Below are 51,838 nucleotides of genomic sequence, written 5' to 3'. Positions count from 1 at the left end.
GTCTACGTTTCGCGATCCGTGAAGGTGGCCGTACAGTAGGTGCTGGTGTTGTTGCTAAGATCTTCGACTAATTCATAACGAATTAAACGAAATCTTGCACTCTTCTTCTTTATGAAGAAAGCGCATCGAGAAAGGGAAGCTTAGGCTTCCCTTTTTTATATCTAAATTATATTTGGTTATAAGTGTTCGTAGGAAATGCGTTAATTTTTTAATTTAAAAACAGAATATTACCGGCTCTATTTTTCAACACCTTTGGTCGTAGCACCTAACTCTCTGATCTTTGACTACTGTCCCCAAATCTATATAACAAAATATTCTGAACAGGCCTATCAATGCGACTGGTAACAAGAACTATTCTTGTTTATATTGGTTGCCACAGGTTAATTTAATAGGTTTTTGATTATGTACGTTTGTCTTTGCCATGGGGTCTCCGACAAGAAAATTAGGAAGTTGGCGATAGATGAAGGCGTAACGGATATTAAAGGAATCAAAAAATGCACAGCATTGGGTAGCCAATGTGGTAAGTGCATCAGACAAGCCAAGGATATTTTAGCGGAAACCAGTTACACGGTATTCAAACAAGCTAGCTAATTACTGTGAGCATGCAGTAATTAAGTAATTATTTGCCTAGCGTTTTGACACCTTCTCATTTGCTTCTACATTTAAATGAAGCCAAAGAGGAGGTTTTTGTCATGAAAGGCGATCCAATCATCATCCAACATCTCAATAAAGTGCTCGGAAATGAGCTCATCGCTATTAATCAGTATTTTCTTCATGCTCGAATGTATAAGGACTGGGGGTTAAAGCACCTAGCAGATAAGGAATATCACGAATCTATCGATGAGATGAAACATGCCGATCATCTGATTGAGCGTATTTTGTTTCTTGAGGGCTTACCTAATCTACAAGATTTAGGCAAGTTGATGATAGGTGAAGACACTAAAGAAATGCTCGAGTGTGACTTAAAGCTTGAAATGGCCGCCATTCCAGATTTAAAAGATGCGATTGCTTATGCTGAAGACATTCGAGACTATGTGTCTCGCGATCTGTTTCAAGATATTCTTGAAGATGAAGAAGAGCATGTTGATTGGCTAGAGACGCAACTTGGCTTGATTGAAATGTCTGGCATTGAGAACTACCTCCAAGCGCAATACGTAGACGAAGAGTAATAACGTCCAGGATTTTGCGCACTTCAATTGTAAGAAGAAAAGAGCACCTGACTCGAAAATCAGGTGCTTATCCCCGCTATCTGGTCTAATCTCTTTTATTATCGGCTTTTTAAGGATATTGCTCGCAATCTTGCCTATGAAGTTTGATTTCTATCCGATAGAATTTATCCCCCCTTACCTAAAAATAAAAAAGAGAAACGTCCATGTCTGAAGACAATCGCCAAGCAGCCACTCCAGAAGAAGAACATCGCCAAAAAGCATTGGATTACCATGCTTATCCAACTCCAGGGAAGATTGCTGTCGAATTGACAAAGCCTGCGGAAACGGCGGGTGATCTTGCCCTTGCTTACAGCCCAGGTGTTGCAGAACCAGTGCGTGAAATCGCACAAAACCCTGATAACGTGTACAAGTACACAGCGAAAGGCAACATGGTTGCTGTTATTTCTAACGGTACCGCTATTTTAGGTCTAGGTAACCTAGGTCCACTTGCATCTAAGCCAGTGATGGAAGGTAAAGCGTTACTGTTTAAACGTTTTGCAGGTCTTGATTCGATTGATATTGAAGTTAAGCACCGCACGATCGATGAATTTGTTGATACTGTTGCAAGCATTGCAGACACCTTTGGTGGTATCAACCTTGAAGATATTAAAGCACCAGATTGCTTTGAGATTGAAAAGCGTCTAATTGAACGTTGTGATGTACCAGTATTCCACGATGATCAGCACGGTACTGCGATTGTAACGGCAGCAGGCATGCTGAACGCGATCGAACTTCAAGGTAAGAAGCTTGAAGACTCAACGATCGTTTGTCTTGGCGCTGGCGCTGCAGCTGTTGCGTGTATGGAGCTGCTGATTAAATGTGGTGCAATGCGCGAAAAAATTTACATGCTGGATCGTAAAGGTGTGATCCACACTCGTCGTGATGATCTTAATGAATACAAGCAGCTATTCGCAAACAACACGGACAAACGCACATTAGAAGACGTGATTGAAGGCGCGGATCTGTTCCTAGGTGTATCTGGTCCAAACCTATTGCCAGCGGAAGCGTTGAAGCTGATGGCAGATAAGCCAATCGTATTTGCATGTTCGAATCCAGATCCTGAAATTAAGCCGGAACTTGCCCACGCTGTTCGTGATGATTTGATCATGGGGACTGGCCGTAGTGATTACCCGAACCAAGTAAACAACGTATTGTGTTTCCCATTCATCTTCCGTGGTGCTCTTGATGTGCGCGCAAGTGAAATCAATGATGAAATGAAACTTGCAGCCGTTGAGGCGATTCGTGAGCTAGCAAAAGAGCCTGTACCTGAAACTGTATTGAAGGCCGCAGGCGTCGATAAGCTTGAGTTTGGTGCAGACTACATCATTCCAAAACCAATGGATTCACGTTTACTACCACGTGTTGCAAAAGCTGTGGCTCAGGCGGCAGTTGATTCAGGTGTTGCTCGTATCGAGATGCCTGAAAACTACATGGCAGAGTAATATATCTATTAGATGTGATGTACAAAAAATGGGACGCAATTGCGTCCCATTTTTTATATCATTCTTTTGGCTCGAGATAAGAATTGCTATCAGAAGCCTCCAGTCTCGCTTTTTACTCTTCGTCAAATGACTCAAATTCGATGCCCATTTCGGTCATCAGTGCTTTTACTTCTGTTGGAATATCATCTGGACGGTCTTTACGAAGGTCTTCATCTGTTGGAAGTGGCTGACCTGTATACGCGTGCAAAAATGCTTCGCATAGTAATTCACTATTGGTTGCATGGCGTAAGTTATTGATCTGACGGCGAGTACGCTCATCAGTTAGCACTTTTAAAACTTTTAGCGGGATAGAGACGGTAATTTTTTTTACTTGTTCGCTTTTTTTGCCGTGCTCTGCATATGGGCTAATGTATTCGCCATTCCAGTCAGCCATTGCACACCTTCATTTATGTAATCGGTTAAAAATAATTTAGGTGCTGATTTTAGCTGCATTTACCGCCATAAGCAAAGACATATAGACGTCTAGAAGTGTTGACGTCTCATTTTTTGACGAGTAAAGTGAACAGAACAGCAAAGGAAGCGTGTTGATCACTTTATTTTACTCATTAGATATAGCGCATTCCTATTTAGAAGTCATTACCCGTGAAAGGATACACCCATGAGCTCTCGCAAACCTGCGACCATTGCAGTACGCACTGGTATTGAATCAGACAGCCAATATCACGCTGTCGTTCCACCTATTTATCTTTCCACTAACTATGGTTTTCCTGCTTTTGGTGAAGTACCTAAGTATGATTACACGCGATCTGGAAATCCAAACCGCGGACTGTTGGAAAGTGCGTTATCTGAACTCGAGTCTGGAAAAGGAGCGGTTGTCACGAACTGCGGTACGTCGGCATTAAATTTATGGGTGTCCGCTTTTCTTGGCCCTGATGATCTCATTATTGCTCCTCACGATTGTTATGGCGGCACCTATCGTCTTTTTAATACCCGAGCCAACAAAGGCGATTTTAAGGTTCAGTTTGTCGATCAATCAGACGAGCAAGCTTTGGATGCAGCATTAGCACAAAAACCAAAACTCATTTTGCTAGAAACTCCGTCAAACCCTCTGGTTCGCGTAGTGGATATTGCAGCTACCTGTGAAAAAGCGAAACAAGTCGGCGCGTTAGTTGCGGTGGACAATACCTTTTTGACACCCGTGTACCAAAAACCTTTAGAGCTAGGTGCGGATTTTGTTATCCACTCCACAACGAAGTACATCAACGGTCATTCAGACGTGATTGGTGGCGTGATCATCACCAAAACAGAAGCGCATGCAGAAGAGCTTGCATGGTGGGGCAATTGCATTGGTGCGACTGGCACACCTTTCGATAGTTATATGACGTTGCGAGGCATTCGTACACTTGGTGCTCGCATGCGAGTGCATGAAGAGAGTTCACAGCAGGTACTGGCTTATCTCCAGAAGCAAGCGTTAGTTAAAACCATTTATCATCCAAGCCTGCCGGAGCACCCGGGTCATGACATTGCTAAAAAGCAGCAAACGGGCTTTGGCTCTATGCTGAGCTTTGAGTTTGCCGGTTCGTTTGAGCAGTTAAAAGTGTTCGTTAAAGAGCTCCAACTGTTTTCATTGGCTGAGTCATTAGGTGGAGTAGAAAGCTTGATTTGTCATCCGGCATCCATGACGCATCGCGCTATGGGAGAGGAAGCACTTGCAGATGCGGGGGTGTCGCATCAACTATTGCGTTTGTCTGTCGGCTTGGAAGATGCACAAGATCTCATCACAGATTTAGAGCAAGCATTCGCTAAAGCTGCCCAATAATAGGAGACGAGAATAATGACTGTACAACGTCAGCTGCATAAGTTTGGTGGCAGTAGCTTAGCAAACCCAGAATGCTATTTACGCGTTGTGGATATTCTTAAGGAGTATTCGACGGAAAATGATCTTGTGGTCGTTTCGGCGGCAGGAAAAACCACTAACCGCTTGATTGAGTTCCTAGAAGGGTTAGACAAAGATGGCCGAATCGCGCATGAAGCACTTCAAAGCCTAAGACAGTTCCAAACTGAGCTAATAGAAAACTTGTTGGAAAATGAAGTACAAGAAGAGCTATTAGCGTTACTGCATGATGAGTTCAGTACCTTATCTGAGCTGACAGCACCACTCACTGGCGCGCAAAAAGCCGCGGTACTAGGACACGGAGAAGTTTGGTCTGCTCGCCTATTGGCCGCGTTATTATCTCAACGTTCTATCCCCGCTGTCGCACAAGATGCACGAGCGTTTTTACGTGCGGAAGCCGGGACTCAACCTGAAGTTGATCGCGCTCGTTCATATCCTTTGATAAAAGAAGTTCTCGCGCAACACAATCATAAACGTGTGGTAATTACTGGCTTTATGGCTCAGAACGAGGCGGGCGAAACCATTTTACTTGGTCGTAATGGCTCTGACTATTCTGCAACTGTCATTGGTGCTCTGGCTGAAGTGAGCACGGTCACCATTTGGAGTGACGTTGCCGGTGTCTATAGTGCCGATCCGCGTTTGGTGGCAGACGCGTGTCTGTTACCGTTACTTCGATTGGATGAAGCCAGCGAACTCGCCCGTTTAGCCGCCCCAGTCCTACACAGTCGTACACTTCAGCCTGTGGCGCAAAGTACTATGGATCTCAACCTCAAGTGTAGCTATCTGCCGGAATCGGGCTCCACTCGTATTGAGCGTGTCTTAGCGTCTGGCCGTGGCGCTAAAATTATTACCTCGCTGGATGATGTTTTATTGGTGCAGCTGTCTTTCATGCATGGGCACGACTTCGAAAAAACACAGAATGATGTATTACAAGCGTTGCAGCGAGCGCAATTGGAGCCATTGGCATTTGAGGCACAGCCCGATCAACACACGTTGCGCTTGGCGTATACCGCAGAAATTGCCGGTGGCGCACTGAAACACTTACAAGAGCTTGCGGTTGAAGCGGAGATTAAGCTCAAAGAAGGCTACTCTCTCTTGGCGGCGGTAGGCGCTGGCGTTACGAAAAACGCCAACCATTGTTTTGGTTTTTATCAGAAGTTAAAACACTCTCCGGTTGAATTTATTTCTGAAACTGAGTCGGGGCTGAGTTTAGTCGCCGTTTTGCGTCGTACTGATACCGAAGTGTTGGTTCAAACGATTCATAGCCAGTTGTTCCAAGCACAAAAGCGCGTGGCGGTGGCTTTATGTGGCAAGGGCAACATTGGTTCTAGTTGGTTAAATTTATTTGCAACTCAAAAAGGTGAGCTCGAAAAACGTCATGGCATGAGCTTCGACCTTGTCGCAGTCGTGGATAGTCAAACCTACTGGTTCGATGAGCAAGGTATTGATGCAGCAAGTGTTGCTGAACGATTTGATGATGAAAGCCTAGCAAACGATGGGTCTTGGTTGAATCATTTAGGAGCGCTAAAAAATTACGATGAAGCCGTAGTGCTTGATGTGACAGCGAGCAAAGACTTAGCTCAGCGCTATGTAGAAATTGCGCAGCAGGGCATTCATTTGATTTCCGCTAACAAAGTGGCGGGTTCGGCTGATAGCCAGTATTACCATCAGGTTCAAGATGCATTCGCTAAAATTGGTCGTTATTGGCTGTACAATGCGACGGTTGGTGCGGGGTTACCGATAAACCATACCGTGCGAGATCTACGTGAAAGTGGTGATGAGATCGTTGCTCTATCGGGTATTTTCTCAGGGACGTTATCATGGTTATTCCAACAATTTGACGGCTCAGTACCATTTAATGATTTAGTCGACCTCGCTTGGCAGCAAGGTTTAACAGAGCCTGATCCTCGTTCTGATTTAGATGGTTCAGATGTGATGCGTAAGCTGGTTATCTTAGCTCGAGAGTCTGGTCTCGATATTGAGCCGGGCAGCGTTAAGGTTGAATCTCTGGTACCAGAAGAATTAAGAGAACTTAGCATCGATGACTTCTTCGATAACGGAGGGCTGTTGAGTGAAATACTGCAAGAGCGCCTGACAAAAGCACAGAGAAACGACCAAGTGCTTCGCTACGTTGCGCGTTTAGAAAAAAATGGTAAAGCGACGGTGGGAGTAGAAGCGTTATCTCGTGAACATGCACTCGCCAACCTACTGCCGTGCGACAACATTTTTGCCATTGAAAGTAAGTGGTACAAAGATAACCCACTCGTTATTCGAGGGCCTGGCGCAGGAAGAGAAGTGACAGCCGGCGCGATTCAATCCGACCTCAACCGATTAGCCGGTTTATTCTAAAGTTGCGAGATACCTAAAACCCTGGAACCCGACCAGGGTTTTTTATTTTTCCTTCAGTGTCATACTGAAGTATCGGCTTGTGATAAGTGGTGAAATAACGTTCAAGTAATAACTTGAACTATCCTCATTATTAACTTGAGAAAAATTCATAATTACAAGGTTGACATTAAATCGTATTCAATACATTCTGTAGACATATAGACGTCTAAACGTCGATTTAAGGAATTTGTTTTCGTGGCGGAGTGCCACAGGGAGAGTAAGATGGGATACACGCACGCAGGCCATATTGACGCCTTGAACCAGAATATTGCTGAGTTGTCAGACAACATCAATGTATCATTTGAGTTTTTTCCACCAAGCAGCGCTAAGATGGAAGAGACACTCTGGAATTCAGTGCACCGTCTTAAAACGCTCCAACCTAAATTTGTTTCTGTTACTTACGGCGCGAACTCTGGCGAGCGTGACAGAACGCACTCCATCATTAAAGAAATCAAAGCAACAACAGGATTGGTTGCCGCTCCTCACCTCACTTGTATTGATGCGACTCGCGAAGAGTTGATTAATATTGCCGATGATTACTGGAATAATGGCATTGAAAATATCGTTGCTCTGCGTGGTGATATTCCTCCTGGTGGCGGTGCGCCTGACATGTATGCCTCGGATCTGGTTGAGTTGCTGAAATCACGTCACGATTTTGATATCTCAGTTGCCGCGTTTCCTGAGGTTCACCCTGAAGCTAAAAGTGCGCAGTCTGACTTATTGAACCTAAAACGTAAGGTTGATGCTGGCGCAAACCGTGCAATTACTCAGTTCTTTTTTGATGTTGAGTCTTATCTTCGATTCCGTGACCGTTGTGTAGCGGCAGGAATTGACGTGGAAATTGTGCCAGGAATTTTGCCTGTATCGAACTTTAAGCAAGCCTCTCGCTTTGCTGCGCAGAACAATGTGAAAGTACCAGGCTGGATGAGTAAACAGTTCGAAGGCTTGGATGATGATCCGGTGACTCGTCAGCTTGTGGGAGCAAGCCAAGCTATTGATATGGTGCGCGTACTGAGTCGTGAAGGCGTTAAGGATTTCCACTTCTACACCCTAAACCGTGCAGAGATGACTTACGCTTTATGTCATACGCTAGGCGTTCGTCCTCGCGCTGTAGTAGGTGCATAAATCGGGTTTCAAAAAGACAAAAGGCTTGCCGAGTGGCAAGCCTTTTTCGTTGTATCAAAGTAAAAGGAAATTAACCAATCACTTCAAGTTCTGTTAGGACTTCTTCAGCCCACGTGATCCACGTTTCACGTAACAGTAGGTTACGACGAAGCGTTAAACGCTCTAGGCGAGCTTGTTTGTCTAAAGTTGACGGCGTTGCGTAGTAAGCCGCTTCAATTTCTTTGTAGTGAGAAACCAGTTTGCGAGACTCTTCAACCAGTTCGGCGAGTTGATCACGGAAAGGTGTTGATGGTTGAACGGCACATGCCATCAATTTCGCTGAAAATTCATCACGAACAGTCGGGTGTGCAGTTGGTTGATCAAACCATTCTCCTAAAGCGCTGCGACCAGCATCTGTGATGGAGTAAACCTTACGGTCTGGTTTGCCTTCTTGGGGTTCTAATACGCAAGTAACCAGCTCTTTCTCGGCCATTTTATTGAGTTCACGGTACACTTGTTGGTGGCTTGCTTTCCAGAAGTAACCGATGCTAGCAGAGAATTCTTTAGTGATATCGTAACCGGTTGCGTCGCGAGTGCTAAGAACAGTTAAGATTACGTGTGGTAATGACATGTCTTCAATCCAAATGGTCAATAAACTTGTAAACAAGCTACTTATACTTTCAGCTGTGCTCTTTCTGGCACTTGAGTTTTTTAATGTATAAGTAGCACCAACAATGTTGGTCCTGTCACCTTAAAGCCGTTTATCACCTAGAGAGATGGGGAGTCCCATCATGGCTGGAGCAGGTATGATTGGATTTATGAGCTCTCAGCAGGCAAGTAGTATATAAATAATAAGCATGAAGTGGAATAGTAGGACAAAATTACCCTAAAAAACTAACATAATAATCAATAGTGTTAACTTGTGGTTTTTTATTCTTTTTGTGTGGTAATTTTTGGGTTTTTTATAGTTTATTAAACTGTCTTTTGGTTGCGCAATTATCCAGCGCCAAAAAAAAGCTGAGCACTTGCTCAGCTTTTTTATTACAAATGAAGCGATTAGCCTGTGTTGCGCATGCCAGCTGCAATACCAGCAATTGTCACCATTAGTGCTTCTTCTAGGTTTGCAGATGCTTCTTCGGTTTGGCGTGTACGGTATAGCAACTCGGCTTGTAGCATGTTCAATGGCTCAACGTAGATGTTGCGCAAGCGAATTGATTCGAGTCCCCAAGGGTCATGCTGCATCAAGTTTTCGTTGTTCTCTACATTCAGTACTGCTTTGATATCTTCTTGAAGCTGAGCGCGAAGCTTTTCACCGAGTGGACGGAGTGATTCATCCACCAATCGCTCATCGTAATAGCGAGAAATATCGATATTACACTTCGAGTACACCATTTCTAACATGCCAAGGCGAGTCGAGAAGAACGGCCATTCACGACACATCTCTTCGAGCAGCGCTTGGTGACCTTTATCGATCGAGTATTGAATTGCTTCACCCGCACCTAACCATGCTGGAAGTACCAAACGATTTTGGCTCCATGAGAAGATCCACGGGATTGCACGTAAGCTTTCCACTCCGCCCTTCGGATTACGTTTTGCAGGACGAGAGCCAAGTGGCAACTTACCGAGCTCGAGCTCTGGTGTCGCTTGACGGAAGTAAGGCACAAAGTCAGGCTCGCCGCGAACTACGTTGCGATAAGACTCGCAGCTAACTTCTGATAGCACTTCCATTAAGTCGCGCCATTCTTGTTTTGGCTCTGGTGGTGGCAATAGGTTGGCTTCTAGAATCGCGCTCGCGTAAAGGTTAAAACTGTTTACAGCGACATCTGGAAGGCCCAGTTTAAAGCGGATCATCTCGCCTTGTTCTGTTACGCGCAAACCACCTTTCAAGCTTTTTGGTGGTTGAGACAGAAGTGCTGCGTGTGCTGGCGCGCCGCCGCGGCCTACTGTACCGCCACGACCGTGGAATAGAGTCAGTTCAACACCTTCTTCTTCCGCCACTTTTACTAACGACTCCATTGCATGGTACTGAGCCCAGCCTGCAGACATGACACCCGCATCTTTCGCTGAGTCAGAGTAACCAATCATGACCATTTGGTGGTTTTGGATAAAGCCACGGTATAGGTCGATACCCATCAGCTGTTTGATGACCGATTCTGCATTGTTCAAGTCGTCTAGCGTCTCGAATAATGGGCAAACATCCATACGATATGGGCAGCCTGCTTCTTGCAGAAGTAGGTGGACTGCTAACACATCCGATGCAGTGCGTGCCATAGAAATAACGTAGGCACCGAATGCTTCACGCGGTTGTGCTGCAATAATCTTACAGGTGTCCAAAACCTCTTTGACAGGTTCTGATGGTTCCCAATCACGAGGCAGAAGAGGACGCTTAGATGCGAGTTCGTTGGTTAGGAAAGCAATCTTATCTTGCTCGCTCCATTGTTCGTAATCACCAATGCCTAAGTAGCGGGTTAATTCAGACAATACGTCTGAATGACGCGTGCTCTCTTGGCGGATATCAAGGCGAACAAGATGAATACCAAATGCTTTTACGCGGCGCAATGTATCTAGTAGAGAGCCATTTGCGATCACACCCATGCCACATTCATTTAGCGACTGGTAACAGGCATACAGAGGTTCCCAAAGTTGCTCGACTTTTTGCAACGGAGCTTTAACGGCCAGTTTTTGACCATGGATCTTAGCATCGAGAATATCTTTGGTTTCGTTCAATAGTGAGCGAAGTTGTTTCAGGATTGCACGATATGGTTCGTGCTGATCTTCGCCAGCAAGTTCACGAACTTGATCGTTTGAAACCGTCATAGATAGTTCACTGATCAACTCGTTGATGTCATTGAGATAAAGATCTGCGGCTTTCCAACGAGACAGAAGCAATACTTCACGCGTCACGCTATGAGTGACGAACGGGTTACCGTCGCGGTCCCCCCCCATCCAAGAAGAGAAGTGCACTGGGCGAGCATCAATTGGTAAACCTTCACCCAAGTAAGATTTCAAGCGATCGTGCATTTCACGTAAGAAGTCTGGCACCGCTTCCCATAGTGAGTTTTCAACGACTGCAAAACCCCATTTTGCTTCATCCAGCGGAGTAGGGCGCTGTTGTCGAATTACGTCTGAATGCCAGCTTTGTGCGATCAGTTGCTCTAAACGACGCTCGGTTTTCTTGCGCTCTTTAGAAGAAAGATCACTCAGTTCCAACTTTGATAAGCACTCGTTGATCTTGACCAACTTGTTGATCATCGTGCGACGCGTGATTTCCGTTGGGTGAGCCGTCAATACCAATTCAATATTCAGATCACGAACCGCTTGCGCAGTGTCCAGTTTGCTCACATCGTTTTGTACCAGTTTAGAAAACAGCGAGTTAATCGCGTCTGGTTCACAAATGTGCTCTTCACAATGGCGTGAAATCGTGTGGTATTGCTCAGCAATATTGGTGAGATTTAGAAATTGGTTAAACGCACGGGTAACGGGCGTTAGTTGCTCATCAGGTAAATGTTTGATTTCTTCGATCAAGCTGTCCCTGTCTGCTTGATTTCCTGCTTGAGCTGATTTGGATAATTTACGAATGGTTTCCACTTTCTCGAAGATTTCTTCGCCATGGGCATCGCGAATGGTGTTACCCAATAAGTGGCCTAACATGCGCACATTACTTTTGAGTGCGGCGTATTTCTCGTTCATTGTCGTCCTGCCTCGTAAAAAAACTACATCCATTGTCCTTGTTAAGACTCCAATCTAGCGAAAAGCACCAGTTATAGTCAAATAAAGCAGACTAAGTTTGCAATTATTCCGCTGTCTCCTGATTTAGAGCAAATTTACGGCAGCTGTAGAATAAGAAGTGAAAATTAATTACAAAATAACAAGTTAAAGAAGTGTTAAGGCTAGCGCTAAATTGTGAAGATAAAAAGATGCAGCTCAATCGAGCTGCACTGACTTTTGAGTTTATTCGCGTATTAACAGCAATACTTGACCATTGCCTTTGAAAGCACATCAATTGTGGGATCGATAAAATCAAATGAGAGAAACTCATCCGGTTGGTGCGCTTGGTCAATTGAACCCGGGCCAAGAACTAAGGTTGGACAGAGCTGTTGTAAGAAGGGCGCCTCAGTACAGTAGTTCACGGTTTCTGAACTAGTTTGGCAGATCTCTTCAACACCACCGATAAATGGGTGGTCATGTTGGCATTCGTAACCCGGAATTGGTTCATGTAAGGGAATTATCTCCAAGCGTCCAGGCCACTTTGCTTCGACTTCTTTTAATGCTCCGCGCAGCATATTTTCTAGGCCATCCAGGCTGATCCCTGGTAGTGGGCGAACATCATAGTGCAGCTCACAGCAACCACAAATACGGTTAGCGCTGTCACCGCCGTGAATGTGTCCAAGGTTTAGGGTAGGGCTTGGAATGGCAAAACCCGGATGGTGGTATTCTTTCACCAATTTATCGCGCAGTTGCATCATGGCAAACATCACTTCATGCATGATCTCAATCGCGTTAACGCCTAAGGCAGGATCGGATGAATGGCCTGACTTACCCGTGACCCGAATTGCATTCGCCACATGACCTTTGTGGCCGCGAATAGGAATGAGGCTGGTGGGCTCACCAATAATGCAGTAATCCGGCTTAAAAGGAGCGTTTACGGTGAAATGTCGTGCACCCAACATGGTGGTTTCTTCGTCACAAGTGGCTAATACGTATAGCGGCTTGGTTTGCTTACTCCAGTCGACTTTTTTGACGGCTTCGTAAATAAAGGCAAAAAAGCCCTTCATGTCTGCCGTGCCTAAACCGTAAAAGCGGTTGTCTTTTTCCGTCAGTTTATGCGGCTCAAAATTCCATCGCCCTTGATCGAATGGCACGGTATCACTATGGCCAGCAAGTAAAAGGCCGCCTTCACCCTCTCCCATACGTGCGATCATATTGTGCTTGCCTGGCTCGACTTCGATCACTTCAACGCTAAAACCCAGATCTTTAAACCAAGATGCGAGTTTTTCGATGACTTTTGCATTGCCCTGATCCCAGCTCGGATCCGTGGAGCTGATAGAAGAGGTGCTGATGAGTCCTTCATAGACCTCTAGAAAAGTTGGTAATTGCATGGATTCTTCAAATCTCCTGTTGACAGACAGACCACAAAAATGTAAAACACATATTAAATCATGTTTAATGAATAAAAAATCAAAATAAAGCAAAAATTAAATATGAATAGTCATTTGAGCCTTTAAGTATATGGATGTCACACAATGCTAAAAACCACGATTATTGGAGCCAGCGGTTACACCGGCGCAGAGTTAGCGTTAATGGTTAATAAACACCCACAACTCACGCTATCAGGTTTATACGTTTCCGCCAACAGTGTTGATGCAGGAAAGAATATTGCGCAGCTGCACGGTAAGTTAGCAGGCATCATTGATATGCCGGTCTCGCCACTAACGGATCCACTGCAAATCGCTCAAGAATCGGATGTGGTGTTTTTAGCAACGGCTCATGAGGTGAGCCACGATCTAGCCCCAACTTTCTTGGAGGCAGGCTGTCAGGTATTCGATTTATCGGGGGCATTCCGCGTCCAAAGTGAAGGTTTTTACAACACCTTTTATGGCTTCGAGCATCAACATAATAACTGGCTAGATAAAGCTGCATACGGCTTAGCAGAGTGGAACCAGGAATCAATTAAAACTGCTCCCTTAGTTGCTGTAGCAGGTTGCTACCCGACTGCTTCGCAGTTAGCCATCAAACCTCTACTCGAAAATGCATTAGTGGATACCAATCAATGGCCTGTCATTAATGCGACCAGCGGTGTATCCGGAGCTGGGCGTAAAGCTTCTATGGTGAACAGTTTCTGTGAAGTGAGCTTGCAACCTTATGGTGTATTTACTCATCGTCACCAACCAGAAATTGCTCAGCACTTAGGTTGCGATGTGATTTTTACTCCTCACTTAGGCAACTTTAAACGCGGCATTCTTGCCACGATCACCATGAAGCTAGCATCAGGCGTTACAGAGCAACAAGTCGCTCAAGCATTTGAACAAGCTTATCTAGGAAAGCCTGCCGTGCGTTTAAAAGGCGATAGCATTCCACGTATTCAGGATGTCGAAAATACCCCTTTCTGCGATATCGGCTGGAAGGTACAAGGTGAACACATCATTGTGATTTCAGCCATCGACAATCTACTCAAAGGTGCATCAAGTCAAGCGATGCAATGTCTCAATATTCATTATGGTTACCCAGAACTGACAGCGTTGCTGTAGTCGTTGAAAGAGGGAAATGCGATGACGCAAACCAATCAAGCTCCTTTAGTCATTAAGCTAGGCGGTGCAGCTCTATCTTGCACTCAAACCTTAAGCCAACTTTTTGGTGCCATTGCGGCTTACCAAAAATCGGCACAGCGACAAATCGCCATCGTTCATGGCGGTGGCTACCTAGTTGATGAGTTGATGGCAAAGCTTCAGCTTGAAACCGTAAAGAAAAACGGTTTACGCGTAACGCCTTACGATCAAATTCCGGTGATTGCAGGTGCGCTTGCAGGTACCGCAAACAAGTTGCTTCAAGGTCAAGCGATTGCGGACGGTCTTAACGCTGTGGGTCTTAGCCTTGCGGATGGTGGTTTGTGTCTTGTTGAAGAACTTGACCCAGAACTCGGCGCGGTAGGTAAAGCATCACCGGGTGATTCAACGCTATTACAAGAGGTACTAAACACAGGTGCATTGCCGATCATCAGTTCAATTGGCTTAACCACAGATGGCCAGATGATGAATGTGAATGCTGACCAAGCCGCAGTCGCGGTGGCAGGTGCTCTCGATGCTGAATTAGTCCTGTTGTCAGATGTGAGTGGCGTACTCGATGGAAAAGGCCATTTGATCAAAACTCTGTCGGAACAACAAGCGAGCATGTTGATCGATGGACATGTGATCACAGACGGCATGATCGTCAAAGTTAAAGCTGCTTTGGAGGCGGCCAATGATCTTGGTCGTCCTATCGAAGTCGCGACCTGGCGTTACCCAGAAAAATTAGTACAGCTATTCGCTGGTGAAAGTATTGGAACGCAATTTTTGCCTCAATAAGCATCAGCAAAAGAATTCAATATTAGGAAGTAGTAGTTGGCACTGACCGCCGAGCGCAGCGCCAGTTAAGTTTGGAGAAGAGAGATGAGCAAAGTGAACGTAAATAAAGTGGTAGTCGCATACTCAGGCGGTCTAGATACCTCAGTAATTATCCCGTGGCTAAAAGAGAACTACGATTGTGAAGTCGTTGCTTTCGTTGCCGATGTTGGTCAAGGCGCAGAAGAGCTAGAAGGCATTGAAGCGAAAGCAAAAGCCTCTGGTGCTTCTGAGTGCTACATCGCTGACTTGAAAGAAGAAATGGTCGCAGACTACATTTACCCGACGCTAAAAACCGGCGCGTACTACGAAGGCAAGTACCTGCTGGGTACATCAATGGCGCGTCCAATTATTGCTAAAGCACAGGTTGAAGTCGCACGTAAAGTGGGCGCGGACGCATTGTGTCACGGCTGTACAGGTAAAGGTAATGACCAAGTTCGTTTCGAAGGCGCATTCGCAGCACTAGCACCAGATCTACAAGTGATTGCCCCTTGGCGTGAATGGGACCTAGTGAGCCGTGAAGAATGTTTGGATTACCTAGCTGAGCGTAACATTCCTTGTTCAGCGTCTCTTACTAAGATCTACTCACGTGATGCAAATGCATGGCACATTTCCACTGAAGGTGGCGTCCTAGAAGATACGTGGAACGCACCAAACGAAGATTGCTGGGTATGGACTGTAGACCCAGAGCAAGCACCAAACGAAGCGGAATACGTCACGCTGAAAGTAGAAAAAGGTGAGGTGGTCGAAGTTGATGGCGAAGCGATGACACCATACAACGCGTTGGTGTATCTAAACGAAAAAGGTGCGAAGCACGGTGTTGGTCGTATCGATATCGTGGAAAACCGTCTAGTAGGAATGAAATCTCGTGGCTGCTACGAAACACCGGGAGGCACCATCATGATGGAAGCGCTGCGTGCTGTAGAGCAGCTTGTGCTAGACAAGTCATCATTCGAATTCCGTGAGGAGCTAGGTCTAAAAGCGTCTCACCTTGTGTACGATGGCCGTTGGTTTACGCCACTATGTAAGTCGATCCTTGCCGCTTCAGAAGAGCTAGCGCAAGACGTGAATGGCGAAGTGGTTGTTAAGCTCTACAAAGGCCAAGCCACGGTAACGCAAAAACGTTCTGACAACAGCTTGTACTCAGAAGAGTTCGCTACGTTTGGTGAAGATGAGGTTTACGACCAAAGCCATGCGGGTGGTTTCATCCGTCTTTACTCGCTATCAAGCCGTATCCGTGCGTTGAACAGCCAGAAAAAATAATCTCTCCACATCTCGGATTGAGTAAAGACCTGCTATTGGATAGCAGGTCTTTTTTGTTGGCTTACGTCTATGAGTACAAAGATGCAAATGCATCCTGTTTGAATATATATGTAAAAATATTGAATTTATACTTTATTTTTTGTCGAAATTGCCGTAACGTTGACCCATAAGAAAAAGTGAGCAAATGACCATCAAATTGGTTACTACTCATTCGAGAACGTTAGAGTAAGCAATAGTCATCAGGAGAAACGCAATGGCATTATGGGGCGGAAGATTTACCCAAGCGGCAGACACTAGATTTAAAGAGTTTAACGATTCGTTGCGTTTTGACTACCGATTGGCTGAGCAAGACATCGTAGGTTCAATCGCATGGTCTAAAGCTCTGCTTTCTGTAGATGTTCTATCGGCAGAAGAACAGCAAAAGCTGGAACTTGCTTTAAACGAGCTGAAGTTAGAAGTGATGGAAGATCCTCATCAAATTCTTCGCTCAGATGCAGAAGATATCCACTCGTGGGTTGAACAGCAGCTGATTAGTAAAGTGGGAGATTTAGGTAAAAAACTCCACACTGGGCGTTCTCGTAATGACCAAGTAGCGACAGACCTAAAACTTTGGTGTCGTCAGCAAGGCCAGCAACTGTTGATTGCTTTAGATCGTCTGCAATCGCAAATGGTTCATGTTGCTAAGCAGCACCAAGGCACTGTATTGCCTGGCTATACTCATCTTCAGCGCGCTCAACCTGTCACCTTTGCTCACTGGTGTTTGGCTTATGTTGAAATGTTCGAGCGTGACTACTCTCGTCTGAATGATGCCTTACAGCGTCTCGACACTTGTCCACTTGGCTCGGGGGCTTTAGCTGGCACGGCTTATCCGATTGATCGTGAACAATTAGCACATAATCTCGGTTTCCACCGCGCTACGCGTAATTCACTCGATTCGGTTTCGGATCGTGATCATGTGATGGAACTGATGTCGGTGGCCTCGATTTCTATGTTGCACCTTTCTCGTCTTGCAGAAGATATGATCTTCTACAACTCAGGGGAGTCTAACTTCATTGAGTTAGCGGATACGGTGACGTCTGGTTCGTCATTGATGCCACAGAAGAAAAATCCGGATGCACTTGAGTTGATCCGTGGTAAGACAGGGCGTGTCTATGGCGCATTATCGAGCATGATGATGACAGTGAAAGCCCTACCATTGGCGTACAACAAAGACATGCAAGAAGATAAAGAAGGGTTGTTTGATGCTTTAGACACATGGAATGATTGCATGGAAATGGCTGCGCTGTGTTTTGATGGCATTAAAGTGAATGGTGAGCGTACGCTTGAAGCTGCGAAGCAAGGGTATGCGAACGCGACGGAGTTAGCTGATTACTTAGTGGCGAAAGGCATCCCATTCCGTGAGGCGCACCATATTGTGGGCGTAGCGGTGGTAGGGGCAATTGACAAAGGCTGCGCGCTGGAAGAATTGTCTCTGCAAGAGCTAAAAGCCTTCTCTGAGGTGATTGAAGATGATGTGTATGACATTCTGACAATAGAGTCTTGTTTGGAAAAACGTTGTGCGCTGGGTGGCGTTTCGCCTCACCAAGTCGCTTATGCGGTAGAGCAAGCGGATAAACGTCTGAGCCAGCGTGACAGCTCGGCAGTGAAAGTGCGTCCTGCACGTTTGACGGACATTGAAACACTAGAGGGCATGGTGGCTTATTGGGCGAACCTCGGTGAGAATCTACCCCGCTCTCGTAATGAGCTAGTGAGAGATATTGGTTCCTTCGCGGTGGCTGAGCATCATGGTGAAGTGACAGGTTGCGCTTCTCTATATGTGTATGACTCAGGGTTGGCTGAAATACGCTCTCTTGGTATCGAAGCAGGCTGGCAAGGTCAAGGACAGGGCAGTGCAATCGTAAATCACTTGGTTGAGAAAGCACGTCAAATGGCGATAAAGAAGGTCTTTGTCCTCACTCGAACGCCAGAGTTCTTTATGAAGCAGAGCTTCTTACCAACATCGAAGTCGCTGTTGCCAGAAAAAGTCTTGAAAGATTGCGATCAGTGTCCACGTCAGCACGCGTGTGATGAAGTGGCGCTAGAGATCAATTTAATGGAGCAAGTGATCCAAAAATCGCATGTGGCATGAGCTGAAATTTCGGAGTGATTTTATTAGCATTCAATGACATAGTTATTTTCTGATTCACTTACATCAGTATTTGCTAAAAAAAACGAAAAAATTTGGAACCTTTGAGAGGAAGCTCGGTCTATTAAAGTACCACTGCTTTTTCTTAGAAGAATCTAAGAGAGCCCCAGAACTGATATTGGTTTTGGGGCTTTTTTCTATCTGCCACTTTACTCTTTTTTATCCGTCTCTTTTCGTCCTCGCCGACGTTGCCACGGCAAGATGACAAAACGCATCCATAAGTGCAAAAACAATAAAATATTGAAAGCGAAACCAGCAAAGATCAAAGCGATCGACTCGATGCTTTGTGGATCATCTTTGAACGCAAACCACCACACAATCCAGCACAGTACCGAAAGCACCGTTAACTGATCCAAGCATCGTTGGCAACGCCCAAGCTTTTTCCAAAACCAATGTTCCTCGCAACGGCGACAAGTCATAGTGTTTTCCAAGGCATCAGTGCTGCTTCAGATTATATACCTAACACAAAGAGAGAAAGCGTTTTTTGTCGCAGCTTAGAGCGCAGGAACACAACCAAAAATGGAAAGTTAGCTTTGTAGAGCTTATGTGGCACGTGATTGATGTATGGTGCGCTGTCAGTCTTTAATAGGAAAAATAATCATGTCGACAGAATTGAAATTTGCGCTGAGTATCGCTGGTGGCTTTTTTACGATCGGTGTAGTCGCGATCATCATGGTAAGTCGTTACGCAATGATGGCAGTGTAGTACTTATGTAATCGCCTCAAAGTAGTCAACAGAAAGCCCCGTTAATCACGAGGCTTTCTGTTTTTCTTGGTATGTAAAGACTGGCTCGATTGAGCATGAAATCGTTAGCAACCAGGCCCACAGTCAAGGCAATGTTTCACCATTTCTGGCCCTAAGTGTAGTTTTGCATTCAAATCACGTAGAGCGGTGCGGACACCCTCTTCGATCACTGGATGGTAGAAGGGCATATCTAGCATCTCAGAAACCGTCATTCTATTTTGGTGTGCCCAAGCCAAAAGATGCGCGAGGTGTTCTGCGTTCGGCCCCATCATCTCTGCACCTAAAAAGCGTCCAGTACCTTGCTCGCCATAGACATGTAACATCCCTTTGTTTCGTAGCATGACACGCGAACGTCCTTGATTCTCAAACGAGACTTCGCCAGTAACAAAACAACCACAGCTTCCTAAGCGAGTTTCCAGTTGTTTGAAAGTTTCACCGACCATAGCTATTTGCGGATCGGAGAATACAGCTGAAATTGGCGAACGACGCAGACCTGCACGAATATCCGGGAAGCGACCAGCATTATCACCAGCAATGCGACCTTGGTCAGCAGCCTCGTGCAGCAATGGAACTTGGTTACTTGCATCACCCGCAATAAAAATACTCTCTACGGAGGTTTGCAATGTGTAGTGATCTGCGGTTGGTACACCGCGTTCATCTAATGCCACATTGGTGTTCTCGATCGCTAGCTTATCTACGTTTGGACGTCGTCCAGTGGCTGCTAAAACGTAATCAACAATAAAGGTTTCTAATTCACCGTCGTGGTTAATGAATTTGATTTCAACTTTGTCTGCGCCTGCTGCATTCGATGATGGTATGCGCTTCATGCTTTCTACTTTTACATCGGCATCAAGATAGAACTCTTCTTTAAAAGTTTTATCTGCGTAAGCCATCACCTCTGGATCTGTCAGTGGACCAACTTGACCACCAAGACCAAAGAGCTTCACTTTCACCCCTAGGCGGTGCAATGCTTGACCGAGTTCAAGTCCGATCACTCCGGGGCCAAATACCGCAACGGACTCAGGCAAATCATCCCAATCAAAGACATCATCATTAATTACGAGACGGTCACCCAACTCATTCCAAGCTGCTGGATAAGCAGGACGAGAGCCCGTCGCGATCACAATCCGTTTTGCGGTGACTTGAGTATGGTCATCTATGATAAGTGTATGATCATCGGCAAACTTCGCGTAGCCCGATAGTTTGTCTTCAGCGGGAATATCATCGACACTTTCAAGCACAAAGCCAACAAAACGATCGCGTTCGCGCTTTACACGATCCATAACTTCTTGTCCGTTAATGCGTATTTCACCTTGCGGATGGATCCCAAATCCAGGCGCTTTTTCGATTTGGTGGACACTTTCTGCGGCCGCAATCAACAGCTTAGAGGGCATGCAACCGACGCGAGCACAGGTTGTTCCGTAAGGGCCGCCTTCAATCATTACTACGCTATTAGTATGAGCTTTTGCTGCTCGATAAGCGCCAAGACCAGCAGTACCACCACCAATAATCGCTACGTCGACATTAACTTGTTTCATCGTGAACTCTCGCTTTTTGTTTTTAAGCCAAGCTAGCTACATTGAGCTTGGAGAGTGAATTGGGTCGTTGAATCTGTATAAGGAGTCACCTTATCGGTAGACGACTACTTATCTAGACTAGTAGAAGAAGTGAGTTAGGGTTGGCCTCCGAGCCAAAGGCACCGGAGACCGAGGGTGTAGGCTATGGACAGCTTAGCCTAGATACGCTTCTAGCTCTTCGCTACCGCCGATGTGCTTGCCACCGATAAAGACTTGTGGAACAGTCGTGCGACCAGATATAGCTCGTAGACTAACTGTCGTTGCGTCTTTACCCAGAATCACTTCTTCATATTGAAGACCGTGGTCAATCAGGTTTTGTTTCGCTTTCATACAGAAAGGGCAGCCTGGTTTAGTGAACACCGTGATGGATTCTTGCGTTTTGTAGTCAGGCGCTATGTAATTCAGCATCGTATCTGCGTCTGACACCTTGAATGGGTCGCCAGGTTCGTTTGGCTCAATGAACATTTTTTCTACTACGCCATCTTTTACTAGCATGCTGTAACGCCATGAGCGTTTACCAAAGCCGATGTCGTTTTTATCCACTAACATGCCCATGCCATCGGTGAACTCACCATTACCGTCAGGAATGAAGGTGATGTTTTCTGCTTCTTGGTCTTGTTTCCATGCATTCATCACGAACGTATCATTGACTGAGACACAAATAATCTCATCCACTCCGTGCTCTTTAAATACAGGGAACAATTCGTTGTAACGAGGTAGATGGCTTGATGAACAGGTTGGAGTAAATGCACCCGGTAAGCTAAATACGATAACGGTCTTACCTTTAAATAGCTCATCAGTCGTTACATTCATCCAAGAGTCACCTTGACGAACTGGAAAAGTAACTTGAGGGACTTGTTGACCTTCTTTAGATACAAACATAATGATTTCCTTTAACTATTTTAAATTATGCGTATAGAGCTTAGCGTTTTTCTTTGCTCTGTTTCGTTCTGTTGAGCCCATTATTGTAAAAATCCTTTGATAGCTCTAATCGTTTGGTGTTATGGTTTTGATAGGTATTAGCTATTGTTAAAAGAAGCGAATTGTGAGTTATGAATATTCGAGATTTTGAGTACTTAGTTGCACTTGCGGAACATAAGCACTTTCGCAAAGCGGCAGAAGCATGTTTTGTTAGCCAACCAACATTGAGTGGACAAATTCGTAAGCTAGAGGATGAACTCGGTACCACGCTTTTAGAGCGAAGCAGCCGTCGCGTTTTGTTTACCGATTCAGGGTTGCAGTTGGTGGAGCAAGCTAAGCGTATCTTAAGTGAAGTGAAAACTTTTAAAGATATGGCGAGTGGTCAGAGCGGAGCAATGACTGGGCCTATGCATATCGGTTTCATCCCGACGGTAGGTCCGTATCTACTACCCAAAATTCTGCCGCAGATAAAAGAAGCATTTCCTGAACTGGAGCTGTTCCTGCACGAAGCTCAAACACATCAGTTGGTGCGTCAATTAGAAGAAGGTAAATTGGACAGCTTGGTCTTGGCTTCGGTTGATGAAACGGCACCTTTTAAAGAAATCGAAGTGTATAACGAGCCGTTAAGCGTTGCGGTGCCATGTGATCATGAGTGGGCCTCTCTCGACCATGTTGATATGTTGGAGTTGAATGGTAAAACCGTTTTAGCGCTAGGAGACGGTCACTGTCTTCGTGATCAAGCGTTAGGTTTCTGTTTTGCTGCCGGAGCGAAAGACGATGAACGCTTTAAGGCAACCAGTTTGGAGACACTGCGGAATATGGTCGCTGCTGGTGCTGGGATTACGTTATTGCCTCAGCTTTCTATCCCCAATGAGAAGCAAAAAGATGGCGTGTGCTATGTACCAGCCGTTAACCCTACGCCTTCGCGCAATATAGTCCTTGTATATCGCCCGGGCTCACCACTGCGTGCAAGGTTTGAAGCTTTGGCGGCGAAGATTAAAGAAGTATTGGCTTCTTACCCTTCATTGAACGCCGCGGCGTAAAAGCCGACATAAAAAAGGGAGAGCGAATGCTCTCCCTTTTGCTTTAGTGATTTAGAACAGCTCTTCTGCGCCAGAGCCGGAAGAATAAATACTGTCTTCCAAACGGTCTCCAGCGTATTCGGTAGGCTCAGTGCCTTTTTCAAAGTATTCGAACATCGATGTGCTGTCTACTTTGTGCGTTAGCATGCCAGTGTTGCGATCAATACGAACACGAATGATGTTATCTGGAATATTTTTACCTTGCTCAGGTGTTTCTTCTAGTGCAACGCGCATAAAGTCAATCCAAGCGGGTTCTGCGGTTTTCGCACCCGATTCAGCACCAGAAATTTGGCCTTTGCCTAGGTTGCTATTAACCGTTGTGCGACCAAGGGCGCGTGAGTGATCATCAAAACCAACCCAAGCAATGGCAACAACACCAGGACCATAGCCGTTGTACCAAGCATCTTTGGAGTCATTCGTTGTACCCGTTTTACCACCGATATCACGACGCCCCAGTTTTTGAGCACGCCAGCCAGTACCGTTCCACCCCGTACCTTCACGCCAGTTACCACCACCCCAAATGTTGCTGTACATCATCTCACGCATCAAGAATGCATTTTGCTCAGAGATAACTTGTGGAGCATATTGAGGTTCATCATTTTCCAGTGCGTTGTCTGTTGCCAAACCATCAATCGCGACGTCTTGTTCGCCAAACTCATCGGCATAGCGATTGTCTGGCTGAGCGCTCATTTGTGGGCAATCCTTATGACAAACGCTCTTTGGATTCGCTTTAAACAGCACTTCACCGAATGCATCTTCCACGCGTTCTACGTAGAACGGTTCGACGTAATAACCTCCGTTCGCAAATACAGAGTAGCCTTGTGCCACTTTCATTGGTGTTAAGCTACCAGCACCGAGCGCGATGGTCTCTGAACGTGGTACTTGGTTAATATCAAAACCAAAACGAGTAAGGTACTGACGAGTTTCATCAAGGCCTACTTCACGCAGCGTACGCACTGCCATCACGTTCTTTGACTGAGCTAAGCCGAGGCGAAGGCGAGTTGGACCGCCATAGGTTGGTGGTGAGTTTTTAGGTCGCCAAGCCGAACCAGAACCTGCGTCCCATTTGTTAATCGGCGCATCGTTGATCAGAGTGGCCAAGGTAAGTCCCTTGTCAATTGCGGCTGAGTAGATAAATGGTTTGATACTTGAGCCAACCTGACGCACTGACATAGTGGCACGGTTAAACTTACTATGAACAAAGTTAAAGCCACCCACTAACGACAATATCGCACCATTTTCCGGGTTCATCGCGACAAACGCGGTGTTCGCTGTTGGCACTTGGCTCAGTTTCCAGCCTTGTGTCGTGTTGTCATCTTCATTGGCTTCGCTCACTTCGCGAACCCAAACTTGTTGACCCGTCGCTAGCACATCATGCGCTGATTTTGGCGTTGAGCCTTGGCGGTTTTCGGTGATGTATTTACGTGCCCAATGCATTCCAGTCCAAGGAATGGTCTGCTCTTCATAGTTTTTAACCCAAACTTGTGCAGTCTTATCATCGACTTTTGTCACGACGGCAGGATAAAGGTCACCATAAGTTGGTTGCTTCTTAAGATGCTTTTCTATTTGCTCGCTGTCCCAAGCGGTTTCACCTTCTTTCCAAAGCACTTTCTCCGCACCGCGGTAGCCGTGACGTTCATCGTATGACAGCAGATTATTTACCACGGATGTATTCGCGGCATCTTGCAGTTTAGAGTCCACCGTCATGTAGATATTCAAGCCAGAGGTATAGGCTTCTTCTTCACCGTACTCTTTCACGGCCCATGCACGAGCTAGTTCCGCCACATAAGGAGCTGAAAGTTCAATTTCAGCACTGTGGTAACGTGCCACGATAGGTTCGTTGCGTGCTTCGTCATACTGTTCTTGCGTGATGTATTTTTCATCAAGCATTCGCATTAACACGACGTTACGGCGTTTTGTCGCACGCTCAAGAGAGTAAATTGGGTTCATCGTTGATGGCGCTTTTGGCATCCCTGCGAGTGTCGCAAGTTCGCTTAACGTCAATTCATCAAGGCTCTTACCAAAGTAAACTTGAGCGGCCGCACCAAAACCATATGAGCGGTAACCAAGGAAGATTTTATTGACATAAAGTTCCATGATTTCTTGCTTACTCAGAAGCTGCTCAATGTGGATAGCAATGAAAATCTCTTTAATCTTACGCATGATCTTCTTCTCATTAGATAAGAAGAAGTTACGCGCTAGCTGTTGCGTAATGGTACTTGCGCCCTGCTTGGCTGAACCTGAGATCGCAACTACAACGGCTGCACGAGTGATGCCGATAGGATCGATACCTGGGTGTTCGTAAAAACGGCTATCTTCGGTGGCGATTAGCGCATGAATTAAGTCTTGAGGAATTTCATCATAAGTAACAGGAATACGACGCTTTTCACCGAACTGTGCGATCAGCTTCCCGTCTTGACTAAACACCTGCATAGGTGTTTGTAATTCAACGTCTTTTAGAGTTGCAACATCTGGCAATTCAGGCTTCACGTACTGATAGAAGCCAAATATTGTGGTGACTCCAAGAATTATGCAAATCAATGTTAAAAATAATAAACGCTTTATGAACTTCACCGGAGAATCCCTGATTGGTTGAGGCTGTGTAACGGCAAACCCTTGTACTCTTAGGTCAAAAATTTAGCACATAGAGATATTAACTCTTATTTGGGTGCTAATAACAACCTTTGCACGAAGAAATTTCGGAGCGAGAGTAAGAGATGGATAAGCTAATCGTTACCGGCATCGATATAGGCCATAACAGCCTCAAAGCCGTAGTACTTAAACCCACAGGCAACAATTACGCTCTGTTGGGTTACAAAGAAATATTACTAAAGGAAGGTATTGTCGCTGAAAATAACACTATAAATCATCAAGAAATTGTAAAGACCCTAAAGCTGATTAAAAAAGAACTGCCTTTTGGTGCTAAAAAGGTCGCAATTTCAGTGCCTGATAATTCGGTGATCAGTAAAAAATTGCAAATAGAACAAAACCTTGAAGATAGCGAAGTTGAGTTTGCTGTGATTCAGGCATTTTCTCATCAATCGCCATTCCCTGTCGAAGAGCTGAGTTTAGACTTCGTCCGTCTTCGTGCCGAAGATGGGTTGCGTGGGACTGATAACTATCAAGTGTTTGCGACAAGAAAAGATGTGGTCGATAGTCGCGTGGATGCATTACAAAAATCTGGACTAAAACCCGTTTTAGTGGACGTGCATTCACAAAGTCTTGGTCATATCTGGAAGCTCACCGCCGATCGCTTTCCTGACAAAAATAAGTACTGCTTACTCGATATTGGCACCTCATCGAGCTCCTTTACCATGTTTACCGAACAAGGTGAGCTGTTTCACAAAGAGTTTGCTTGCGGCACTCGAGGAGCAAACAGCCCTGTTCAAGATGATTTGATGTCCGATGATGCTCAGGAGAAAACAGAGCTGTTTAATCGCCAAATCGTGGAACGGGTGAAACGTCAGATGCAGCTCTACACTTCAATTAATGGCTCGCAAAATATCAAAGGTATCTGGTTATCAGGGGAAGGAGCTTCGACACCAATGCTCGCGGAAGAGTTATCTCAGCAACTGTCACTAGAGTGTGAATTGCTAAACCCGCTAGGGCTATTTGAGATGAAGGTGTCCAAACGTAAACGTCGTGCCGCGGATTGGCAGCATTTCTCTACAGCCGCAGGACTCGCGATTCGTGGCATTCATTGGCTAGGAGGTGCGCGTGCTTTATCGCATTAATTTACTTCCTTGGCGAGAGAACCAAAGAGAAGAGCACCGACGTCGTTTCATTAGCTTGGTCGCGTTAGGCATGTTGCTCGCCATTGGTATTCAATGGGGTATTGGAAAGTTTTTTGAGTACCAACAAGATCAGCAGCAGGAGCGGCTTGATTACCTTACTCACTACATTGCTGAGCTCGACCAGCGTATTGAAGCAATGAAAATCGCCGAGCAAGAGCACAGCAAAATCCTCGAACGTTTAAAAGTGGTTGAAGGGTTACAAAACGGTAGAAACAAAACGACCGAGTTTATGAACTTGATGCCAGCCGTCATTCCTGAAGGTGTATATGTCGACAAGATCAAAATGAATGATCTGGAAATTGAGATCTCGGGGATCTCTGATAGCACTCCAAAACTTGCCACGATGCTGGACAACATGGAGCGTTCGGCCAAGTTGAATGATGTAGAAATGCACTCCATCGTTCACGGAAAAGCGCGTTTTGGAAAAGAGTTCCAAACGTTCAAAGTGTCTTTCATGTTCAAAGTGCCGGAGAAGAAAGTGGAGGCCCAGCATGGTTGATTGGCAGGATCTCGAAATAGATGAAATGGCAGAGTGGCCATTGTTGCCTCAGCTTGTGGTTATCGCGCTGCTGATTTTCCTAATTCAAGGTTTTGGCTATTGGTTTTACCTTAAGCCAAAAGAAGAGCAATTGAATAACTTGGTCCAGCAGGAGCAGACGCTCAAGGTGGCATTGAAGATCAAAGCGAACAAAGTAGCAGCATTGCCTCAGCTTCAATCTCAATTGGATGAACTCACCACGCGTTACGAATTATTGCTACAACAACTGCCCGCGCAAAAAGAGTTGGCTACGATGCTCGCTTCGGTGAATGAACTCGGTATCGACAATAAGTTGACCTTTACCCGTATCGACTGGGGTGAAAAGCAATCAGAGCATTTCCTCTATCGTCTTCCTTTAAACATTGAGTTAACGGGAGATTTTCATGACATCGGCCATTTTTCTCAGGCGATAGCAACGCTACCTCGAATCATCACGTTTAAAGATGTGACTTGGCAGCGTGTCAGCCAAGAAAGTGAAACTCTGCACTTTAGGGTACGAGCCAATACCTATCAGTTTAAGCCAGAGGAGACGAACAATGACAAGTAAGCATTTGTTACTGGTACTGATGGGGTCTCTGCTACTTGGATGTCAGGCGAATGATGAGTCATTAACGGATTTTATTCGAGGGGTGGAGAGTCAGGCGCGTCGAGATGTCGAGAAACTTAAGCCTGCAGATAAGTATGTTGCCGTCACGTACGCACCTGAAGTACAGCGTGCGCCCTTTGAGTTGCCAAAAGAAGCCACCATCGCCACTCAGCCCGTTGCAAGAAAAGATTGCTGGCAACCGCCTTCAAGAAGGCGCACTGGCAAATTAGAAAAATTCCCATTAAGCCAATTACGTTTGAAAGGAGTTATGGGCATGGGTAATACGGTTTCTGGTCTCGTTCAGGCACCCAATGGAACCGTTTATAAAGTGAAGCCGGGGCAATACCTCGGACGCAACAATGGCAAAGTGACCCACGTCAGCCATTCCTATTTGTTAGTTAATGAAACGTTGCCCGACGGCTTAGGGTGTTGGCAGAAGCGTAAAGTTAAGTTGGCTTTGAGATAGCCCCATTTATTTTTGATATTGAGTAATGAAAATGAGACAAGGATTAACACGTACACCAAGGATACTAACAGGGCTCTTCTCCTTATGGTTGTTTGTATTTTTAGCCCCTTTAGTGGCAGCAGAAGAAGTATCGTCTAATGCCTTAAAGAGTATCGACTTTCGCACTAATAAAGATAAAGACGCCGTTATAGTCGTTGAACTGGCGTCACCTGCCGCGATTGTCGATGTCAAACGCGTACAGGAAGGGTTAAGTATCGATTTGCTTAATACTTCGGTAAAAGACGAGCAACTGTATCTCCTAGACGTAAAAGATTTCTCGACTGTGGTTGAAAGCGTAGAGGTGTTTCGCGATACCTCAACTACGCGCTTGGTTGCGCACATTAATGAAGAATATACGCATGATTACCGTTTAACGGGGCGATTCTTGGAAATCAAAGTGGCTAAGATCAAACCCAATGAGAAAGCCCCGGATAAAAGCATTCTAGAAAAAGAAGGCAAGCTCATTTCAATTAACTTCCAAGATATTCCTGTACGTAACGTGTTACAGCTGATTGCTGACTACAACCAGTTCAACTTGGTTGTTTCAGACTCCGTAGAAGGTAACCTCACACTTCGTCTTGATGGTGTTCCGTGGCAGCAAGTGCTGGATATTATTTTGCAAGTTAAGGGGTTAGATAAGCGTGTTGATGGCAACGTGATTCTGGTTGCTCCAACAGATGAGCTTGATCTGCGCGAAAAACAGCAACTCGAAAAGCAGCAGCTAGAACAAACGATGGGAGAGCTTTCGTCTGAAATCATCAAGGTAAACTTCGCTAAAGCATCAGATATTGCAGAGATGATCAACGGAGAAGGGAACATTAGTATGTTGTCTGAGCGAGGCAGTATGACCATTGATGAGCGGACTAACTCGTTATTGATTCGTGAGCTACCTGAAAACATTGAAGTGATTCGAGAAATTATTGAATCTTTGGATATCCCGGTGAAGCAGGTTCAAATTGAAGCGCGTATTGTGACCATCAATGAAGGCAACATGGACGAGTTGGGAATTCGCTGGGGCTTTACCTCTATTAATGGCAATAACACGGTTGGAGGCTCTATCGAAAACAACCTTGCCACGATCGGTTTATATAACGGTGGTGGTGAAGGAGAAGACGGTGGTGACGGTGATGGAGTAGGTATCGATGACTTCCTAAACGTAAACTTAGCTGCAACCAGTCCAAACGCGACCAGCATTGCTTTTCAGGTTGCAAAATTAGGCTCAGACACCTTGTTAGACCTCGAGCTTTCTGCGCTGCAACAAGAGTCCAAAGCTGAGATTATCTCAAGCCCACGTTTGATCACTACCAATAAGAAGCCTGCCTATATTGAGCAAGGTACCGAGATACCTTATCTAGAGTCCTCATCGAGTGGTGCCACGACGGTAACGTTCAAAAAAGCAGTATTGAGTTTGAAGGTGACGCCACAAATTACACCGGATAACCGCCTTGTGTTGGACTTAAGCGTTACGCAAGATAGACCTGGACAAGTCGTGAAAACAGGTACTGGTGAAGCCGTTGCGATTGATACTCAACGTATCGGGACGCAAGTGTTAGTAAATAACGGTGAAACCGTCGTTCTTGGTGGTATTTTCCAGCACAGCATTACTAACTCGGTGGACAAAGTGCCTTTGTTAGGCGATCTGCCACTATTAGGTGCGCTTTTCCGTCGAAGTTATGAAAATGTTGGCAAAAGTGAGCTGTTGATTTTCGTCACCCCTAAGGTGGTGATTCAGTAGTTCTACCTCGTGAAAAACTGATTAAATCAAAAATAAAGTTGCAATAGTGGCACCATGCTTGGATAATTTCGGGTCTTATCACGAATTATCTGTGAGGAACTGGTGCCACAAGCCTTGTAGAACAGCGATTTAGCTGTGTTTTCTTGTGGCGATCTTATTGAATCAATGTTGTAAATTACTGCTAAACATGGCTGAGAAACGTAATATTTTCCTTGTTGGCCCAATGGGCGCCGGCAAAAGTACAATTGGTAGACATCTAGCACAGCAACTGCATATGGAGTTTGTTGACTCCGATACAGTGATCGAAGAACGCACTGGTGCAGACATCTCTTGGGTTTTTGATGTAGAAGGTGAAGAAGGCTTCCGCAAGCGTGAAGAAGCGGTACTTGAAGACCTAACACAAGAGCAAGGCATCGTGCTTGCGACTGGCGGTGGCTCTGTTAAGAGCAAAGAAAACCGTAATCGTCTTTCGGCACGTGGTGTTGTTGTTTACTTAGAAACGACGATTGAAAAGCAACTTGCGCGCACAAACCGTGACAAGAAGCGTCCTCTACTTCAAACGGACAACCCTCGCGAAGTATTGGAGCAATTAGCTGAAGAACGTAATCCTCTGTATGAAGAAGTAGCGGATTACACTGTTCGCACTGACGATCAGAGTGCAAAAGTGGTAGCCAACCAGATCGTAAAAATGCTAGAAGAGAGATAAGTTTTTATCTTTTTTTTAATTGGAGCAAACCGATGGAACGGATTACGGTCAACCTAGCTGAGCGTAGCTACCCAATCTCTATTGGCGCCGGGTTATTTGAGGACCCGGCGTACCTCTCTCAAGTTCTCTCAAACAAAAATGCAAAACAAAAAGTTGTTGTGATCAGTAATGTCACAGTGGCGCCTTTGTATGCTGACAAAATTTTAAAGCAACTCGAGCAGCTCGGTTGTAGTGCATCCTTGTTAGAATTGCCTGACGGCGAACAGTACAAAAACTTGGATGTGTTTAACCAAGTGATGAACTTCCTCCTCGAGGGGAATTACGCTCGTGATGTTGTGATCATCGCGTTAGGTGGTGGCGTTATTGGCGACCTTGTGGGTTTTGCTTCTGCCTGTTACCAGCGTGGGGTCGACTTTATTCAAATACCAACGACATTACTATCTCAAGTGGATTCTTCGGTGGGTGGAAAAACCGCGGTTAACCATCCGTTGGGTAAGAACATGATAGGTGCGTTTTACCAACCTAAAGCCGTGATCATCGATACCAACTGTTTATCGACGTTGCCTGAGCGTGAATTCGCAGCAGGTATCGCAGAAGTCATTAAGTACGGCATCATTTACGATGCAGACTTTTTTGTATGGTTGGAAGAAAACCTTGAACGCTTGTACGCGTTGGATGAAGAAGCGCTAACTTATGCCATTGCACGTTGCTGTGAAATAAAAGCGGAAGTGGTGGCTCTGGATGAGAAAGAATCGGGCATCCGCGCTCTGCTCAACTTAGGTCACACCTTTGGTCATGCGATTGAAGCTGAGCTTGGCTACGGCAATTGGCTGCATGGTGAAGCGGTTTCTGCTGGCACGGTTATGGCGGCCAAAACTTCGCATCTGCGCGGTCTTATCTCAGCAGAGCAATTTGAGCGTATTGTTGCGATTTTGCGTCGTGCCAAACTGCCTGTTCATACTCCAGAAAGTATGAGCTTCGATGACTTCCTCAAACATATGATGCGAGATAAAAAAGTCCTCTCTGGTCAATTACGATTGGTTTTGCCTACAGGCATTGGCAGTGCCGAGGTCATTGCTGATACGACACAAGACGTACTCAAACAGGCGATAGACTTCGGTCGCGATATTTAACCTTGTAATGGCGCCTTTGGGCGTCATTCTTGTAGTGTATTAAGGTTATTAGATGAGTGTTGCTCACGTTCTGGAACTAGATTCTCAAATCGAGTTGCTTGATAGGTTGGGATTGCTGACTAATTTTGGTTCCAATTTCATTGCGATTAATGGTCATGATGGTTATGGAAAATCTTGGTTAGCGCAGCGATACCTTGAAGTGGGTGCCAGTAACAAGAATCAATGTTTGTTACTTTGTCATTCTAATCAAGATGATGTGCAGCGCCGCATCCTTATTTTGAGTCAACTGGTTTCGGACGCATTGTTTAATCAGCAAGAACCTTTACTTGATAGCCTCGAAAGACTATTGGGTGATGAGCCTTGTGATATCGCGATTGTGGTTGATGATGCGCATTTATTAAGTGAGACGCTCGTTTCTGAGCTTTGGATGCTGGTTTTAGAGGCGCATCATAAGCCGAATTGGACCATCAATGTCTTATTATTTACGCAGTCTGGGCGCTTAGAAGGATTGCTGTCACGTCTCAGTTACGGACAAGAGATAAAGCCTGTTGAGCTTGATATTGATATGTTGTCCGAAGTGGAAGCCCGTCGTTTCTTTGAATCACTTGTTGCGCGCTATGTTGATGATGAGGCGGAGAAGCGGGTTCGAGATGCATTTAAAAAAGTTGACCCAGTACCGGGTGACATCATGGCGTTAGGAGAGATGAAAGTGGAAAAAAGGATCATTATCCGCTCGATTGTCGGTTCACCGCTGAATATTGCGTTAGTGGTATTAGCATTACTGTTGCTTGCTGCTGGTGGCTATTGGTGGATGTATAATCAACCAAGCCCTGATGATAAAGCGCAGCAAATTGCTGGTAGTTTAGAGCAAACGGCTATTCCAACTTTTGAAGGTTCAGGAATCAGTGCTGCGCAGTCTTCACTACAATCTGTGACTGATGACACTAGCAGTGGTCTTGATGGCTCTGGCGCGATTGATGATTCTGATTCATTACCGCCAGCAGTAACGGAAGAAGTGGCGAGCGTTGGCAGTGATGACAATCAACAGAGAGTGGTGATTGAGTCGAATGTGGTCGATGCATTGCTTGAAGGTAAAGCTGATTCAGCAGACACAAAAGCGATTGATGATATCGTAGGTACTGATAAAGCAGAAACTGCTGATGAAACTGACTCTCCTTTGATTACAGTCGTAAAACCAAATCAAGGTATGACGCAAACTTCTGCTCAGTCAGGAGAAGACGGTGCGAAGCAGCCTGTGGTTAAGTTTTCATTTGCTCGCGAAGAATTAAAAGCACTATCACCAAGAGCCTATACACTGCAGCTTGCTGCTATGACGTCAATGGAGGATGTACAAGCCTTCCTCGATGAGCATCGGCTGAATGATCAAGTACGAATTTATCCTACCGTTCGCAATGACACCGAGTGGTATATCATCACATACCAAGATTATCCGACAATTCAAATGGCTCGCGATGCCGTTGCAAGCTTGCCTGATTCGGTTAAGTCGGTGAGTCCTTGGGCAAAATCACTCCGTCAGGTTCATCGCGAAATTGATCGCGTGAAATAAACCTGAGCTTCGCTGAAAAATATGTTACATTCCGCAGCCTTAATTTTTGGTCGATAGATAGAGCAGTAGATGAAAAAGCAACGAGCCTTTCTTAAATGGGCAGGAGGAAAATACGGACTGGTTGAAGACATCCAACGTCATTTACCGCCGGCTCGAAAGCTAGTTGAACCTTTTGTTGGCGCGGGCTCAGTTTTTCTGAATACTGATTATGACCATTACCTACTGGCAGATATCAATCCAGATCTGATCAATCTGTACAACCTACTAAAAGAGCGCCCTGAAGAGTACATCTCTGAAGCGAAGCGTTGGTTTGTTGCCGAGAATAACCGTAAAGAAGCCTACTTACACATTCGCGCTGAGTTTAATAAAACCGATGACGTGATGTACCGCTCTTTAGCGTTTTTGTACATGAACCGCTTTGGTTTTAATGGTCTATGCCGTTACAACAAAAAAGGCGGTTTTAACGTTCCGTTCGGTTCATATAAAAAGCCTTACTTCCCAGAGGCGGAATTGGAGTTTTTTGCCGAAAAAGCCAAGAAAGCCACGTTCGTTTGTGAAGGTTATCCAGAAACTTTTCGTCGAGCACGTAAGGGGAGTGTGGTGTATTGCGACCCTCCTTATGCACCGCTTTCAAACACGGCAAATTTCACCTCATACGCAGGTAATGGTTTCACGTTGGATGACCAGGCTGCATTAGCCGACATTGCTGAAAGAACGGCGACTGAGCGTGGTATTCCGGTTTTGATTTCTAACCACGACACTACGCTGACGCGTCGGTTGTATCACGGTGCGGATCTCAATGTAGTAAAAGTGAAGCGCACCATTAGCCGCAATGGCAGTGGTCGTAATAAAGTCGATGAGCTGCTTGCGCTTTTTCATGCCCCTGAGATGGATCAACAAGCTCTTAGTTCTCACACTATTAAATCTAAATAGTGGATCTCCACACTGGCTTCGGTAAAATTGCGCGCAGATTGTTTGCTCATTACTACTGAGGTCAGGTATGAAAGATTTTCTTATTGCTCCATCCATTTTATCGGCAGATTTTGCTCGTCTCGGTGAAGATGTTGAGAAAGTACTCGCAGCGGGTGCGGATGTGGTGCATTTCGACGTTATGGATAACCACTATGTACCAAACCTGACTTTTGGTGCGCCTGTGTGTAAAGCACTACGCGATTACGGCATCACCGCACCAATCGATGTTCACCTAATGGTGAAACCGGTTGACCGCATTATTCCTGATTTCGCAAAAGCGGGTGCGTCGATGATTACATTCCATGTGGAAGCTTCTGATCATGTAGACCGAACACTCCAGTTAATTAAAGAGCACGGCTGTCAGGCTGGTGTGGTACTAAACCCAGCAACGCCACTTGCGAGCCTTGAGTTCATCATGGACAAAGTCGACATGATTCTACTGATGTCGGTAAACCCTGGCTTTGGTGGTCAATCATTCATTCCTCACACGCTAGATAAACTGCGTGCAGTTCGTAAGATGATCGATGAGTCTGGTCGCGATATCCGTTTAGAAATTGATGGCGGTGTGAAGGTTGACAACATTCGTGAAATCGCAGAAGCGGGCGCAGACATGTTTGTTGCAGGCTCGGCGATTTTCGGTCAGCCAGATTACAAACAAGTGATCGACCAAATGCGCACGGAACTGGCTGAAGTAAAACAAGTCCCGATATACGCGCGATAATGCCCTGATTTTAAAGGCTGTCACTTTATTGGCAGCCTTTGTTATTTCTAGTGTTGGATGAAATAAAATATCCCCTGCGTTGAGCAAATAATCACTTGCCTATTTTGCGCCCTTTCTGTACTATTCGTGCTCCTTAAACTCAGTCAATTATCTTTAGTTCCTTGCTTCCTCTGGACGACTGAGCCATTTGTGGAAGCTGAATAATCCGTAAGGAGCAACCAATGCGTCATTACGAAATCGTATTCATGGTGCACCCAGATCAAAGCGAGCAAGTTGCTGGCATGATCGAGCGTTACACTGGTTCAATCACTGAAGCTGGCGGTAAAATCCACCGTCTAGAAGACTGGGGCCGTCGTCAACTGGCTTACCCAATCAACAAGCTTCACAAAGCTCACTACGTTCTTATGAACGTTGAAGCTGACCAAGCTGTAATTGATGAGCTAGAAACTGCTTTCCGTTTCAACGATGCAGTTCTACGTAACATGATCATGCGTACTAAAGCAGCGATCACTGAGCAATCTATCATGCTTAAGCAAAAAGAAGAGCGTGCTCCACGTCGTGAAGAGCGTTCTGAAGCTAAGCCTGAAGCTAAGTCAGAAGCTGCTGAGTAAGTTTTCTTATGGCCAATCGAATGGAGCTGAGCGGCACCATTGCCAAACCGCCCATTCGTAGTAAAAGCCCTGGTGGCATTGAACACTGTCGGTTTTGGCTGGAGCATCGCTCTACTATTATCGAAGCTGACTTACCTCGACAAGTTTATTGTCGTATGCCGGTAGTCGTCAGCGGGCTTGGGTCACAAGCACTAACTCAGAATTTAGTTCAAGGCAGTAACATTAAGGTAAGTGGTTTTGTCACTTATCAAACCGGCCGAAATGGCGTGGGAAAATTAGTGTTACACGCCGACAACATTACTCAAATTTAAGATCAGGAGATAGCCCATGGCTCGTTTCTTCCGTCGTCGTAAATTCTGCCGTTTCACTGCAGAAGGCGTACAAGAGATTGATTACAAAGACGTAGCAACTCTTAAAAACTACATCACTGAAGCTGGTAAAATCGTACCTAGCCGTATCACTGGTACAAGCGCTAAGTACCAGCGTCAACTAGCACGTGCTATCAAGCGTTCACGCTACCTAGCTCTACTACCGTACACTGACAAGCATCAGTAATCGGTTCATTTTATTAAGAAAGAGGATTAAGCAATGCAAGTTATTCTACTTGATAAAATTGGTAACCTAGGTGGTCTTGGCGATACTGCAAACGTTAAATCTGGCTACGCTCGTAACTTCCTTATCCCACAAGGTAAAGCAGTTATGGCAACTAAAGCTAACGTTGAAATGTTTGAAGCTCGTCGTGCTGAACTAGAAGCTAAAGTTGCTGAGCAACTAGCTGCTGCAGAAGCTCGCGCAGAGAAAGTTAACGCTCTAGAAGCTGTAGTTATCGCTTCTAAAGCTGGTGACGAAGGCAAACTATTCGGTTCTATCGGTACTCGTGACATCGCTGACGCTATCACAGCTGCAGGCGTTGAAGTTGCTAAGAGCGAAGTTCGCCTTCCTGAAGGTGCTCTACGTACAACTGGTGAGTTCGAGATCAGCGTTCAACTTCACTCTGAAGTTTTCGCAACTGTGAACCTACAAGTTGTTGCTGCTGAGTAATTCAGTATCAAGACGAAATACTAAAAAGCACCTCTTCGGAGGTGCTTTTTTTATTTCTAAAACTGGGAGAAAAAACGGGTTAAAAAGCGAAGAGTAAATTAACGGAAAATACGCTATCCGCTTTGCTTAAGCCTTCAGGCACTTTATCGTGATACTGACGAGAGTGTGCCAGTTTCAGTGCAATATCTTCAGTAATATCATTGGTCACGCTGAGTTCACTATCGGCCCGAGTGTTACTTTTACCTGTTACCAACGTAATATCAGCCGCGAAACTCAAATTATCTAGTGCGTGCCAAGTCGTATTGATATTCCCTCGAAAAATGCCTTCTCGAACGATATCGGGAAAGACAATGTCGTCATCATCGATCTCATCTAAATTTGGTTCTTGATAACGAAAACCAGGACCAACTTCTACCTCTAAAATGAAGTTTTCAGTGTAGGAAAACTGGTAACCCAAACCACCTGATAAGGTGTAGTCTTTAAAATAGGCACTGTAACGAGAATCCACCCCTTTAAAGCTGCCATACAAATACGTTTTAGGACCTAACTTGTAGTCACTCTGTAGGGCGTAGGTGGATGAGCGTTTGTCTTCTTCACCGTCTTTGTACAAGTTGTAGTACTTCCATTCACCATTAGAACGGTGTCGACCTGACGTATATTCAGCACTCAAACGAGCATTCAGGGAACGAGAGTCCGTGTTACCTGTGTGAGCTTGATAGCCGAACTCCACCTCGGTTTTTAATGGGTCGGGCACATCAATATTTTGCTCTGGCTGTACTGATTCGTCAGCATACGATGCACTAGCGCATAGTAAGCTAAAGCTAAGTAACCAGTATCGGGACACATCAACCTCGAACGTAATTAAAAAGGAGGGGCATGATACTGATACAGATATTTTGTTGGGTCAATGGTAGGTTAATTTTTATTAGAGCTGGGCGGAAGAACCAGGCTATTACTTGTGCGGTTCGCATGTTGATTTCTTAACAAGTAATTGTCTCTTCGGGGAAGCATCTCAGTTAGGTTAAGGTTATAATCGTGGGTCAATAGTAGTTATCGAGCAAAGTCATGGCGGAAAACAGAAATCGCAAACCTTCAGACAGTCAGGTCGACGCAATCAAAGTGCCACCTCACTCACTAGAAGCCGAGCAATCAGTAATTGGTGGTCTTTTACTGGACAATGAACGTTGGGACACCGTTGCCGAACGTGTTGTAAGCAGTGATTTCTATAGTCGTCCGCATCGCCTAATTTTTGAAGGTGTAAAAACCATTCTTGAAGCGGGCAAGCCTCTCGATCTTATTACTTTATCGGAATACCTGGAGCGTCACGAGCAATTAGAAGATGTGGGCGGTTTTGCTTACCTTGCAGATTTGGCGAAAAACACGCCAAGCGCCGCTAACATTAATGCGTACGCTGATATTGTTGCCGAACGAGCGATCGTCCGTGGTTTGATCGGTGTCGCGAATGAGATTGCGGATGCGGGTTACGATCCTCAAGGTCGAAGCTCGGAAGATCTGATTGATATGGCGGAGAGTAAAGTTTTCGCCATCGCTGAGTCACGAACCAGTGAAAACGAAGGGCCACAAAATGTTGATAACATCCTCGAAAAGACGTTAGAACGTATCGAATTGTTATATAAAACGCCGCAAGATGGTGTAACGGGTGTCGACACAGGTTTCACTGACCTCAATAAGAAAACCGCAGGTTTGCAAGGTTCTGATTTGGTGATTGTCGCGGCGCGTCCATCGATGGGTAAAACGACCTTTGCGATGAACTTGTGTGAAAATGCGGCCATGCAACAAGAGAAGCCTGTGCTTATTTTCTCGCTAGAGATGCCAGCCGAGCAGTTGATGATGCGTATGTTGGCCTCTTTGTCTCGCGTTGACCAAACCAAGATCCGTACGGGTCAGCTGGATGACGAAGACTGGGCGCGTATTTCTTCTACTATGGGTATCTTGATGCAGAAGAAAAACATGTACATTGATGACAGCTCCGGTCTAACTCCGACCGAAGTGCGTTCACGCGCTCGCCGTATCGCACGTGAACATGGCGGTCTGTCGATGATCATGGTCGACTACCTTCAGCTTATGCGCGTGCCTGCACTCTCTGATAACCGTACGCTGGAAATCGCGGAGATTTCGCGCTCTCTGAAAGCGCTGGCAAAAGAGCTGAATGTGCCCGTCGTGGCGCTGTCTCAGCTTAACCGTTCCCTAGAGCAACGTTCAGATAAACGCCCAGTAAACTCGGACTTGCGTGAGTCGGGCTCTATCGAGCAGGATGCCGACTTGATCATGTTCATCTACCGTGACGAGGTATATCACCCAGATAGCCCATACAAAGGTACGGCAGAAATCATCATTGGTAAGCAACGTAACGGCCCTATCGGCTCTGTACGTCTCACCTTCCAAGGTCAACACTCGCGCTTTGACAACTACGCGGGTCCTGCATTCGATATTGATGATGAGTAACCCCATGAGCTATATGAAAGCGGCCAAGGCGTGCATTGATTTGTCTGCGTTGCAGCACAACTTACAGCGCGTGAAAGCGCAAGCGCCCCAAAGTAAAGTGATGGCTGTAGTGAAGGCCAATGGCTATGGTCACGGATTACGTCACGTTGCAAAACATGCCAACCATGCGGATGCCTTTGGTGTTGCGCGCATTGAAGAAGCGTTGCAACTGCGCGCTTGTGGCGTGGTAAAGCCAATTCTATTGCTAGAAGGTTTTTACTCTCCAGGTGACTTACCTGTTCTTGTGACGAACAACATTCAAACCGTGGTGCATTGTGAAGAGCAGCTTATCGCTTTGGAGCAAGCAGACCTTGAAACTCCGGTTGTCGTGTGGCTGAAGATTGACAGTGGCATGCACCGCCTTGGGGTTCGTCCTGAACAATATGATGAGTTTGTCACGCGGCTGAAGGAGTGCCCAAATGTAGCGAAACCGTTGCGTTACATGAGCCACTTTGGCTGTGCAGATGAGCTGGATAGCGATATTACCCCACAACAGATTGAGCTGTTTAAATCGTTGACTTCTGGTTGCCAAGGGGAACGTTCACTGGCGGCATCTGCGGGGTTATTGGCATGGCCTCAAAGCCATTTAGATTGGGTTCGTCCGGGTATTATCATGTATGGTGTGTCGCCATTCGATGACAAAACGGCGCAAGATCTTGGGTATCAGCCTGTCATGACACTTAAATCCCACCTTATTGCGGTACGTGAAGTGAAAAAGGGTGAAAGTGTTGGCTACGGTGGTATTTGGACCAGTGAGCGAGATACAAAAGTTGGTGTCATTGCTGTAGGGTATGGCGACGGTTACCCAAGAAGTGCTCCAAACGGTACGCCGGTGTGGGTTAATGGCCGTAAAGTACCTATTGCAGGTCGAGTTTCCATGGATATGCTGACGGTCGATTTGGGACCAGATGCAACGGATAAAGTCAGCGATGAAGCGATTCTTTGGGGGAAAGAGCTCCCAGTAGAAGAAGTGGCGGGTCACATTGGTACCATTGCGTATGAACTCGTGACTAAGCTAACGCCTCGCGTCGAGATGGAGTACTCAAAATAAACAGCGAAAGGCTAACCTAAGGTTAGCCTTTGTTTTATCGACTCACCGTTAATCGTAGCAATAACGCGGCGGCCGCCGCCAAAGTCTCGGTGCTCACCCAAGTAAATGCCCTGCCATGTTCCTAAAGCTAATCGACCATTTTGGATTGGTATCGTCACACTACTGCCAAGTAGGGATGCTTTAATGTGTGCTGGCATGTCGTCATCCCCCTCATAGGTGTGCTGATAATAAGGAGCACGCTCTGGCACAAACTTATTGAAGTGTGCTTCCATATCCATACGCACGGTTGGATCAGCATTCTCATTTAAGGTCAAACTGGCGGAGGTATGTTGAATAAATAGGTGTAATAAACCTACTGAAAGCTCGTTTATTTGTGGTAATTGTTGTTCAATTTCATCAGTTATTAGATGAAAACCGCGGCTTCTCGCTTTTAATTGCAGTGTTTTTTGTGCCCACATACGTGTTCCTTTGGAAATTTATAAATTGGCGTCTATCCTATTCCAATTAGAGCCTGTCATTAGTAAGTGATATGATTCTTGTCATCGTAAATGAATTGTTCATTTTCAGGGCAGGGAACGTGACCTAACTCAATGTGAGTGTAAATACTCTCAGTCATAATTGGCACCTGAAAAAAAATTACAAAGACTTGTTTTGTGGCAATTCGCCCAAACATCTAATTAATATTCTATTTGCTAAATCGGGGATTCCACAGTTTTCGCTAGACTGTAAGGAATGGAACCTACTGTAACATCGGGATAAAGACCATGTTGAAAAATATCAATCCAACGCAAACACAAGCTTGGAAAGCGCTAACTGCGCATTTCGAATCTGCACAAGATATGGATCTTAAAGAGTTATTTGCTCAAGACGCAGCGCGTTTCGACAAATACTCTGCACGTTTCGGCTCAGACATCCTAGTCGATTACTCAAAGAACCTCATCAATGAGGAAACTCTGAAGCACCTGTTCGCTCTTGCGAACGAGACTGAGCTGAAATCTGCAATTGAAGCGATGTTCAGTGGCGAAGCGATCAACCAAACAGAAGGTCGCGCTGTTCTTCACACTGCACTACGTAACCGCGCGAATACACCAGTAATGGTAGACGGCGAAGACGTAATGCCAGCAGTGAACGCGGTTCTAGAAAAAATGAAATCATTCACTGAACGCGTTATCGGCGGTGAGTGGAAAGGTTACACAGGTAAAGCAATTACTGATATCGTGAACATCGGTATCGGTGGTTCTGACCTTGGCCCTTACATGGTGACGGAAGCTCTAGCACCATACAAAAATCATCTAAACCTTCACTTCGTATCTAACGTTGATGGTACTCACATTGTTGAAACGTTGAAGAAAGTTAACCCAGAAACGACGTTATTCTTGATCGCGTCTAAGACGTTCACAACGCAAGAAACCATGACTAACGCGCACACAGCACGTGATTGGTTCCTAGAGTCAGCTGGCGATCAAGCGCACGTGGCTAAGCACTTTGCTGCGCTTTCAACGAACGCGACAGCCGTGTCTGAATTCGGTATCGATACCGCGAACATGTTCGAATTCTGGGACTGGGTTGGTGGCCGTTACTCACTATGGTCTGCAATCGGTTTATCAATCGCATTAGCGGTAGGTTACGACAACTTCGTTGAGCTGCTTGAAGGTGCTCACGAGATGGACAAGCACTTCGTATCAACAGACCTAGAAAGCAACATCCCTGTGATCCTTGCGCTTATCGGTATTTGGTACAACAACTTCCACGGTGCGGAATCAGAAGCTATCTTACCTTACGATCAGTACATGCACCGTTTCGCGGCGTACTTCCAGCAAGGTAACATGGAATCAAACGGTAAATACGTTGACCGTGAAGGCAATGCTGTGACTTACCAAACGGGCCCTATTATTTGGGGTGAACCAGGTACCAACGGTCAGCACGCGTTCTACCAACTGATTCACCAAGGCACTAAGCTGATCCCATGTGACTTCATTGCACCTGCAATCAGCCACAACCCAGCTAGCGATCATCACCAAAAACTGATGTCCAACTTCTTTGCGCAAACTGAAGCACTAGCGTTTGGTAAGAGTGAAGAAACAGTGAAAGAAGAGTTGGTGAAAGCAGGTAAGAACGCTGAAGAAGTGGCAGCGATTGCGCCATTCAAAGTGTTTGAAGGTAACCGTCCAACAAACTCTATCCTAGTGAAGCAAATCACGCCTCGTACGCTAGGTAACTTGATTGCGATGTACGAACACAAAATCTTCGTACAAGGTGTTATCTGGAACATCTTCAGCTTTGACCAATGGGGCGTAGAGCTAGGTAAACAACTGGCTAACCAAATCCTACCTGAGCTTGCCGATGCGTCTCAAATCAACTCGCACGACAGCTCAACAAACGGTCTAATTAACGCATTTAAAGCGTTCAAAGCTTAGTGAATGTTTGAATAGAAAAAGAAAAGGTCAGCAAATGCTGACCTTTTTATTGCCTGAGGCAGAAACAAAATAGGTTGGCACTGGCCAACCTATTTTTTCTCTTTTATTCGAAGCAGATTTCGATAAAGGCATTTCCCCACTGGGAAGAGAAAGGCATGATGATGATTGAGCCTTCACACTTGTGGCGAATCGTATGGCCTCGGCCAGATACCACAACGGGTGTCGCCATATCAAAATCAAAACCGCTTTCAGCCAAAATGCGCTTCGCACCACCAGTAACCATGTTGGTGATCTCACCCACCATATCGGTCACTTCTTCGTTGAGTCCGTTTGGACGCTCACCAAGCATGTTCTGCATGATTTCTAGCGCTAACGCTTCATCAAAGGTAATTGACATTGAACCACGTGTTTGTGGGCCAACCATGCCAATCAAACCAGAAACGTCACCTCGTGCGATCTCATCCTTCTTGATTCGCGGTTTTTGTGGCTTCAGCTCAAGAGAAGCCATGGTTTTTAGCACGTTCATTAAAGAAGCTAAAAACGGGTTTACAAATTCAGCGCGCATAACGTTCTTCTATACTTTTTCTTTCGTCTCGGAGGAACAGGCCTGGCATTCACCATGAGTTTCAATAACTTGGTTGGTCAGTTTGAATCCATGCTTCTCGGCGTTTTCAGCTAACAAGGATATCAGTGTCTCATCTTCGAGTTCAACGACATCACCACATTTATCGCAAATTAGTAATTGGAAAAAGTGCTGTTGAGTATTGAAAGAACAACAAGTAATAAAGCTATTTGTCGATTCCACTCGGTGGATAAAACCTTGCTCTAAGAGAAAATCTAACGCTCGATAAACAGTTGGAGGCTTGGCCTGAGGCTCACTCTCTTTTAGTTGCTCCAATAGCTCATACGCACTTGAGGCGCGGCGATTAGAACAAATGAGTTCAAACACGCGTCGGCGTTGCGGAGTCAATCGTACTCCACGCTCTGCGCAGATACTTTCAATTTGTTCAATGATTGTTGGGTTCAAACCTTTCACCATAACTATCGGACGTGCTCTATGATAAATCATTTCTATACGAAGTTCGTTTAGAAATGCTTCATTTTACCCACTATCAGAACGAAAATCATGAATTAAAGCAAGTCGGTGGTGGTGTGAAGTCGGAATAGTCATCACAGAATGAATCAACGAGTGACGAATTCGTATTACTGCTGCATATTCTTAAGCATTTGGCTAGCCAGCCAACCAAATCATTCTCGCTGAAACTAGCACCTAGAGGTGCTTGGGTATACAATACCCGACTTATTTTTTGAGCGTACTGCTGCGCTCGACCTTGGCAACATAAAAACGGGTGTTTATATCATGACTCATTCTTGCAGGCTCTCCGTAGCACCAATGCTCGACTGGACCGATCGTCATTGTCGCTACTTCCATCGCTTAATGACCAAAGAAACCCTGCTGTACACTGAAATGGTGACGACAGGTGCGATCATTCATGGAAAAGGAGATTTCCTGGCTTACAACGAAGAAGAGCATCCGTTGGCCCTTCAGTTGGGTGGTTCAAACCCAGAAGACTTGGCAAAGTGTGCCAAACTGGCTCAAGAGCGTGGCTATGATGAGGTTAACCTCAATGTGGGTTGCCCGTCTGACCGTGTACAAAACGGTCGCTTTGGTGCTTGCCTAATGGCGGAACCACAGTTGGTTGCGGATTGTGTCGCTGCAATGAAGGACGTGGTTGATATTCCTGTGACAGTCAAGACTCGTATTGGTATTGATGATCAAGATTCTTACGAGTTCTTAACGGATTTTGTTTCTATTGTCTCAGAAAAGGGGGGCTGTGAGCAGTTCACTATCCACGCGCGTAAAGCTTGGTTAAGTGGTCTTAGTCCGAAAGAAAACCGTGAGATCCCACCATTGGATTACCCACGAGCTTACCAATTGAAGCAAGATTTTTCTCACTTAACCATTGCTATTAACGGTGGTGTAAAGTCACTAGAAGAAGCCAAAGCACATCTTCAGCATCTTGATGGTGTGATGATTGGTCGTGAGGCTTACCAAAGCCCATATCTACTGGCATCGGTAGATCAAGAGTTATTTGGCTCTAATGCTCCAGTGAAGAAACGCAGCGAAATTGTTGAAGAAATGTACCCATACATTGAAGCGCAATTAGCAAAAGGTGCGTACCTTGGCCATATTACCCGTCATATGTTAGGTTTATTCCAAAGCATGCCAGGTGCTCGTCAATGGCGTCGTCATATCAGTGAAAATGCGCACAAGCCGGGTTCTGGTTTAGAAGTGCTGCAAGACGCGTTAGCGAAGATTCCAAAAGAATTGAATGTGTAAAATTCACCAGTGGTTGGCTAAAATTACCAACTAAAGAACAAGCAAGCCAGAGTGCAGAAATGCCTCTGGCTTTATTTTTGAATAAAAATCATTGTGTTATCGTCATCTTGGTAAGTTGGTATGGAAACTGCTCTGTTTATTAAAAACAAATGGAGAAGTGATTATGTTGGAGCTAATCTTTATTTTAGTCTTTGCGGCGACCCTATTGGTTACCGGTATCACAATGATGACCGTATTCGCAGCAACCGGTATTGCGTTAGTTGTGATGTTTTTACTGGGAATGGTCGGAGCGGTACTCAAACTATTGCCATGGTTAATCGTGATTGCATTGGGTGTTTGGTTCTTCAAGAATTACGTTGCCCAGCCCCGCTATAAATAACGAGTGACATGATTTAGTTGATAGAGAGACGTGAGAGTATGGTATATTTCCTCTCACGTCTTCAACGTGAACATCAGCTATCTCGGAGTACACACTACATGACAAATAAAGCGACCATCGCTTTAACAGCATTATCGTTGGCAGTATCTTTTCCTGTTTTTGCAGATTATTCTGTATCGACGAAAGTCGGCGCAGAGATCTGGGCTGCTGACACTAAAGTAAATGAAGTAAGACGAGATAGCAGCACAACAGGCGCATTTTACGCGGCGATTGAACATGATGTTAAATACGTTCCTAATGCGCGCCTTCGCTACTCAAGTGTTGATGCGGATTACATGGGGTTCGATAAGCTCGATTTCACCATGTACTACCAAGTTCTGGAGCATGATTTATTGCATTTTGATGCGGGTGTTACATTCAGTAATTTAAGTGACACTAAATACATTGATGCTGGCTCAAACAAGCGTATAGAAGAGTTTGATGAGCTGATTTGGGCTTGGTACGGTTACGCAGAGATTCAAGTTCCGGACACAAATTTTGATGTGATTGGTGAGATAAACTTTGGTGACAACAAAGGTATCAAAAGCACTGATTTCATGGCCGGTGTTCAATACCATGTACCGCTCGAAAAAGCTCAACTGGCTTTTCGTGGTGGTTACCGCGTGATTGATTTGGAGTCCGAGAAATTCATGTCGGATCTAGGGAAAGAGTTTATTTTTGCTAACGGCTTTTTTGTGAGTGCAGAATACGCATTCTAAATGCAGCCAGATTAGATACTCGATTTTTTTAAAACGTCGCTTTATAAGCGGCGTTTTTTTATATCACTTCATTATATCCAATCGAATTTTCTGCCTATTTTGCTGACTTAGACCATGCTTACCTAGGAGCAATGTGAAAGTTAAAGCAGGGATAGCGATGACAATAAACGAACTAAGACATCTATTCCGTGAAAACCAGCTTGTCGAAGCGATTATTGAACCTGCAATCCAAGAGGGTGGCTGGGTTGTGGAGTTCAGACATGCGCGCGGTGGTTTTGTTTTTCTGACGGACAGTCATGGTGAAGAATGTCTTTATGAAGATTTGGATGCAGCGTCAAAATCGGCAATGGCAGTAGGCTTTCAACAAGTCCGCATTGAAGATCGATGAGCAAAAAGTAAGCCGTTCTTACTTCCAAAAAGTTATAAAACATTCACTTCTATTCTTTCTTGTTATTAAGGAGAGTGGGTACTCTATCGTCACGCAATGAATAGGGATGTCGTGATAATGTCTTTTCAAAAGAATGAGTATTCTCACAAGAATGTGTCTGAAGATAATAATGGGCAAGGAGGAAATCCTCCAATCGCAAGCCCTCTGAATGACCAACAAATTAGCTCACTCCAACAAACTGTCTCTGAGTTGTCTTCACAGCAACTTGCTTGGGTCAGTGGGTATTTTTGGGGATTAGCTCAAAATCAACCAAATATAGCGGTAACGCCAATTGCACAAGCGACGGCAGCCGTATCAGCGAAGCCTGCAGGTAAGCTGAGTATTATTTTTGCTTCCCAAACTGGCAACGCTAAAGGCGTTGCTGAAGCTTTAGAGCAGGAAGCAAAAGCAGAAGGAATTGCTGTCGAACTTTTTGATGCAAGTGATTACAAAGGTAAAAACTTAGCCAAAGAAACACATGTCATTATTGTGGCATCGACGAATGGCGAAGGCGAAGCACCAGATAACGCTATAGAGCTACACGAGTTTTTGCAATCTAAGAAAGCTCCTAAGCTGTCAAACCTTCAATATGGCGTTATTGCTCTGGGTGACTCGAGCTACGAATTCTTCTGCCAAACCGGTAAAGACTTCGACGCTTACCTATCAAAGTTAGGCGCGACCCCATTTATCGATCGTCTTGATTGCGATGTGGATTATGAAGCACCAGCAGCTGAATGGCGTAAGAATGCGTTAGGTAAGGTAAAAGATACGCTTTCTTCTGGCACTGAAGCGGATGTGGTTCAACTTCCAGTGGGTCAGGCGGCGACTGCGCACTCTCCTTACAATAAACAAAACCCATACACAGCGACGTTACTGACCAGTCAAAAAATCACGGGTCGTGATTCTGGAAAGGATGTTCGTCATATAGAAATTGACTTGGAAGGTTCGGGGTTAACGTATCAGCCTGGTGATGCGCTAGGTGTGTGGTTTGAAAATAGTTCAGAACTTGCTAATGCCATTCTTGGTAAGGTCGGTTTGTCTGGGGTTGAAACCGTTGATGTTGATGGCGAAAGCTTGTCAATCCATAGTGCTCTCGTGAGTAAATATGAAATCACAACATCTAACCCTCAGCTCATTACAAAGTTTGCCGAGTTATCCGGTAGCAAGAAGCTACAAAAGCTGGTTGACGATAAAGATAAACTTCGCGAGTACTCTGCAAATACTCAAATTGTTGATGTATTGGCAGAGAAGAAAACCAAGTTAACCGCAGATGAGTTGATTAGTTTGCTTCGTCGTCTTACTCCTCGCCTTTACTCTATTGCATCAAGCCAAGAAGAGGTCGATGAAGAAGTACACCTAACGGTTGCTTTGGTTGAGTACGAACAAAACGACGAAAAACGATATGGTGGTGCGTCGAGCTTCTTAGCACAGCGTCTCGAAGAGGGAGATGAAGTTAAAGTATTTGTTGAGCATAACAACAACTTTAAACTGCCGGAAGATGATAGCACTCCAATTATCATGGTTGGTCCAGGCACAGGGATCGCACCATTCCGTAGCTTTATTCAGGAACGTGAAAACCGCGATGCTGAAGGCAAAAACTGGTTGTTCTTTGGTGATCGTACTTTCACTCAAGACTTCTTATACCAAGTTGAATGGCAAAAGTACCTCAAGTCAGGAGCACTAAGCCGATTGGATGTTGCTTTTAGTCGTGACCAAGTAGAAAAAGTTTACGTACAACATCGCATCTTAGAAAACGCAGCTCAAGTGTGGCAGTGGATCCAAGAAGGCGCTTATATCTATGTCTGCGGTGATGCCACTCGTATGGCAAAAGATGTGCACGACGCACTGGTTATCGTTGCTGAACAAGAAGGCAAGATGCCGCGTGACGATGCGGAACAATTTATTAATGACCTACGTAAAGCGAAACGTTATCAGAGGGATGTGTACTAATGACTTTTTCTACGGACAATAATAAGCAGGTTGTATTAGGTGAAGAGTTAGGGCCGCTATCTGATAACGAGCGCCTGAAGCGAGAAAGTAACTTATTACGTGGCACCATTGAGCAAGATTTACAGGACCGTATTACTGGTGGCTTTACTGCCGACAACTTCCAGTTAATTCGTTTCCACGGTATGTATCAACAAGACGATCGTGATATCCGTAATGAACGCACAAAGCAAAAACTGGAACCATTACATAATGTGATGCTTCGTGCTCGTATGCCTGGAGGCATCATCAAGCCAACGCAATGGTTAGCGATCGACAAGTTCGCAACGGAGCACTCTTTATATGGAAGTATTCGTCTGACGACTCGCCAAACGTTCCAGTTTCATGGGGTATTAAAACCGAATATTAAGTTGATGCATCAAACGCTCAACAGTATTGGCATTGATTCGATTGCAACCGCGGGTGATGTAAACCGTAACGTGTTGTGTACCACTAACCCAGTGGAGTCAGAGTTACACCAAGAAGCTTACGAATGGGCGAAGAAGATCAGTGAGCATCTATTACCAAAGACGCGCGCTTATGCAGAGATTTGGCTGGACGGTGAGAAAGTAGAAAGCACGGAAGAAGACGAACCGATTCTAGGCAAGAACTACTTACCACGTAAGTTTAAAACCACAGTGGTTATCCCACCGCAAAATGACGTAGATGTACACGCTAACGATCTCAACTTCGTAGCGATTGCAGATAACGGCAAGCTGGTTGGTTTTAACGTCCTGGTCGGCGGCGGTCTAGCGATGACACATGGTGATACGTCAACTTATCCGCGCCGCGCTGACGACTTAGGTTTCATCCCATTAGAGAAAACGCTTGATGTTGCAGCGGCGGTGGTTACCACTCAGCGTGATTGGGGTAATCGCTCAAACCGTAAGAATGCCAAAACCAAATACACACTTGACCGTGTAGGTACTGATGTCTTTAAAGCCGAAGTCGAAAAGCGAGCAGGCATTCAGTTTGAAGCAAGCCGCCCGTACGAGTTTACTGAGCGTGGTGACCGTATTGGTTGGGTAGAAGGAATTGATGGTAAACATCACTTAGCACTTTTCATCGAAAATGGTCGTCTGCTGGACTTCCCAGGCAAACCACTTAAAACGGGTGTTGCTGAAATTGCCAAAATCCATAAAGGCGATTTCCGTATGACTGCCAACCAGAACTTAATTGTTGCGGGGGTACCTAAAAGCGAAAAAGCGAAGATCGAAAAGATCGCTCGTGAACATGGCTTGATGGATGACAATATCAGTGAGCAGCGCAAAAACTCAATGGCGTGTGTTGCCTTTCCAACGTGTCCGTTAGCAATGGCAGAGGCAGAGCGTTTCCTTCCTCAGTTTGTTACTGATGTGGAGGGGATTTTGGAAAAGCACAACCTACCAGAAAATGACAACATCATTTTGCGTGTAACTGGATGTCCAAATGGTTGTGGTCGCGCAATGTTGGCTGAAATTGGTCTAGTTGGCAAAGCGCCGGGTCGTTACAACCTACATTTAGGTGGTAACCGTGCTGGTACTCGAGTACCAAAAATGTACAAAGAGAACATCACGGATAAGCAAATCTTAGAAGAGATTGATCTGCTGGTGGCTCGATGGTCGAAAGAGCGTGAAGAAGGCGAAGCCTTCGGCGATTTCACAATTCGTGCTGGTATTATCCAAGAAGTGCTCGTATCAAAGAGGGACTTTCATGCTTGATTCTGTAGCATCCAAGCTGGAGCTCACAGAGTTACTGACATTAACAAAGACGGAGCAAATCCTCCGTCTTGCTCAAATTAATGTCGAGCTCGAAAAGCTTTCAGCACAAGAGAGAGTAAAGTGGGCTTTAGAAAATCTAGAGGGCGAGTTTGCGGTTTCTTCTAGTTTTGGTATTCAAGCCGCGGTTATGCTTCATTTAGTGACTCAAGTCAAAGCGGATATCCCCGTCATTCTAACCGATACAGGATACCTGTTTGCTGAAACCTATCAATTCATTGATGAGCTGACAGATGCTCTCAACCTAAACTTAAAAGTTTATCGAGCGAAAGAAAGTGCGAATTGGCAAGAGGCTCGATATGGAAAGTTATGGGAGCAGGGTGTAGAGGGAATTGAAAAATACAACAAGCTCAATAAAGTGGAGCCAATGCGTCGAGCGCTAAAAGAGCTTAATGTTGGAACGTGGTTCTCTGGACTACGTCGAGAGCAAAGTAAATCACGATCAGGTTTACCGATACTATCAATTCAGAACGGTGTGTTTAAGTTTTTGCCAGTAATTGACTGGACTAATAAAGACGTCCATTACTACTTAGAACAACACGGCCTTAAATACCACCCATTGTGGGATGAAGGTTACCTTTCAGTTGGTGATACTCATACCACTCGTAAATGGGAGCCGGGAATGTCTGAGGAAGAAACTCGATTCTTTGGTTTAAAACGAGAGTGTGGTCTACATGAAGATGATGGTTCAGAACAAGATGGGTCCGGCATATAACCATAATGACCTTTAAATCGAGTTTAGAGTAAATAAAGAAAGCTGCAATAAAGCAGCTTTCTTTATTTATAGCACCTGAAAAACACGCTTTATAGAATAACTCTGTGGATAAGTTGTGCGAGTTCTTGGGGTAAAGTTGAATAAATAAAGCTTTGATCGAAAACTCATCGCTTAACCATTGTTTTTGCAATTTTTGAAAAATAACGCTTGCCAATGTGAGCGCGATCTCTATAATGCCTCCTCGTCGACAGGGCAAGGGCTCACAAGGGTTTAAGCAAAGTCGGCAAGGCTGAAAAGAAAAACGAAATAATTTGAAAAAGTGTTTGACACAATAAATTATATCGCTAGAATGGCCGCCTCTTCAGAAGTGATGTTAATCACAAAGAAGAGTTGCTCTTTAACAATATAAACCTATCAATCTGTGTGGGCACTCGTTGATGATAATCCAATTAGAAACTTCGGTTTCAAATTAGGTTTCAATGAAACGAAGTGGCCATTCGAATTGGGAAGCAGCCTTGAGCTGTTTTGTTTTACTTTTCTAAAGTGAAAACCAATAAGAGCACAGTCAATTCAAACATTACTTTATGTAATGTTCAGTATTCATTGAGCCGACAAAATCTTAAATTGAAGAGTTTGATCATGGCTCAGATTGAACGCTGGCGGCAGGCCTAACACATGCAAGTCGAGC

48 protein-coding genes and 1 rRNA gene are annotated in these 51,838 nt (G+C 45.2%); 37 read left to right on the top strand and 12 right to left on the bottom strand.

Annotated features, from left to right (window positions below):
- From ACWYVB_RS22030 to ACWYVB_RS22015, 4 genes are all read left to right on the top strand, one after another.
- A partial coding sequence (locus ACWYVB_RS22030) for an EF-Tu C-terminal domain-related protein (RefSeq protein ID WP_009599998.1) occupies nucleotides 1–71 on the top strand: 71 nt, incomplete at its 5' end.
- 331 nt (nucleotides 72–402) lie between these two features.
- Complete coding sequence (locus ACWYVB_RS22025) at nucleotides 403–591, top strand: (2Fe-2S)-binding protein (protein WP_031780493.1); 189 nt, start codon at nucleotides 403–405, stop codon at nucleotides 589–591.
- 101 nt (nucleotides 592–692) lie between these two features.
- Nucleotides 693–1,169, top strand: coding sequence for a bacterioferritin (gene bfr / locus ACWYVB_RS22020; protein ID WP_005395745.1), 477 nt, complete (start codon nucleotides 693–695; stop codon nucleotides 1,167–1,169).
- Nucleotides 1,170–1,372: 203 nt separating this feature from the next.
- Nucleotides 1,373–2,650 (top strand): malic enzyme-like NAD(P)-binding protein, encoded by a 1,278-nt coding sequence (locus ACWYVB_RS22015; protein ID WP_006742766.1) that lies wholly within the window; start codon nucleotides 1,373–1,375, stop codon nucleotides 2,648–2,650.
- A gap of 112 nt (nucleotides 2,651–2,762) precedes the next feature.
- Here the strand turns inward: ACWYVB_RS22015 and metJ are convergent, their stop codons facing one another.
- Entirely contained in the window at nucleotides 2,763–3,083 is a 321-nt protein-coding gene (metJ, locus tag ACWYVB_RS22010) for a met regulon transcriptional regulator MetJ (RefSeq protein ID WP_005381353.1), read from the bottom strand.
- Nucleotides 3,084–3,308: 225 nt separating this feature from the next.
- On the opposite strand from metJ, the gene ACWYVB_RS22005 reads away from it, so the two are divergent.
- The 3 genes from ACWYVB_RS22005 to metF all read left to right on the top strand — a co-directional run bounded on the left by ACWYVB_RS22005 (nucleotide 3,309) and on the right by metF (nucleotide 8,057).
- Complete coding sequence (locus tag ACWYVB_RS22005; protein ID WP_074191332.1) at nucleotides 3,309–4,469, top strand: O-succinylhomoserine (thiol)-lyase; 1,161 nt, start codon at nucleotides 3,309–3,311, stop codon at nucleotides 4,467–4,469.
- 15 nt (nucleotides 4,470–4,484) lie between these two features.
- Nucleotides 4,485–6,893, top strand: a complete 2,409-nt coding sequence (locus tag ACWYVB_RS22000) for a bifunctional aspartate kinase/homoserine dehydrogenase II (protein ID WP_457530167.1) — start codon at nucleotides 4,485–4,487, stop codon at nucleotides 6,891–6,893.
- A gap of 261 nt (nucleotides 6,894–7,154) precedes the next feature.
- Nucleotides 7,155–8,057 carry a methylenetetrahydrofolate reductase gene (gene metF, locus ACWYVB_RS21995; RefSeq protein WP_005395737.1) on the top strand — a complete coding sequence of 301 codons (903 nt, stop codon included), beginning with the start codon at nucleotides 7,155–7,157 and terminating at the stop codon, nucleotides 8,055–8,057.
- A gap of 70 nt (nucleotides 8,058–8,127) precedes the next feature.
- Here the strand turns inward: metF and ACWYVB_RS21990 are convergent, their stop codons facing one another.
- The 3 genes from ACWYVB_RS21990 to argE all read right to left on the bottom strand — a co-directional run bounded on the left by ACWYVB_RS21990 (nucleotide 8,128) and on the right by argE (nucleotide 13,135).
- On the bottom strand, nucleotides 8,128–8,667 hold the full coding sequence (locus tag ACWYVB_RS21990) for a PadR family transcriptional regulator (RefSeq protein ID WP_005395734.1): 540 nt from the start codon (nucleotides 8,665–8,667) through the stop codon (nucleotides 8,128–8,130).
- A 425-nt stretch (nucleotides 8,668–9,092) separates the two neighbouring features.
- Complete coding sequence (gene ppc / locus ACWYVB_RS21985; protein WP_005395732.1) at nucleotides 9,093–11,726, bottom strand: phosphoenolpyruvate carboxylase; 2,634 nt, start codon at nucleotides 11,724–11,726, stop codon at nucleotides 9,093–9,095.
- A gap of 272 nt (nucleotides 11,727–11,998) precedes the next feature.
- Complete coding sequence (argE, locus tag ACWYVB_RS21980; protein ID WP_457530163.1) at nucleotides 11,999–13,135, bottom strand: acetylornithine deacetylase; 1,137 nt, start codon at nucleotides 13,133–13,135, stop codon at nucleotides 11,999–12,001.
- A gap of 144 nt (nucleotides 13,136–13,279) precedes the next feature.
- Here argE and argC point away from each other — a divergent pair, with 144 nt between their 5' ends.
- The 4 genes from argC (at nucleotide 13,280) to argH (ending at nucleotide 18,524) form a co-directional block, all read left to right on the top strand.
- Nucleotides 13,280–14,284 carry an N-acetyl-gamma-glutamyl-phosphate reductase gene (argC, locus tag ACWYVB_RS21975; RefSeq protein ID WP_457530161.1) on the top strand — a complete coding sequence of 335 codons (1,005 nt, stop codon included), beginning with the start codon at nucleotides 13,280–13,282 and terminating at the stop codon, nucleotides 14,282–14,284.
- 21 nt (nucleotides 14,285–14,305) lie between these two features.
- Nucleotides 14,306–15,097 (top strand): acetylglutamate kinase, encoded by a 792-nt coding sequence (gene argB / locus ACWYVB_RS21970; protein ID WP_457530159.1) that lies wholly within the window; start codon nucleotides 14,306–14,308, stop codon nucleotides 15,095–15,097.
- Nucleotides 15,098–15,181: 84 nt separating this feature from the next.
- Nucleotides 15,182–16,396: an argininosuccinate synthase gene (locus ACWYVB_RS21965; RefSeq protein WP_017821738.1), complete on the top strand. Its 1,215-nt coding sequence runs from the start codon at nucleotides 15,182–15,184 to the stop codon at nucleotides 16,394–16,396.
- Between the two features lie 253 nt (nucleotides 16,397–16,649).
- A complete protein-coding gene (gene argH / locus ACWYVB_RS21960) occupies nucleotides 16,650–18,524 on the top strand; it encodes an argininosuccinate lyase (protein WP_046874629.1) in 1,875 nt (624 codons plus the stop codon).
- A gap of 206 nt (nucleotides 18,525–18,730) precedes the next feature.
- On the opposite strand, the gene ACWYVB_RS21955 is transcribed toward argH, so the two are convergent.
- From ACWYVB_RS21955 to ACWYVB_RS21945, 3 genes are all read right to left on the bottom strand, one after another.
- Nucleotides 18,731–19,000 carry a DUF3624 domain-containing protein gene (locus tag ACWYVB_RS21955; RefSeq protein ID WP_012841349.1) on the bottom strand — a complete coding sequence of 90 codons (270 nt, stop codon included), beginning with the start codon at nucleotides 18,998–19,000 and terminating at the stop codon, nucleotides 18,731–18,733.
- 390 nt (nucleotides 19,001–19,390) lie between these two features.
- Nucleotides 19,391–20,863, bottom strand: a complete 1,473-nt coding sequence (locus ACWYVB_RS21950) for a dihydrolipoyl dehydrogenase (RefSeq protein ID WP_258645450.1) — start codon at nucleotides 20,861–20,863, stop codon at nucleotides 19,391–19,393.
- A 192-nt stretch (nucleotides 20,864–21,055) separates the two neighbouring features.
- Nucleotides 21,056–21,784: a redoxin family protein gene (locus tag ACWYVB_RS21945; protein ID WP_005395721.1), complete on the bottom strand. Its 729-nt coding sequence runs from the start codon at nucleotides 21,782–21,784 to the stop codon at nucleotides 21,056–21,058.
- A 170-nt stretch (nucleotides 21,785–21,954) separates the two neighbouring features.
- Between ACWYVB_RS21945 and oxyR the strand changes: the two genes are divergently transcribed.
- Nucleotides 21,955–22,866 (top strand): DNA-binding transcriptional regulator OxyR, encoded by a 912-nt coding sequence (oxyR, locus tag ACWYVB_RS21940; protein WP_457530156.1) that lies wholly within the window; start codon nucleotides 21,955–21,957, stop codon nucleotides 22,864–22,866.
- A gap of 51 nt (nucleotides 22,867–22,917) precedes the next feature.
- On the opposite strand, the gene ACWYVB_RS21935 is transcribed toward oxyR, so the two are convergent.
- The gene (locus ACWYVB_RS21935) at nucleotides 22,918–25,479 is read right to left on the bottom strand and encodes a penicillin-binding protein 1A (RefSeq protein ID WP_457530154.1); all 2,562 of its coding nucleotides are present in this window, start codon (nucleotides 25,477–25,479) and stop codon (nucleotides 22,918–22,920) included.
- Nucleotides 25,480–25,622: 143 nt separating this feature from the next.
- Here ACWYVB_RS21935 and pilM point away from each other — a divergent pair, with 143 nt between their 5' ends.
- The 14 genes from pilM (at nucleotide 25,623) to rplI (ending at nucleotide 36,814) form a co-directional block, all read left to right on the top strand.
- Complete coding sequence (gene pilM, locus ACWYVB_RS21930) at nucleotides 25,623–26,639, top strand: type IV pilus biogenesis protein PilM (protein ID WP_005395718.1); 1,017 nt, start codon at nucleotides 25,623–25,625, stop codon at nucleotides 26,637–26,639.
- A complete protein-coding gene (locus ACWYVB_RS21925; RefSeq protein WP_457530152.1) occupies nucleotides 26,623–27,198 on the top strand; it encodes a PilN domain-containing protein in 576 nt (191 codons plus the stop codon). Before pilM ends, ACWYVB_RS21925 begins: the two co-directional genes overlap by 17 nt.
- A complete protein-coding gene (locus ACWYVB_RS21920; protein WP_012841351.1) occupies nucleotides 27,191–27,784 on the top strand; it encodes a type IV pilus inner membrane component PilO in 594 nt (197 codons plus the stop codon). The genes ACWYVB_RS21925 and ACWYVB_RS21920 overlap by 8 nt, the downstream gene beginning before the upstream one ends.
- On the top strand, nucleotides 27,774–28,289 hold the full coding sequence (locus ACWYVB_RS21915; RefSeq protein ID WP_012841352.1) for a pilus assembly protein PilP: 516 nt from the start codon (nucleotides 27,774–27,776) through the stop codon (nucleotides 28,287–28,289). The genes ACWYVB_RS21920 and ACWYVB_RS21915 overlap by 11 nt, the downstream gene beginning before the upstream one ends.
- A 25-nt stretch (nucleotides 28,290–28,314) precedes the next feature.
- Entirely contained in the window at nucleotides 28,315–30,063 is a 1,749-nt protein-coding gene (locus ACWYVB_RS21910) for a type IV pilus secretin PilQ (protein ID WP_006742777.1), read from the top strand.
- 187 nt (nucleotides 30,064–30,250) lie between these two features.
- A complete protein-coding gene (aroK, locus tag ACWYVB_RS21905; RefSeq protein WP_005381319.1) occupies nucleotides 30,251–30,769 on the top strand; it encodes a shikimate kinase AroK in 519 nt (172 codons plus the stop codon).
- Between the two features lie 32 nt (nucleotides 30,770–30,801).
- Complete coding sequence (aroB, locus tag ACWYVB_RS21900; RefSeq protein WP_005395712.1) at nucleotides 30,802–31,902, top strand: 3-dehydroquinate synthase; 1,101 nt, start codon at nucleotides 30,802–30,804, stop codon at nucleotides 31,900–31,902.
- A gap of 52 nt (nucleotides 31,903–31,954) precedes the next feature.
- On the top strand, nucleotides 31,955–33,469 hold the full coding sequence (locus tag ACWYVB_RS21895) for an AAA family ATPase (protein ID WP_457530149.1): 1,515 nt from the start codon (nucleotides 31,955–31,957) through the stop codon (nucleotides 33,467–33,469).
- 69 nt (nucleotides 33,470–33,538) lie between these two features.
- Entirely contained in the window at nucleotides 33,539–34,402 is an 864-nt protein-coding gene (locus tag ACWYVB_RS21890) for a Dam family site-specific DNA-(adenine-N6)-methyltransferase (RefSeq protein ID WP_457530147.1), read from the top strand.
- 67 nt (nucleotides 34,403–34,469) lie between these two features.
- On the top strand, nucleotides 34,470–35,162 hold the full coding sequence (gene rpe / locus ACWYVB_RS21885) for a ribulose-phosphate 3-epimerase (RefSeq protein WP_457530145.1): 693 nt from the start codon (nucleotides 34,470–34,472) through the stop codon (nucleotides 35,160–35,162).
- A gap of 221 nt (nucleotides 35,163–35,383) precedes the next feature.
- The gene (gene rpsF / locus ACWYVB_RS21880) at nucleotides 35,384–35,773 is read left to right on the top strand and encodes a 30S ribosomal protein S6 (RefSeq protein ID WP_005381299.1); all 390 of its coding nucleotides are present in this window, start codon (nucleotides 35,384–35,386) and stop codon (nucleotides 35,771–35,773) included.
- 8 nt (nucleotides 35,774–35,781) lie between these two features.
- On the top strand, nucleotides 35,782–36,084 hold the full coding sequence (priB, locus tag ACWYVB_RS21875; protein WP_005381298.1) for a primosomal replication protein N: 303 nt from the start codon (nucleotides 35,782–35,784) through the stop codon (nucleotides 36,082–36,084).
- Between the two features lie 16 nt (nucleotides 36,085–36,100).
- Nucleotides 36,101–36,328, top strand: a complete 228-nt coding sequence (gene rpsR, locus ACWYVB_RS21870) for a 30S ribosomal protein S18 (RefSeq protein ID WP_000090472.1) — start codon at nucleotides 36,101–36,103, stop codon at nucleotides 36,326–36,328.
- 33 nt (nucleotides 36,329–36,361) lie between these two features.
- Nucleotides 36,362–36,814: a 50S ribosomal protein L9 gene (gene rplI, locus ACWYVB_RS21865; protein WP_005381278.1), complete on the top strand. Its 453-nt coding sequence runs from the start codon at nucleotides 36,362–36,364 to the stop codon at nucleotides 36,812–36,814.
- Nucleotides 36,815–36,893: 79 nt separating this feature from the next.
- Here the strand turns inward: rplI and ACWYVB_RS21860 are convergent, their stop codons facing one another.
- Nucleotides 36,894–37,658, bottom strand: a complete 765-nt coding sequence (locus ACWYVB_RS21860) for a DUF481 domain-containing protein (protein ID WP_006743223.1) — start codon at nucleotides 37,656–37,658, stop codon at nucleotides 36,894–36,896.
- Nucleotides 37,659–37,879: 221 nt separating this feature from the next.
- On the opposite strand from ACWYVB_RS21860, the gene ACWYVB_RS21855 reads away from it, so the two are divergent.
- On the top strand, nucleotides 37,880–39,280 hold the full coding sequence (locus tag ACWYVB_RS21855; RefSeq protein WP_005395704.1) for a replicative DNA helicase: 1,401 nt from the start codon (nucleotides 37,880–37,882) through the stop codon (nucleotides 39,278–39,280).
- A 13-nt stretch (nucleotides 39,281–39,293) separates the two neighbouring features.
- On the top strand, nucleotides 39,294–40,370 hold the full coding sequence (alr, locus tag ACWYVB_RS21850; protein ID WP_031777284.1) for an alanine racemase: 1,077 nt from the start codon (nucleotides 39,294–39,296) through the stop codon (nucleotides 40,368–40,370).
- 11 nt (nucleotides 40,371–40,381) lie between these two features.
- On the opposite strand, the gene ACWYVB_RS21845 is transcribed toward alr, so the two are convergent.
- Complete coding sequence (locus ACWYVB_RS21845; protein ID WP_012841356.1) at nucleotides 40,382–40,828, bottom strand: secondary thiamine-phosphate synthase enzyme YjbQ; 447 nt, start codon at nucleotides 40,826–40,828, stop codon at nucleotides 40,382–40,384.
- Between the two features lie 306 nt (nucleotides 40,829–41,134).
- On the opposite strand from ACWYVB_RS21845, the gene pgi reads away from it, so the two are divergent.
- Nucleotides 41,135–42,787, top strand: coding sequence for a glucose-6-phosphate isomerase (pgi, locus tag ACWYVB_RS21840; protein ID WP_048626706.1), 1,653 nt, complete (start codon nucleotides 41,135–41,137; stop codon nucleotides 42,785–42,787).
- Between the two features lie 103 nt (nucleotides 42,788–42,890).
- Here the strand turns inward: pgi and ACWYVB_RS21835 are convergent, their stop codons facing one another.
- Both ACWYVB_RS21835 and zur read right to left on the bottom strand, forming a co-directional pair.
- Nucleotides 42,891–43,352 carry a chemotaxis protein CheX gene (locus ACWYVB_RS21835; protein WP_005381269.1) on the bottom strand — a complete coding sequence of 154 codons (462 nt, stop codon included), beginning with the start codon at nucleotides 43,350–43,352 and terminating at the stop codon, nucleotides 42,891–42,893.
- Between the two features lie 9 nt (nucleotides 43,353–43,361).
- Nucleotides 43,362–43,826 (bottom strand): zinc uptake transcriptional repressor Zur, encoded by a 465-nt coding sequence (gene zur, locus ACWYVB_RS21830; RefSeq protein ID WP_005381268.1) that lies wholly within the window; start codon nucleotides 43,824–43,826, stop codon nucleotides 43,362–43,364.
- A gap of 321 nt (nucleotides 43,827–44,147) precedes the next feature.
- On the opposite strand from zur, the gene dusA reads away from it, so the two are divergent.
- The 8 genes from dusA to ACWYVB_RS21790 all read left to right on the top strand — a co-directional run.
- Nucleotides 44,148–45,128 carry a tRNA dihydrouridine(20/20a) synthase DusA gene (gene dusA / locus ACWYVB_RS21825; protein ID WP_046874642.1) on the top strand — a complete coding sequence of 327 codons (981 nt, stop codon included), beginning with the start codon at nucleotides 44,148–44,150 and terminating at the stop codon, nucleotides 45,126–45,128.
- 163 nt (nucleotides 45,129–45,291) lie between these two features.
- Nucleotides 45,292–45,507 carry an envelope stress response protein PspG gene (gene pspG / locus ACWYVB_RS21820; protein WP_005398086.1) on the top strand — a complete coding sequence of 72 codons (216 nt, stop codon included), beginning with the start codon at nucleotides 45,292–45,294 and terminating at the stop codon, nucleotides 45,505–45,507.
- Nucleotides 45,508–45,605: 98 nt separating this feature from the next.
- Complete coding sequence (locus ACWYVB_RS21815; RefSeq protein WP_193448365.1) at nucleotides 45,606–46,265, top strand: TIGR04219 family outer membrane beta-barrel protein; 660 nt, start codon at nucleotides 45,606–45,608, stop codon at nucleotides 46,263–46,265.
- A 157-nt stretch (nucleotides 46,266–46,422) separates the two neighbouring features.
- Nucleotides 46,423–46,653, top strand: a complete 231-nt coding sequence (locus ACWYVB_RS21810; protein WP_005455817.1) for a hypothetical protein — start codon at nucleotides 46,423–46,425, stop codon at nucleotides 46,651–46,653.
- Nucleotides 46,654–46,770: 117 nt separating this feature from the next.
- Nucleotides 46,771–48,642 carry an assimilatory sulfite reductase (NADPH) flavoprotein subunit gene (locus ACWYVB_RS21805; RefSeq protein ID WP_457530139.1) on the top strand — a complete coding sequence of 624 codons (1,872 nt, stop codon included), beginning with the start codon at nucleotides 46,771–46,773 and terminating at the stop codon, nucleotides 48,640–48,642.
- Nucleotides 48,642–50,378 carry an assimilatory sulfite reductase (NADPH) hemoprotein subunit gene (gene cysI / locus ACWYVB_RS21800; protein WP_457530137.1) on the top strand — a complete coding sequence of 579 codons (1,737 nt, stop codon included), beginning with the start codon at nucleotides 48,642–48,644 and terminating at the stop codon, nucleotides 50,376–50,378. Before ACWYVB_RS21805 ends, cysI begins: the two co-directional genes overlap by 1 nt.
- On the top strand, nucleotides 50,371–51,150 hold the full coding sequence (locus ACWYVB_RS21795) for a phosphoadenylyl-sulfate reductase (RefSeq protein WP_457530135.1): 780 nt from the start codon (nucleotides 50,371–50,373) through the stop codon (nucleotides 51,148–51,150). Before cysI ends, ACWYVB_RS21795 begins: the two co-directional genes overlap by 8 nt.
- Before the next feature lie 621 nt (nucleotides 51,151–51,771).
- Nucleotides 51,772–51,838 (top strand): 16S ribosomal RNA (locus tag ACWYVB_RS21790); the annotation flags it as partial.

The organism is Vibrio sp. JZG10 (assembly GCF_054064075.1).
Note: the sequence above shows the minus strand (reverse complement) of the source record. Positions and strands in the feature narration are given on the sequence as shown.

What these genes read in the sequence shown, in the direction of transcription:
- ACWYVB_RS22025 (WP_031780493.1), top strand. Translation starts at nt 403, where the DNA reads ATGTACGTTTGTCTTTGCCATGGGGTCTCCGACAAGAAAATTAGGAAG.
- bfr (WP_005395745.1), top strand. Translation starts at nt 693, where the DNA reads ATGAAAGGCGATCCAATCATCATCCAACATCTCAATAAAGTGCTCGGA.
- ACWYVB_RS22015 (WP_006742766.1), top strand. Translation starts at nt 1,373, where the DNA reads ATGTCTGAAGACAATCGCCAAGCAGCCACTCCAGAAGAAGAACATCGC.
- metJ (WP_005381353.1), bottom strand. Translation starts at nt 3,083, where the DNA reads ATGGCTGACTGGAATGGCGAATACATTAGCCCATATGCAGAGCACGGC.
- ACWYVB_RS22005 (WP_074191332.1), top strand. Translation starts at nt 3,309, where the DNA reads ATGAGCTCTCGCAAACCTGCGACCATTGCAGTACGCACTGGTATTGAA.
- ACWYVB_RS22000 (WP_457530167.1), top strand. Translation starts at nt 4,485, where the DNA reads ATGACTGTACAACGTCAGCTGCATAAGTTTGGTGGCAGTAGCTTAGCA.
- metF (WP_005395737.1), top strand. Translation starts at nt 7,155, where the DNA reads ATGGGATACACGCACGCAGGCCATATTGACGCCTTGAACCAGAATATT.
- ACWYVB_RS21990 (WP_005395734.1), bottom strand. Translation starts at nt 8,667, where the DNA reads ATGTCATTACCACACGTAATCTTAACTGTTCTTAGCACTCGCGACGCA.
- ppc (WP_005395732.1), bottom strand. Translation starts at nt 11,726, where the DNA reads ATGAACGAGAAATACGCCGCACTCAAAAGTAATGTGCGCATGTTAGGC.
- argE (WP_457530163.1), bottom strand. Translation starts at nt 13,135, where the DNA reads ATGCAATTACCAACTTTTCTAGAGGTCTATGAAGGACTCATCAGCACC.
- argC (WP_457530161.1), top strand. Translation starts at nt 13,280, where the DNA reads ATGCTAAAAACCACGATTATTGGAGCCAGCGGTTACACCGGCGCAGAG.
- argB (WP_457530159.1), top strand. Translation starts at nt 14,306, where the DNA reads ATGACGCAAACCAATCAAGCTCCTTTAGTCATTAAGCTAGGCGGTGCA.
- ACWYVB_RS21965 (WP_017821738.1), top strand. Translation starts at nt 15,182, where the DNA reads ATGAGCAAAGTGAACGTAAATAAAGTGGTAGTCGCATACTCAGGCGGT.
- argH (WP_046874629.1), top strand. Translation starts at nt 16,650, where the DNA reads ATGGCATTATGGGGCGGAAGATTTACCCAAGCGGCAGACACTAGATTT.
- ACWYVB_RS21955 (WP_012841349.1), bottom strand. Translation starts at nt 19,000, where the DNA reads ATGACTTGTCGCCGTTGCGAGGAACATTGGTTTTGGAAAAAGCTTGGG.
- ACWYVB_RS21950 (WP_258645450.1), bottom strand. Translation starts at nt 20,863, where the DNA reads ATGAAACAAGTTAATGTCGACGTAGCGATTATTGGTGGTGGTACTGCT.
- ACWYVB_RS21945 (WP_005395721.1), bottom strand. Translation starts at nt 21,784, where the DNA reads ATGTTTGTATCTAAAGAAGGTCAACAAGTCCCTCAAGTTACTTTTCCA.
- oxyR (WP_457530156.1), top strand. Translation starts at nt 21,955, where the DNA reads ATGAATATTCGAGATTTTGAGTACTTAGTTGCACTTGCGGAACATAAG.
- pilM (WP_005395718.1), top strand. Translation starts at nt 25,623, where the DNA reads ATGGATAAGCTAATCGTTACCGGCATCGATATAGGCCATAACAGCCTC.
- ACWYVB_RS21920 (WP_012841351.1), top strand. Translation starts at nt 27,191, where the DNA reads ATGGTTGATTGGCAGGATCTCGAAATAGATGAAATGGCAGAGTGGCCA.
- ACWYVB_RS21915 (WP_012841352.1), top strand. Translation starts at nt 27,774, where the DNA reads ATGACAAGTAAGCATTTGTTACTGGTACTGATGGGGTCTCTGCTACTT.
- ACWYVB_RS21910 (WP_006742777.1), top strand. Translation starts at nt 28,315, where the DNA reads ATGAAAATGAGACAAGGATTAACACGTACACCAAGGATACTAACAGGG.
- aroK (WP_005381319.1), top strand. Translation starts at nt 30,251, where the DNA reads ATGGCTGAGAAACGTAATATTTTCCTTGTTGGCCCAATGGGCGCCGGC.
- aroB (WP_005395712.1), top strand. Translation starts at nt 30,802, where the DNA reads ATGGAACGGATTACGGTCAACCTAGCTGAGCGTAGCTACCCAATCTCT.
- ACWYVB_RS21895 (WP_457530149.1), top strand. Translation starts at nt 31,955, where the DNA reads ATGAGTGTTGCTCACGTTCTGGAACTAGATTCTCAAATCGAGTTGCTT.
- ACWYVB_RS21890 (WP_457530147.1), top strand. Translation starts at nt 33,539, where the DNA reads ATGAAAAAGCAACGAGCCTTTCTTAAATGGGCAGGAGGAAAATACGGA.
- rpe (WP_457530145.1), top strand. Translation starts at nt 34,470, where the DNA reads ATGAAAGATTTTCTTATTGCTCCATCCATTTTATCGGCAGATTTTGCT.
- rpsF (WP_005381299.1), top strand. Translation starts at nt 35,384, where the DNA reads ATGCGTCATTACGAAATCGTATTCATGGTGCACCCAGATCAAAGCGAG.
- priB (WP_005381298.1), top strand. Translation starts at nt 35,782, where the DNA reads ATGGCCAATCGAATGGAGCTGAGCGGCACCATTGCCAAACCGCCCATT.
- rpsR (WP_000090472.1), top strand. Translation starts at nt 36,101, where the DNA reads ATGGCTCGTTTCTTCCGTCGTCGTAAATTCTGCCGTTTCACTGCAGAA.
- rplI (WP_005381278.1), top strand. Translation starts at nt 36,362, where the DNA reads ATGCAAGTTATTCTACTTGATAAAATTGGTAACCTAGGTGGTCTTGGC.
- ACWYVB_RS21855 (WP_005395704.1), top strand. Translation starts at nt 37,880, where the DNA reads ATGGCGGAAAACAGAAATCGCAAACCTTCAGACAGTCAGGTCGACGCA.
- alr (WP_031777284.1), top strand. Translation starts at nt 39,294, where the DNA reads ATGAAAGCGGCCAAGGCGTGCATTGATTTGTCTGCGTTGCAGCACAAC.
- ACWYVB_RS21845 (WP_012841356.1), bottom strand. Translation starts at nt 40,828, where the DNA reads ATGTGGGCACAAAAAACACTGCAATTAAAAGCGAGAAGCCGCGGTTTT.
- pgi (WP_048626706.1), top strand. Translation starts at nt 41,135, where the DNA reads ATGTTGAAAAATATCAATCCAACGCAAACACAAGCTTGGAAAGCGCTA.
- ACWYVB_RS21835 (WP_005381269.1), bottom strand. Translation starts at nt 43,352, where the DNA reads ATGCGCGCTGAATTTGTAAACCCGTTTTTAGCTTCTTTAATGAACGTG.
- zur (WP_005381268.1), bottom strand. Translation starts at nt 43,826, where the DNA reads ATGGTGAAAGGTTTGAACCCAACAATCATTGAACAAATTGAAAGTATC.
- dusA (WP_046874642.1), top strand. Translation starts at nt 44,148, where the DNA reads ATGACTCATTCTTGCAGGCTCTCCGTAGCACCAATGCTCGACTGGACC.
- pspG (WP_005398086.1), top strand. Translation starts at nt 45,292, where the DNA reads ATGTTGGAGCTAATCTTTATTTTAGTCTTTGCGGCGACCCTATTGGTT.
- ACWYVB_RS21815 (WP_193448365.1), top strand. Translation starts at nt 45,606, where the DNA reads ATGACAAATAAAGCGACCATCGCTTTAACAGCATTATCGTTGGCAGTA.
- ACWYVB_RS21810 (WP_005455817.1), top strand. Translation starts at nt 46,423, where the DNA reads ATGACAATAAACGAACTAAGACATCTATTCCGTGAAAACCAGCTTGTC.
- ACWYVB_RS21805 (WP_457530139.1), top strand. Translation starts at nt 46,771, where the DNA reads ATGTCTTTTCAAAAGAATGAGTATTCTCACAAGAATGTGTCTGAAGAT.
- cysI (WP_457530137.1), top strand. Translation starts at nt 48,642, where the DNA reads ATGACTTTTTCTACGGACAATAATAAGCAGGTTGTATTAGGTGAAGAG.
- ACWYVB_RS21795 (WP_457530135.1), top strand. Translation starts at nt 50,371, where the DNA reads ATGCTTGATTCTGTAGCATCCAAGCTGGAGCTCACAGAGTTACTGACA.